This window comes from Streptomyces sp. TRM68367 (assembly GCF_014495685.1).
GTDB lineage: Bacteria > Actinomycetota > Actinomycetes > Streptomycetales > Streptomycetaceae > Streptomyces.
On record NZ_JACTVI010000051.1, the window covers coordinates 1 to 55,325 of the forward strand.

The window sequence follows — 55,325 nt, forward strand, 5'->3', positions numbered from 1 at the left end:
CCAGCGACCTCGCCAGCTACGTCATGCACGCGACATCCCAGGCCGCCGAGCACGACACGCCCCACTAATTCATCGACAGGCCCCGGCGTGGTCCGCAGGGGCCGGTATGCCCGACATCGACGCCTCCGCCCTGTTGCTCACGGCGGCCGGACGCGTACGCGACGACGGTGACTTCGTCTTCTACAACCAGCCGCGACACGCGTCCGCGGCCGTGAACCACGTCGGCAAGCGCACCGCCGCCGGTGTCACGACCGACACGGTCGAGGTGGACCTCCGGTCCCTGGAACCGGCCGTCGAGCGGATCGCGCTGTGCGCGTCGGCCGACGGCGGGACCTTCGGCCAGGTACCCGGGCTGTCGTTGCGGCTCCTCGACGCCGGGTCCGGGACCGAGCTGGCCCGCTTCGACATGGCGGCCGGGACGGAGACCGCGATGATCGGCGGCGAGCTGTACCAGCGGCAGGGACAGTGGAAGTTCCGCGCGGTCGGACAGGGCTACGCCTCCGGACTCGCGGGCCTGGCCACCGACTTCGGCATCACCGTCGACGACGCCCCCCCGAGTACACTCACTCCGCAAACCCCGCCCACTCCCCAGACCACGTCCACACCTCCGTACACGTCCACGCCCTCCGCTCCACCCAGGCCCTCCGCACCGGCACCCGCTACCCCCTCGGCGCCGTCCGCCCCCGCATCCCCCGGCCCTCGCATGACCAAGGGCGAGGAGCGGCTGCCCGTGGACATGCGCAAGCGCCTGTCCCTGCGCAAGGAACAGGTGGCGGTCAGCCTGCGCAAGCACGGTGCGGCCGGCATCACCGCTCGCGTCATCCTGGTCCTCGACGCCTCCGGTTCCATGTCCTTCCTGTACTCCAAGGGCGTGGTGTCCGACGTCGTGGAGCGCATGGCCGCCGTGGCCGCGCAGCTGGACGACGACGGTGAGATGCAGGCCTGGACGTTCGCCTCGAACCCGGCGCGGCTGCCCGACCTGCGGCTGGGTGAGCTGCCCGACTGGCTGCGGCTGCACGTGCGCGTGGGCGAGGTGGGCCTGTTCCGCCGCAGCAGGAAGAAGGGCCTGGACCCGAGTCAGGTCGACATGCGGACCGTCGGCATCCAGAACGAGGAACAGAAGGTCATCGCCGAGGTCCGGACGTACGTCAGGAACACTCCCGCGGCCGCTCCCACCCTGGTGCTGTTCTTCTCCGACGGCGGCGTCTACCGCAACGCCCAGATCGAGCGGGAGCTCCGGGAAGCGGTGGAGGAACCGATCTTCTGGCAGTTTGTCGGCCTGGGACAGTCCAACTACGGCGTGCTGGAGCGCTTCGACACGCTGCCCGGCCGCCGCGTCGACAACGTGGGCTTCTTCGCCGTTGACGACATCAGCACGGTTCCCGACCAGGAACTCTACGACCGCCTGCTGTCCGAGTTCCCGAGCTGGATCACCGCCGCCCGCCAGGCGGGCATCCTCTGAACGGGCCGTTCAGCGCACCGCGCCGACGGCCACCGACGGGACGTACCGGACGAACCCGGCCGTCCGGCTCGCGCTCCCCCGCAGGACCTCGGGCGGGACCGCGGGGAGCGCAAACCGGTGGCTACTCAGGCTGATGGTCCGGCCCTCCGAAGTCCGGGCTGCTGTAGTCAGGGCTCGTGTATCCCGCGCGCGAACCCCGGGCGTTGCCGTCGTCGGGGCTGGAGAAGCCCGGTCGGTCGTAGCCGAGGTGCGGCAGTCGGCTGGTCGGCGCGGGCGGGGCCGTACCCCGCAGTGCGGCGGCCGTACCGGGGTCGGTGAGCGCCTCCCGCAGGAACGGCAGGATGCCGCGCTCCAGCAGGGCCTCCCGCCAGGCGTCCCTGGCCCTGGCCACCTCCTCGGTCAGCTCGCCGTACGCCCCGGAGTCGGCCGAGGGCTTGTTGCGCAGGGCCGTGATCAGCAGCCCGACGGCGGCGACGAGGATCGAGACCGCGGTCATGGCGCCGAACACCCAGCCGGTGGTGAGCATGGTCTGGGCGAACGCCGGCTCGGGGTCCAGCATCTTCAGGATGTAGCCGACGAGCAGGAAGATCGCCGCGGCGGTTCCGGCCAGGACGGGTGCCAGGACGGCGACGACGGCGACGGCACCCGCGCCGGCGGTCTCGGCGACCTCTCCCATGGTGGTTGCGAGCCCCACCGCGCCCGCACCCGACTCCGTGGAGCCGGACTCGCGAACGGACGGCGGGGTGGACGGCGCCGGCTGGCGCAGTTCCTCGCGGACCTTGACGTAGTGCTGGTACTCGGTTGCCGCGGCCGCCGTGATGAGTGCGGTGGCGCCCAGCGCCATGGTGCGCAGCTGTTCGGGGTTGAGCCGCTGTCCGACAGCGGCCAGTTCCGGGCGGTGTGGTGCGGAGCGCAGCGCCTCATCGAGGAGCCGCTCGTATTCCTGGCGGTCCTCGTTCAGCAGGTGCTGCGGAACGCTGTTCATGTGCATCCCCCGATGCTCCGTAGGGCTTGGGGCTCGCATGCCAACGAGCCGTCGGGCAGAAACGGAGGGGAGCCTGCTACGGATAAGCCGATGGTAGAGCCGTGACGGCACGCGGTGACAGGGGGTTTACCGAAATTGGGCCCTGGCCTGCGCGCCCGTGGGCCGGTCCGCCATGGGTGCACGCCTGCCCCCGGAAGGGTCAGATATCCAGGGGAAGTTGCTGGACCAGCAGTTTTCCGGCCATGGTCACGCCGCCGTCCATCGCGATGGCGAGCCCGTCGGCGTACACGTGCGGTCCCTCGACCTGGGGACCGGTCTCGTCCTCGTCGTCCTCGGAGCCGACCTCGCCCATCAGATACGGAATCGGGCTGTGGCCGTGAACGATACGGGTGCCGCCGTACGTATCGAGCAGGGAACGCACGTGGCCGGCGCCGCCCTCGTCGCGGAAGGAGAACCGCTTGGTGAACTTGCGGAACAGGTCCCACACCTCGTCCGCGTCGTTGCGCGTGAGCGTCTCGCGGACGGTGTCGTTGACCTCCTCGATGGACTGGCCGTAGTCGAGGTAGGCGGTGGTGTCGGAGTGGACGAGCAGGTGGCCGTCGACCTCCTCGACGGCGTCCAGGCGGGCCATCCACTGCAGGTGGTGGTCCTGGAGCCGGTCCATGTCGGTCTTCTGACCGCCGTTCAGCAGCCAGGCCGCCCGGAACGTGGCGGTGCCCGCACCGGAGTTGACGGGCGTGTCGCCGAACCGCTTGGCGCCGAGCAACAGCAGTTCGTGGTTGCCCATCAGGGCCTTGCAGTAGCCGCCCGCCGCGGCGGCCTCGGCGGACAGCCGCATCACCAGGTCGATGACGCCGATGCCGTCCGGTCCGCGGTCGGTGAAGTCGCCGAGGAACCACAGCCGGGTGGTGCCCGCGCACCAGTTCCCCGCCGCGTCGATGAGGCCCTTGTCCTGGAGGGCGGCGACCAGTTCGTCGAGGTAGCCGTGGACATCGCCCACGACGTACAGGGGGCCCTGGCCGGTGGCGGGCTGCGGGTCCGGCACGGACTCCGGGTCGACGGAGACCTGGAGCGTGTCGCCCCGGTTGATCACGGGCAGGTCGCGCTCGGTAGGCGTGTACTCGTCCGGGTACTCCACCGGCTCGTCCACGGCCCCGGAGAACTCGCCCGGGTGGGTGCTGGGGGCATACGGACCGGCCTCGTGGACGTACGCAGGCACCCGGAAGTCGCGCAACGTCGCCGTCTGCTCCACTTCGGGTCCCTGACCGGCCCCCTGAGTCATCGACCCCTCCACCATCGCGCCGCATCTGCACCGCATCGGACTGCCTGGTCGCAGCGGCCCGCGGTGTCGTGGGCCCATCATAGGAATGCGGATCGCGCCATGTGATGACCCAGGGGTGGTGAATCGGCGCAAGAGTCCAGTTCACCGCGGCTTTCGCCCCGATTACGCCGGGCTTCGCCCACCGTACGACCGCCTCGGCGCCCCTTTCGCGACCGGCGCGCGCCTGTCCCCCGGTGGGCTCTGCCTGCTCGGGCGTCCGGTCGGTCCTTCTCGCCGTACGGCGTTGCCGGCCCTCTTCTCGTACGGCAGCGCCTGGGCCGGCGGCCGGCGCACCAAGGGCGGCCGCCCCGTTTCCCCGAGGCGGCCGCCCGTCCACTGCGGCGCTATCCCTCCTCGGGCGACCGCGGCGGGCTGACCGTTGTGCGCGGCGGACGTCGCTGGGACGAGGTGCGCACGATCAGTTCGGTCGGTATCACCTGTTCGACCGGCTGGTCCGAGTGGACGCCCTCGATGGCGTCGATCAGGAGCTGTACGACTGCCGTACCGATCCGGCGCGGCTTCAGCGACAGCGTCGTGATGGGCGGCTCGGTGTTGGCGTACACCGTGGACTCGCTGCAGCAGACCAGCAGCAGGTCTTCCGGGACGCGCAGCCCGTAGCGGCGGGCAGCGGCCAGCAGGTCGGTGCCGTTCGGGTCGAACAGGCCGTAGACGGCGTCGGGCCGGTCGGGGCGGGCGAGCAGCCGGTCGGCGGCGACGGCGCCGGCGCACGGGTCGTGCGCCGGGTAGGCCTCGTACACCGGGTCCTGGCCGACGCGTTCGCACCAGCGCAGGTACGCGGTGGTCGACAGGTGGGTGTACGTGTCCGTCGTCGTCCCGGTCAGCAGGCCGATCCGGCGGGCGCCGGCGTCGGCGAGGTGGTCCAGGATGCCGAGGACGGCGGCCTCGTGGTCGTTGTCGACCCACGCGGTGACCGGCAGCGAGCCGGCCGGGCGGCCGTCGGAGACGACCGGTAAACCCTGCCGGACCAGCTCGCTGACCACGGGATCGTGATCCGACGGGTCGATGACGACCGTGCCGTCCAGGGCGACGTTGGACCACACGTCGTGGCGGGAGGTCGCGGGCAGGATGACGAGGGCGTAGCCGCGGGCGAGCGCGGCCGAGGTGGCGGCGCGCGCCATCTCGGCGAAGTACGCGAACTCGGTGAAGGTGAAAGGTTCATCCCCGTACGTCGTCACGGTCAGGCCGATGAGTCCCGACTTGCCGGTGCGGAGCGTGCGGGCGGCGGCTGAGGGTCGGTATCCCAGCCGGTCGGCGACCTCGCGGACATGGCGGCGGGTGGCGTCCGGGAGCCGGCCCTTGCCGTTGAGGGCGTCGGAGACGGTCGTGATGGAGACTCCGGCGGCGGCGGCGACGTCCCTGATGCCCGCCCGGCCCGGCCGGCTGCCTCGACGTGAGGTTTCCGCGCGGCTCACCTGGTGCTTCCCTGCTGCTGTCATGGCGAGCCGATAGTAGGGCTCATGCGGTGGGGTGGTGCGGACGCATATGCATTCGTTGACAGGCACGTTTCTGCATGGTCATTTAGGGTCAACTGCCTTGCAAGCTGAGATGGTTGAACGATCCAATGCCAGGACGTGACTTGTCGGCCCGCACGGGCCTGCCAGGTGGCCGATGTTGCGAAGAGGTCTCAACTCACCTTCATGAGGGATGCGCGCCACGGCGTGAGCCACCGGCGCGTGGATATATGTGTGGCGCGCCCCTCGATTCGCACGCCTTCGTGCGCTGTTGCGTGTGATGCGGATGAGACGCAAGGGGTTTGTCCGCACTGGTCCTCGCTCGTTCTCACCTATACGCCCCGGCGCCGAATCCTCATAAGGTGAGAAGCATTCGATACCGGTGGTGATCACAGAGGAGGACCGCGGTGAGCGAGACGAGCCCCAAGCTGCGCGCCGAGCTGGAGGGGATTCCCACCTACAAGCCAGGCAAGCCTGCCGTGGCCGGCGGTCCCGTCGCGTACAAGCTGTCCTCCAACGAGAACCCCTATCCGCCGCTGCCGGGCGTGATGGAGACCGTGACGGCCGCGGTCTCCTCGTTCAACCGCTACCCGGACATGGCCTGTACGGCCCTGATGAACGAGCTGTCCGAGCGCTTCGCCGTCCCCCTCTCCCACCTGGCCACCGGCACCGGCTCGGTCGGCGTCGCCCAGCAGCTGCTCCAGGCGACCTCCGGACCGGGCGACGAGGTGATCTACGCCTGGCGGTCCTTCGAGGCGTACCCGATCATCACGCAGATCAGCGGCGCGAGGTCCGTCCAGGTGCCGCTGACGCCCGGTGAGGTGCACGACCTGGACGCGATGGCCGGCGCGATCACCGACCGGACGCGGCTGATCTTCGTCTGCAACCCCAACAACCCGACCGGCACGGTGGTACGGCGGGCCGAGCTGGAGCGCTTCCTCGACCGGGTGCCCGGCGACATCCTGGTGGTGCTCGACGAGGCGTACCGCGAGTTCATCCGCGCCGCCGCCGGTGAAGGTGGTGGGATGCCCGACGGCATTCAGCTCTACCGCGACCGGCCCAATGTCTGCGTCCTGCGGACGTTCTCCAAGGCGTACGGCCTGGCAGGGCTGCGGGTCGGCTTCGCGGTGGCCCACGAGCCGGTGGCGGCGGCGCTGCGCAAGACGGCGGTGCCGTTCGGGGTGAGCCAGCTCGCGCAGGACGCGGCGATCGCCTCGCTGCGTGCCGAGGACGAGCTGCTGGGCCGGGTCGGCTCGCTGGTGTGCGAGCGCAACCGCGTGGTCGACGCGCTGCGGGACCAGGGCTGGACGGTGCCTGAGACCCAGTCCAACTTCGTCTGGCTGCGGCTGGGGGAGCGGACGGTCGCGTTCGCGCAGGTCTGTGAGAAGGCGGGCGTGGTCGTCCGGCCGTTCCCGGGCGAGGGTGTGCGGGTGACGGTCGGGGAGACCGAGGCGAACGACATCTTCCTGAAGGTGACGGAGGGGTTCCGCAAGGAGCTGTAGCCGGTCTGCCGGCCTGCGTGCGCAGTGGATTCAACAAGATGTTGAAGTTCTCGCCAAGGGGTTGACGGGGGAGGGGGACCCCCTTCAGGGCCTCGAGAGGTGGTGGGTCATAATGGCTTGTGAATGTGAACGCTTTCACAAGCGAGGAGCGGCGACGTGGACCTGGCTTTGGCGCCGGAGACCCTGGCGCGATGGCAGTTCGGCATCACCACCGTCTACCACTTCCTGTTCGTCCCCCTGACGATCTCCCTGGCCGCTCTCACGGCCGGACTGCAGACCGCCTGGGTGCGCACGGAGAAGGAGAAGTACCTCAGGGCGACGAAGTTCTGGGGCAAGCTCTTCCTGATCAACATCGCGATGGGTGTGGTCACCGGCATCGTGCAGGAGTTCCAGTTCGGCATGAACTGGTCCGACTACTCGCGGTTCGTCGGTGACATCTTCGGTGCGCCGCTCGCCTTCGAGGCCCTGATCGCCTTCTTCTTCGAGTCCACCTTCATAGGCCTGTGGATCTTCGGCTGGGACAAGCTGCCCAAGAAGATCCACCTGGCCTGCATCTGGATGGTCTCGATCGGCACGATTCTGTCGGCGTACTTCATCCTCGCCGCCAACTCGTGGATGCAGCACCCGGTCGGCTACCGGATCAACGGTGCGCGGGGCCGGGCCGAACTCACCGACTTCTGGCTGGTCCTGACCCAGAACACCGCGCTAGGCCAGGCCTTCCACACACTCTCCGCGGCCTTCCTCACCGGCGGCGCCTTCATGGTCGGCGTCTCCGCCTTCCACCTGGTCCGCAAGAAGCACATCCGGGAGATGAAGACCTCGTTGCGGCTCGGCCTGGTCACCGTCGCCGTCGGCGGCCTGCTCACCGCGGTCAGCGGCGACGTCCTCGGCAAGATCATGTTCGAGCAGCAGCCGATGAAGATGGCCGCGGCCGAGGCCCTGTGGGACGGCGAGGCGCCGGCGCCCTTCTCGGTGTTCGCCTACGGCGACGTCGACAAGGGCCACAACAAGGTCGCCATCGAGATCCCGGGCCTGCTGTCCTTCCTGGCCAAGGACGACTTCACCTCGCACGTCCCCGGCATCAACGACGTCAACAAGGCCGAGCAGCAGAAGTTCGGCCCCGGCGACTACCGGCCCAACATCCCGGTCGCCTACTGGGGCTTCCGCTGGATGATCGGCTTCGGCATGACGTCCTTCGCCATCGGGCTGGCCGGACTCTGGCTGACCCGCAAGAAGTTCATGCTGCCGCAGCACCTCAGGATCGGCGACGACGAGGTGCCGCATCTGGTCCTGTTCCGGAAGAAGCCGCTCGGCCCGACCCTCACCCGGTGGTACTGGCGCATCGCGATCTGGACCCTGGCCTTCCCGCTGATAGCCAACTCCTGGGGCTGGATCTTCACCGAGACGGGCCGCCAGCCATGGGTCGTCTACGGCCTGTTCCAGACCCGGGACGCGGTCTCCCCCAGCGTCTCCCAGGGCGAGGTCATCACCTCGATGATCGTCTTCACCACGCTGTACGCCATCCTCGCCGTCGTCGAGGTCAAGCTGCTCGCCAAGTACGTCAAGGCCGGGCCGCCCGAGCTCACCGAGGCCGACCTCAACCCGCCCACGAAGATCGGCGGCGACACCCGTGACGCCGACAAGCCGATGGCCTTCTCGTACTAGGCCGAGGGAGCTGACCAGTCATGGAACTGCACGACGTCTGGTTCGTCCTGATCGCCGTCCTGTGGACCGGCTACTTCTTCCTGGAGGGCTTCGACTTCGGGGTCGGCGTCCTCACCAAGCTGCTCGCACGCAACCGGCCCGAGAAGCGGGTGCTGATCAACACCATCGGCCCCGTCTGGGACGGCAACGAGGTGTGGCTGCTCTCGGCCGGCGGCGCGACCTTCGCCGCCTTCCCCGACTGGTACGCCACGATGTTCTCCGGCTTCTACCTGCCGTTTCTGGTCATCCTGGTCTGCCTGATCGTCCGGGGTGTCGCCTTCGAGTACCGGGCCAAGCGGCCCGAGGAGAACTGGCAGCGCAACTGGGAGACCGCCATCTTCTGGACCTCGCTCATCCCCGCGTTCCTGTGGGGGGTGGCCTTCGGCAACATCGTCCGGGGCGTGAAGATCGACTCCAAGTTCGAGTACGTCGGCACCGTCGGCGACCTACTCAACCCGTACGCGCTCCTCGGCGGCCTGGTCACGCTGGCGCTGTTCACCTTCCACGGCACGGTGTTCGTCGGCCTCAAGACCGTCGGGGACATCCGGGAGCGGGCACGGAAGCTGGCGCTGCGCGTGGGACTCGTGACGGCCGCGCTGGCACTGGTCTTCCTGCTGTGGACGCAGGCCGACAAGGGTGACGGCAGCAGTCTGGCCGCGCTGGTCGTGGCGGTCGCCGCCCTGGTCGCGGCGCTCGTGGCGAACCAGGCGGGCCGCGAGGGGTGGTCGTTCGCCCTGTCCGGCATCACCATCGTGGCAGCCGTGGCGATGCTCTTCCTGGCGCTCTTCCCGAACGTCATGCCGTCCACGCTGAACCCGGACTGGAGCCTGACGGTCACCAACGCCTCATCCAGCCCGTACACCCTGAAGATCATGACCTGGCTCGCGGCGATCGCGACGCCGGTGGTCCTGCTCTACCAGGGCTGGACGTACTGGGTGTTCCGTAAGCGGATCGGTACGCAGCACATCGCCGAAACCGTGCACTGAGGGTGTGTTTCACGTGAAACCAATCGATCCGCGTCTGCTCCGGTACGCCCGCGCCACCCGCCTCTTCCTGATGGCGGTCGTCGGGCTGGGCGCCGTAGGAGCGCTGCTGGTCATCGCTCAGGCCATGCTCATCGCCGACGTGGTGGTCGGTGCCTTCCAGCACGGGCTCTCGCCGGCTGACCTTCGTACTCCCCTGCTGCTGTTGGCAGCCGTGGCGTGCGGCCGGGCCCTGGTCGCCTGGCTCACCGAGCTGGCGGCCCATCGCGCGAGTGCCGCGGCTAAGTCGGAGCTGCGCGGGCGACTGCTGGAGCGGGCGACGGCGCTCGGTCCCGGGTGGCTGAGCGGGCAGCGGACCGGATCGCTGGTCGCGCTGGCCACGCGGGGAGTCGACGCCCTCGACGACTACTTCTCACGCTATCTGCCGCAGTTGGGACTCGCGGTGGTCGTACCGGTGGCGGTGCTGGCGCGGATCGTGACCGAGGACTGGGTGTCGGCGGCCATCATCGTCGGCACGCTGCCGCTCATCCCCCTCTTCATGGTGCTGATCGGCTGGGCCACGCAGTCCCGGATGGACCGTCAGTGGCGGCTGCTGTCCCGGCTGTCCGGGCACTTCCTCGATGTCGTCGCCGGGCTGCCCACACTGAAGGTGTTCGGGCGGGCCAAGGCCCAGGCCGAGTCGATCCGGCGGATCACCGGCGAGTACCGGCAGGCGACCATGCGGACGCTGCGGATCGCCTTCCTCTCGTCCTTCGCGCTGGAGCTGCTCGCCACGATCTCGGTGGCACTGGTCGCCGTGACGATCGGCATGCGGCTCGTGCACGGCGAGATGGACCTGTACATCGGCCTGGTCATCCTCATCCTCGCGCCCGAGGCGTATCTGCCGCTGCGCCAGGTCGGGGCGCAGTACCACGCGGCTGCCGAGGGGCTCGCGGCGGCCGAGGAGATCTTCGCTGTCCTGGAGACGCCCGTACCGGCACCGGGCACCGGAGCGGTGCCCGCGGGCGCCCTGTTCTTCGACGGCGTGACGGTCCGCTACCCGGGCCGGTCGGCGGACGCCGTGTCGGACGTCTCCTTCACCGTCGAGCCCGGGGAGACGGTTGCGCTCGTCGGGCCGAGCGGGGCGGGCAAGTCGACGCTGCTGCACGTCCTGCTGGGATTCGTACGGCCGGTGGAGGGGCGGGTGCGGATCGGGGGAGCCGATCTCGCCGGCGTCGACCTGGAGCAGTGGCGGTCCCGGATCGCCTGGGTGCCGCAACGGCCGCACCTGTACGCCGGGACCATCGCCGAGAACGTACGGCTGGCGCGCCCCGACGCGGACGACGTCGCCGTACGGCAAGCGCTGCGGGACGCGGGAGCGCTGGAGTTCGTGGACGCGCTGCCCGAGGGCATGGGCACCGTGCTCGGCGAGGACGGGGCCGGGCTGTCCGCCGGGCAGCGGCAACGGCTCGCGCTGGCCCGGGCGTTCCTCGCGGACCGGCCCGTGTTGCTGCTCGACGAGCCGACGGCCGCGCTGGACGGCGCGACCGAGGCGGAGGTCGTGGCGGCCGTACGGCGGCTGGCGGCGGGGCGGACGGTACTGCTGGTGGTGCACCGGCCCGCACTGCTGGCGCTGGCGGACCGGGTGGTGCGGGTGGAGGACGGGATCCCCGCCCACCTCTGCCTTTCCAGGGAGCTTGACGGTTCCCCTGGACCCTCCGCGGAGGGGGGACGACGGGGGGTTTCCGAGGCGCGGGGGCCGGTTGCCGGGACGCCGGCCGTCGACGGCTCGGCGGCGATCGGGGACGGCGGGGCCGCGCAGGGCCCTGCGACCGGGGCCGGCCGGGCCGGGGACACCGAGGCCGCACGTCACACCGGGCGGGGTGTGCTCGCCCGAGTTCGTGGCATGTCGGCTGCCCGGCGTGGGCGGCTGGCGCTCGCGCTGCTGCTCGGCAGTCTCGCGCTCGGGAGCGCCGTGGGGCTCATGGCCACCTCCGGGTGGCTCATCTCGCGGGCCTCGCAGCAGCCGCCCGTGCTGTATCTGATGGTGGCCGTCACGGCGACCCGGACTTTCGGGATCGGGCGGGCCGTGTTCCGGTACGCCGAGCGGCTCGCGTCGCACGACGCCGTCCTGCGGATGCTGGCCGACACCCGGGTGGCCGTGTACCGGCGGCTGGAGCGGCTGGCGCCCGCCGGGCTGCGCCGTACCCGCCGGGGCGACCTGCTCTCCCGGCTGGTCGCCGACGTGGACGCGCTGCAGGACTACTGGCTGCGCTGGCTGTTGCCCGCCGGTGCCGCCGTCCTCGTCTCCGCCGCGTCGGTCGGCTTCACGGCATGGCTGCTGCCCGAGGCCGGTGCGGTGCTCGCGGCCGGGTTGCTGGCGGCCGGGGCGGGTGTCCCGCTGGTCACCGGCACCATGGCCCGCCGCGCCGGGCGAAGGCTGGCCCCCGCCCGCGGGGTGCTGGCGACCCGCGTGGCCGACCTGCTCACCGGCACCGCCGAACTGACCGTCGCCGGTGCGCTGCCCGCCCGCAAGGCACAGGCGCGGGACGCCGACGGCACGCTCACCCGGATCGCCTCGCGCGCCGCCACCGCCACCGCGCTCGGCGACGGACTCACCGCGCTGATCTCCGGCCTGACCGTCGCGGCCGCCGCCCTGGCCGGCGCGCAGGCGGTGGCCACCGGCCGGCTGGACGGCGTGACCATGGCCGTCGTCGTCCTCACCCCGCTGGCCGCCTTCGAGGCCGTCCTCGGGATGCCGCTCGCCGTGCAGTTCCGCCAGCGCGTGCGCCGCAGCGCCGAACGCGTCCACGAGGTCCTGGACGCGCCCGAGCCCGTACGGGAACCGGAGCGGCCCCGGCAGGCGCCCACCACACCGTTCCCGGTCGTCCTGAAGGGCCTCACGGCCCGCCACGCCGGACAGGACCGGGACGCGCTCACCGGGTTCGACCTGACCCTGGAGCAGGGCCGCCGGATCGCCGTGGTCGGGCCGTCCGGGTCCGGCAAGACGACGCTCGCGCAGGTGCTGCTCCGCTTCCTCGACACGGACACCGGCTCCTACACGCTGGCCGGCGTGGACGCCCGTGCCCTGGACGGCGACGACGTACGGCGGCTCGTCGGGCTGTGCGCCCAGGACGCGCACCTCTTCGACAGCACCGTGCGCGAGAACCTGCTGCTCGCGAAGCGGGACGCGACCGAGGCCGAGCTGCGCGACGCGCTCGCCCGGGCCCGGCTGCTCGACTGGGCGGACAGCCTGCCCGACGGCCTCGACACCCTCGTCGGCGAGCACGGGGCGCGGTTGTCCGGCGGGCAGCGGCAGCGGCTGGCGCTGGCCCGCGCGCTGCTCGCGGACTTCCCCGTCCTCGTGCTCGACGAGCCCGCCGAACACCTCGACCTGCCGACCGCCGACGCCCTCACCGCCGACCTGCTGGCCGCCACCGAGGGCCGTACGACGCTGCTCATCACCCACCGGCTGGTGGGGCTCGATGCCGTGGACGAGGTCGTCGTCCTGGGCGAGGGCCGCGAGGTGCAGCGGGGGCCGTACGCGGAGCTGGCCGCCGTGGACGGGCCGCTGCGGTCGATGGCGGAGCGGGAGGCGGAGACGGAACTGCTGGTGGCGGCGGGGTAGTCCAGATTCGACGCGCGGGCAGGCCGACTTTCCCGTCGAAACAGGGCAAGTCAGCGGGACCGTCAGATATGAACTGGTGGCGTCAACCGCCCTCGGCCGCACGCCCGACCGGCGCTCCCGCTGAGCCATCCGTGGCGGCCGGTCCCCCAAGCGTACGACCATAACAGGACCGGGCAGGTCCCGCTGGGACACGATCGCTGACATGCGCTCACCTCGCCGCCACCCGCTGCTCGTTCCGGTCGCGCTGTGCGCGCTGGCAGTGCTCGTGGCGCGGCCCACGGCAGCGGACGGGAAGTCCGGGGACGGCGCGCACGCCGCCGGCCCCGGTGTCAGCGCCGAGGTGGCGCGGCTGTACGAAGAGGCGGCCGTGGCGACGCGGCAGTACGAGGCGGGGCGGCGGGAGGCCGACGAGCAGCGGGCCAGGGCGCAGCGGGCCGAGGCGCTGCTGGACCGTCAGCGGCAGCACCTCGCCGTGCTGCGCGAGGACCTGGGCCGGCTCGCCCGCGCCCAGTACCGCTCCGGCGGGGGCCTGCCGGTCGCCGCGCAGATCATCCTCGCGGACAGCCCGGACCAGCTGATGCGCGGTCAGCACGCCTTCTCGCGGGCGGATCTCGCCGTCGACAACGCGATCGCCAAGAGCCGCCGCGCCGAGACCCGGCTCGTCGCGGACGAGGCGAAGGCCGCGGCGGCCTGGCAGGCGCTGGATCAGCGGAACACCAAGCTGGCTGCCCTGAAGAAGGACATCGAGGCGAAGCTGGAGAGTGCGCGGCAGCGGTTGCAGGGACAGGCGGACGCCTCGGTCGCGGCCGGCACGTGCCGGGGTGCCGTCCGGCTCGAGCAGCCGAAGGTGCAGTTCAACGGCGCGTGGGTGGCGCCGGTGGAGACGTACGAGCTGTCCGCCTCCTACGGCAGCGGCGGCGCGCGATGGGCGAGCCGGCACACCGGGCAGGACTTCGCGGTGCCGATCGGCACGCCGGTGCGGGCGGTCGGCGCGGGCCGGGTGGTGCGGGTGTCGTGCGGCGGCGCCTTCGGCATCGAGATCGTGCTCCAGCACGCGGGCGGCTACTACACCCAGTACGCCCACCTGGCCTCCGTCGCCGTCGACCAGGGGGAGCGCGTCACCCCCGGGCAGTGGATCGGCCAGTCGGGCACCACCGGCAACTCCACCGGCCCTCATCTGCACTTCGAGGTCCGGGTCACGCCCGAGATGGGCTCGTCGGTGGATCCCGTGCCGTGGCTTACGGCACGCGACGTGTCGCTGGGTTAAGCCGTGTCCGCCGGTCAAAGCTCAGGACCGCACGCCCTCCGCCAGCAGCCGCTCGATCACCACGGCCACCCCGTCGTCGTCATTGGCGACCGTCCGGCCCGACGCCGCCGCGATCACGTCGGGGTGCGCGTTGCCCATCGCGTACGACCGGCCCGCCCAGGTCAGCATCTCGATGTCGTTGGGCATGTCCCCGAAGGCCACGACCTCCTCGTGCGAGATGCCGCGCTCGGCGCAGCACAGGGCCAGCGTGCTGGCCTTGGAGACGCCGGGACCGCTGAGCTCCAGCAGCGCGCTGGGGCTGGAGCGGGTGACGTTGGCGCGGTCGCCGATCGCGAGCCCGGCCAGGGTGAGGAAGGCGTCCGGGTCCATCTCGGGGTGGAATGCGAGGATCTTGAGCACCGGCTCGCCGGCGGCGGGGCCGTCCGGCGCGAGCAGCTCCTCGGCGGGGGCGAGGCTGTCGGGTATCTCCAGGTGCAGCTTCGGGTAGTCGGGCTCCTGGTAGAAGCCGTACGTCTGCTCCACCGCGTACACCGTGCCGGGCGCCGCCTCCCGCAGCAGCCGCACGGCGTCCAGCGCGTTCGGCCGGGCCAGCTCCCGGATCTTCACGAACCGGTGAGCGCCGGCGCCGTCGTGCAGGTCGACCACGGCGGCGCCGTTGCCGCAGATCGCCAGGCCGTGACCGTGGACGTGGTCGCTGACGACGTCCATCCAGCGGGCCGGGCGGCCGGTGACGAAGAAGACCTCGATGCCCGCCTCCTCGGCTGCGGCGAGGGCGTCGACCGTGCGCGGGGACACCGACTTGTCGTCGCGCAGCAGGGTGCCGTCGAGATCGGTGGCGATCAGGCGCGGACGGACCGCTGCGGCCGGGGGCTCGGGCTGTCGAGTCGCTGAGGTCACTGAGCCATTGTCCCGCATATGCCTGCACGGCCCGTGCGGGGGATCCGCTCAGGTGCGTGGATACCGCCCCCTACCAGCTCCTTCGCGTTTTCCGTCCGCGCGAGCACCGGCCCGGCCGCCGGACCCCGCCGGACCCCACCGGTCACGCCAACTGCGCCGGCGCCTCCATGGCGATCCGCTCGAAGACCTTCTCGTCCGCCGCGAAGTCCGAGTCCGGAATGGGCCAGTGGATCACGATCTCGGTGAAGCCCAGCTCCCGGTGCCGCCCCGCGAAGTCCACGAACGCGTCGAGGGACGTCAGCGGCCGCCCCCGGTCCGGGGTGAACCCGGTGAGCAGGATCCTGTCCATCCCGGTCACGTCCCGGCCGACCTCGGCGCATGCGTCGACCAGCTTCTCGGCCTGCCCGCGAATGGCCTGAACCGACTGGTCAGGGGTGCCGTTCTCGCCGAGCTGCGGGTCGCCGGTGGTCACCCACGCCTGCCCGTACCGCGCGGCCAGCCGCAGCCCGCGCGGCCCGGTGGCCGCCACCGCGAACGGCAGCCTGGGCCGCTGCACACACCCGGGGATGTTCCGAGCCTCGTGCGCCGAGTAGAAGTCGCCCCTGTACGACACCCCGTCCGTGCCATCCTCGGTCAGTAGCCGGTCGAGCAGTGCTACGAACTCGGCGAACCGGTCGGCACGCTCGCGCGGGCTCCACGGCTCCTGCCCGAGCACCGTGGCGTCGAACCCGGTGCCGCCGGCGCCGACCCCGAGCGTGACCCGCCCGCCGGAGATGTCGTCGAGGGAGATCAGCTCCTTGGCCAGCGTCACCGGATGCCGGAAGTTCGGCGAGGTCACCAGGGTGCCCAGGCGTAGCCGGTCGGTGACGGCCGCGGCGGCGGTCAGCGTCGGCACGGCACCGAACCAGGGGCCGTCGCGGAAGCTGCGCCACGACAGGTGGTCGTAGGTGTACGCGGTGTGGAAGCCGAGCTGCTCCGCGCGCTGCCACGCCGCACGGCCGCCCTCGGGCCAGCGGCGGTACGGAAGGATCACAGTGCTCAGACGCAGACTCATGCCCCGAGCGTATGCGTCCGACCGGGTTTCACGTGAAACAGCCACCGCACATGGAAACAGTCACCGCACGAGACTACTCAGCCACGGCGTGAGGGCGATCACCGCCAGGGTGCGGCAGAGACACGGATCACGCATTTTCTTTTGACAGAGAGGTTTGATCCACAACCAAGTGTAGTTATCCACAGGCTGCTTGGCGGTTCTGTGGACAACTGGCCGACAACTGGCCGCCGATGCCCGACAGTTCACTGTGCGGCCGCTCACACGCGACCCCCGCACGCGCCCCTCACACCGGCGGCTGGACCCGGGCGATCGCCCGCAACGCCCCCGGCACGAGCCGCGACAGCACCCGCGCGCCCCGCGCCTCCGGAGTCACCGGCACCACCGCCTCGTTGCGCACCACCGCCCGCAGGATCGCGTCGGCGACCTTCTCCGGCGGATAGTTGCGCAGCCCGTACAGCGCGCCGTACTCCAGGGCCGCCTTCTCGGCAAGCTTCTGCATGGCCTGTTCGTCGGAGACGTCGACGGCTTCGGCTCAGGCCGCCGGTGCACCGACCAGGCGGGACAGCTCGGCGGTGCGGACCGCGGCCTCGGCGTCCCGGTCGACCGCCACCACGCGTGCGCCCGCCTCGGCGAACGCGAACGCCGTCGCCCGCCCGATGCCGCTGCCCGCACCGGTGACCAGGACGAGCTGCCCGCCGAAACGGTCGGCGTGCCTGCCGGACGGCGCGCCCTCGGGCCGCCCGCCCTCGACGCAGGTGACGAACTCCGTGATCCAGGCCGCCAACTGGTCGGGCCGGGTGCATGGGACCCAGTGCTTGGCCGGCAGCGTGGCCCGTAACTTGACACCGGTGAATCTCGCAGTAGTTAGAGGCGGCGTCAATACGGGGCGATCTCCCCGTGGAAAACCCGGCAAGCACCGGGTATCAGGGCGGCACCTCAGGGGCACCCTCAGGGGCCCGTACGCCTGAAGTCTGACGCCAACACAGCTCTGCGGGGTGACGACCGGCGTGGTACGTGTCACTAACGTCGGATGCGTGACTGTGATCGCGACCGAAAGCCTGAGCAAGCGGTTCCCCCGGGTGACCGCGCTTGACCGGCTCTCCGTGGACGTCGGGCCCGGTGTGACCGGACTCGTCGGAGCCAATGGAGCCGGCAAGTCCACACTGATCAAGATCCTGCTGGGTCTGTCCCCGGCCACCGAGGGCCGTGCCGAAGTGCTCGGACTCGATGTCGCCACCAAGGGCGGAGACATCCGCGAGCGCGTCGGCTACATGCCGGAGCACGACTGCCTGCCGCCCGACGTCTCGGCCACCGAGTTCGTCGTCCACATGGCGCGCATGTCGGGCCTGCCGCCCACCGCCGCGCGCGAGCGCACCGCGGACACCCTGCGCCACGTCGGACTGTACGAGGAGCGCTACCGCCCCATCGGCGGCTACTCGACCGGCATGAAGCAGCGCGTGAAGCTCGCCCAGGCCCTCGTCCACGACCCGCAACTGGTCCTCCTGGACGAGCCGACCAACGGCCTCGACCCGGTCGGCCGCGACGAGATGCTCGGCCTGATCCGCCGCATCCACACGGACTTCGGCATCTCGGTGCTGGTCACCTCGCACCTGCTGGGCGAACTGGAGCGCACCTGCGACCACGTCGTCGTGATCGACGGCGGCAAGCTCCTGCGCTCCAGCTCCACCACCGACTTCACGCAGACCACGACGACTCTCGCGATCGAGGTGACCGACACCGACGAGCATCCGGACGGCACGCGCGCGGTGCGCGAGGCGCTCCACGCGCGCGGGGTGACCGTCGAGGCCGGCAGCGGCCTGCCCGGCGCGGGACACCTCCTGCTGCTCACCGCGCAGGGCGAGGAGACCTACGACCTGGTCCGGGACGTGATCGCGGACCTCGGTCTCGGCCTGGTCCGCATGGAGCAGCGCCGGCACCACATCTCCGAGGTCTTCACCGTCGACACGCAAGGTACGCAGAGCACGCAGAGCACGGGCAGCGACCAGCAGCGGAAGGAGGCGGTCGGCCATGGCGGTTGAGCACCCCGCACCCGTACAGCAGGGTGACCAGACCCGCATCCACAACATCGGCTACCGCAGCTACGACGGCCCCCGCCTCGGCCGCGCCTACGCCCGCCGCTCGCTGTACTCGCAGTCCCTGCGCGGCGCGTACGGCCTCGGCCGCTCGGTCAAGTCCAAGGTGCTGCCGATGCTGCTGTTCGTGGTGATGTGCGTGCCCGCGGCCATCATGGTCGCGGTCGCCGTCGCCACCAAGGCGAACGACCTGCCGGTCACCTACACGCGCTACGCGATCATCATGCAGGCCGTGATCAGCCTGTACGTCGCCTCGCAGGCACCCCAGTCCGTCTCGCGCGACCTGCGCTTCAAGACCGTGCCGCTGTACTTCTCGCGGCCCATCGAGACCGCCGACTACGTCCGGGCCAAGTACGCGGCGCTGGCCTCGGCGATGTTCGTGCTGACCGCCGCCCCGCTCGTCGTCCTGTACGCCGGCGCGCTGCTGGCCAAGCTCGACTTCGCCGACCAGACCAAGGGATTCGGACAGGGACTCGTCTCCGTGGCACTGCTCTCACTGCTCTTCGCCGGCCTCGGCCTGGTCATCGCCTCGGTCACCCCGCGCCGCGGCTTCGGCATCGCGGCCGTCATCGCCGTCCTGACCATCTCCTACGGCGCGGTCTCCACGCTCCAGGCCATCGCCGACGCACAGGGCAGCGCCGACGCCATCGCCTGGATGGGCCTGTTCTCGCCGATCACCCTCATCGACGGCGTGCAGTCCGCCTTCCTGGGCGCGAGCTCCGCCTTCCCCGGCGGGGTGGGCCCGGGCAACGCCGAGGGCGTCGTGTACGTCCTCGGCGCGCTGGGCCTGATCGCCGGCAGCTACGGCCTCCTGATGCGCCGCTACAAGAAGGTGGGACTGTGACCACGCTCTCCATCGACCACGTCTCCCGCTGGTTCGGCAACGTGGTCGCCGTCAACGACATCACCATGACCATCGGCCCCGGCGTCACCGGCCTGCTCGGCCCCAACGGCGCCGGAAAGTCCACCCTCATCAACATGATGGGCGGCTTCCTCGCCCCCTCCACCGGCACCGTCACGCTCGACGGCCAGGCCGTGTGGCGCAACGAGGCCATCTACCAGCAGATCGGCATCGTCCCCGAGCGGGAGGCGATGTACGACTTCCTCACCGGGCGGGAGTTCGTCGTCGCCAACGCCGAACTGCACGGCCTGGGTGCCAAGGCCGCCCAGAAGGCGCTGGCCACGGTCGAGATGGAGTACGCGCAGGACCGGAAGATCGCCACGTACTCCAAGGGCATGCGCCAGCGCGTGAAGATGGCGAGCGCGCTGGTCCACGAGCCCTCGCTGCTGCTGCTGGACGAGCCCTTCAACGGCATGGACCCGCGCCAGCGCATGCAGCTGATGGACCTGCTGCGCCGCATGGGCGACGAGGGCCGCACGGTGCTGTTCTCGTCCCACATCCTCGAAGAGGTCGAGCAACTCGCCTGGCACATCGAGGTCGTCGTCGCAGGAAGGCACGCGGCCAGTGGCGACTACCGCAAGATCCGCCGCCTGATGACCGACCGCCCGCACCGCTACCTGGTGCGCTCCAGCGACGACCGCGCCCTCGCGGCCGCGCTGATCGCGGACCCGTCGACGTCCGGCATCGAGGTCGACCTCGCCGAGGGCGCGCTGCGCATCCAGGCCGTCGACTTCGGCCGCTTCACCGCCCTGCTGCCGAAGGTCGCACGCGACCACGGCATCCGGCTCCTCACGGTCTCGCCGTCAGACGAGTCCCTGGAGTCCGTGTTCTCGTATCTGGTCGCGGCGTAGGAGGCCGAAGATGTACGACCCCACAGTCGCCCGGCTCACCTACCGAGCCCTGCTCGGCCGCCGCCGGGCCCTCATCCTCGGCGCGCTGCCGCTGCTGCTGATCGTGATCGCGGTGATCGTGCGCGCCCTCGTCGGCGCCGACGACCAGACCGCGAAGGACGTGCTGGGCGGGCTCGCGCTCGCCACCATGGTGCCGATCATCGGCGTCATCGCCGGCACCGGAGCGATCGGCCCGGAGATCGACGACGGCTCGGTGGTGTACCTGCTGTCCAAGCCGGTCAAACGGCCGACGATCATCTTCACCAAGCTGATCGTCGCGGTCGCCGTGACCATGCTGTTCTCGGCGGTGCCGACCCTGATCGCCGGCTTCGTACTGAACGGCAACGGCCAGCAGATCGCCGTCGCCTACACGGTGGCCGCGCTGGTCGCCTCCATCGCGTACGCGGCGCTCTTCCTGCTGCTCGGCACGGTGTCCCGGCACGCGGTGGTCTTCGGTCTCGTCTACGCCCTCGTCTGGGAGGCCCTGTTCGGTTCCCTGGTGCCCGGCGCACGCACCCTCAGCGTCCAGCAGTGGGCGCTGGCCGTGGCGCACAAGGTCTCCGGCGGAGACCTCGTCACCTCGGACGTGGGCCTGACTACGGCGACGGTCCTGCTGGTGGCGGTCACCGCCCTCGCCACCTGGTACGCCGGGCAGAAGCTGCGGTCGCTGACGCTCGCCGGTGAGGAGTAGGCCGGGTCGGTTCAACGGGCCGGGCGCGGTTCTTGACAGGGGCTTCACCCCTGTCCGGGCACACTGGGCCAAGCGGAATGTACGGACTCCGTGTCCGGCGGATGCACGGATGGTACGACTGGGAGGAACGGGGATGGCAGGCGAGACACCGCAGCACGACGGTCGCGCGCAGTCCGGTGACGACCTCTGGGACGACCTCGTCCTGGACGAGGACTTCGTACGGTCGGCCGAGACCTCGGAGCCGTCCGCCCGCGCCCGGATGCTCGCCGCGCGCTGGCGCAAGGAGGCGCCCGAGCCGCAGCCGTGGCGCTCCGACGAGCCGCCCGCGGGGTGGTTCTTCAGCAAGCGGCGGCGCAGGTGGCGCAGGCGGTGACCGCACTCGTGCGGTGAGCCACGCGGTGATTAATTCAGTGGCGCCCAACTCGCCGTACCGGCAGAGTGGTTGTGTTCACGCCGCCGGACGGTGAGTCCGGCGCCACGTTCTGGGAGAGGAGCCGGGCGATGTCCATGCACGACAGTCCGTCCAGCTCCCGACAGGGCAGCCCGCGGCGAGTTCCGGAGCAGCTACCTCTCCGTTGAGCCCGCCTCGCACGGGGAGCTGCCCGGGCGGCCGCTTCGAGCACGTAGGCGATGCGCTTGCGTGGGCCGCCACCCGGAGGATTGGCCGAGTGGTAAGGCACCGGCTTGGCTCAAGCCGCGGTCGGGCCTGGAAAGCCCGCGCACGTTCGATCCGTGCATCCTCCGCAGAGACCGAAAGCTCAGCCCAGCAACCGCTCCAGCACCACCGCGATGCCGTCATCCTCATGGGACGACGTCACCTCGTCCGCCACGGCCTTCAGTTCCTTGTGCGCGTTGGCCATCGCCACCCCGTACGACGCCCAGGCGAACATCGGGATGTCGTTGGGCATGTCGCCGAAGGCGATGGTGTCCACGGCCTTCACGTGGAGGCGGCGGGCCGCGAGGGACAGGCCCGTGGCCTTGGACAGGCCGAGGGGCAGCAGCTCCACGATGCCCTCGCCGGCCATGGTGACCGTGACGAAGCCGCCCGCGGCCCGGTGGGCCACCTCGGCCAGCTCGTCGTCCGTCAGGGTCGGGTGCTGCACGTAGATCTTGTTGAGCGGCGCCGCCCACAGGTCCGACGTGTCCTGGAAGGGCGTCGCCGGGAGCGTGCCCTGCACCTCGTAGCCGGGGCCGACCAGGACCTTGCCGTCCAAGCCGTCACGGCTGGCCGCCAGGTACAGCGGGCCGACCTCCGCCTCGATCTTGGCCAGGGCCACACCGGCGAGCTGGCGGTCCAGGGTCACGGACGTCAGCAGGCGGTGCGCCCCGGCGTCGTACACCTGGGCGCCCTGGCCGCACACGGCCAGTCCCTCGTAGCCGAGGTCGTCGAGGATGTGCCGGGTCCAGGGGACCGAGCGGCCTGTGACGACGATGTGCGCGGCGCCCGCCGCCGTGGCCGCGGCGAGCGCGTCGCGGGTGCGCTGCGCGACCGACTCGTCGGAGCGCAGCAGCGTCCCGTCGAGGTCGGTCGCGACGAGCTTGTAGGGGAAGGCCGCGCTCACCTGGCGACCGGTTCCAGGATCTCCCGCCCGCCCAGGTACGGACGCAGCACCTCGGGCACGCGTACGGAGCCGTCGGCCTGCTGGTGGTTCTCCAGGATCGCCACGATCGTGCGCGGTACGGCGCACAGCGTGCCGTTGAGCGTCGCCAGCGGGCGCACCTTCTTGTCCTCCCGGACTCGGATCGACAGGCGGCGCGACTGGAACTCGGTGCAGTCCGAGGTCGAGGTCAGCTCGCGGTACTTGCCCTGCGTCGGGATCCACGCCTCGCAGTCGAACTTGCGTGAGGCCGAGGAGCCCAGATCGGCCGAGGCGACGTCGATGACCCGGAACGGCAGCTCGAGAGAGGTCAGCCACTGCTTCTCCCACTCCAGCAGGCGCTGGTGCTCGGCCCGCGAGTCCTCGGGAGCGACGTACGAGAACATCTCGACCTTGTCGAACTGGTGCACACGGAAGATGCCCCGGGTGTCCTTGCCGTGCGAGCCGGCCTCACGGCGGAAGCACGGCGAGAAGCCCGCGTAGCGCAGCGGGAGGCGGTCGGCGTCGAGGATCTCGTCCATGTGGTACGCGGCCAGCGGGACCTCGGAGGTGCCGACCAGGTACAGGTCGTCCTTGTCGAGGTGGTAGACGTCCTGGGCGGCCTGCCCGAGGAAGCCGGTGCCCGCCATGGACTGGGGGCGGACCAGCGCGGGGGTCAGCATCGGCGTGAAGCCTGCCGCGGTGGCCTGGGCGATCGCCGCGTTCACCAGGGCCAGCTCCAGCAGGGCGCCGACACCGGTGAGGAAGTAGAAGCGCGAGCCGGAGACTTTGGCGCCCCGCTCGACGTCGATCGCGCCGAGGAGCTGGCCGAGCTCCAGGTGGTCCCTGGGCTCGAAGCCCTCGGCGGCGAAGTCGCGCATCTCGCCGTGCGTCTCCAGCGTGACGAAGTCCTCCTCGCCGCCCACGGGCACGTCCGGGTGGACGAGGTTGCCGAGCTGGAGGTTGAGCTCCTGGGTCGCGGCTGCGGCCGCGTCACGCTCGGCGTCGGCCGTCTTGACGTCGGCGGCGAGCTGGCTCGCCTTCTTCAGCAGCTCGGCCTTTTCCTCGCCGGACGCCCTGGGGATGAGCTTGCCCAGCGCCTTCTGCTCGGCGCGCAGCTCGTCGAAGCGGACGCCGGACGACCTGCGCCGCTCGTCGGCAGACAGGAGGGAGTCGACGAGCGCGACGTCCTCTCCACGGGCGCGCTGCGACGCGCGCACACGGTCGGGGTCCTCACGGAGCAGGCGAAGGTCAATCACGCGCTCAAGGCTACCGGTGCGGCCGACGGCCCACGACTCACTATTCCGGGCCTCATCCGAAACGCGCGCTACGTTCGGTTATGGGAGAATTGCCCGCCGTGTCAACAAAAGTAGCTTCCCTCCCCGGTGCGGGGCATGCTGAGGGCGCTGAGTTGACCGTATTTCCTTGTGGGGAACGGGACTTGGGGGTCCTTCATCCACAGGGGTCCACAGCCCATGAAGAGTTATCCACAGGCTGTGTGGAAGATCTGTGGACTTCGGAATTGATCACTCCGAAAAGCGTGGCCGACCCTGTCGATTCCCGGGGTAAACGTCCGTTGGATCCACCTTCGAGTGGAAATGGGCGCTCCAAAGGATTGCCCGAAGGAAACGAGTGGACGAAGGATGACCTGCCGGTTGGGGGACGTCGAGGGGTGTCGAAGGGTGATTTGTCGACTGGGCCATGCCCTGTTGTCGACTTGTCCCCAGGTCGAGAAGCCCACCTGTGGACAACGCCTGTGGATAACGAAGATATGCACGTAGTGCCGGTGGGGACGGCCGTCCGGAACGGGCCGCCCCGACAGTCAGAACCGGCCGTCCTGGCAGCGCGCCACCCAGTCCGCCGCCGCCACGAACTCGTCGTCCGAGGTGCCCGGCAGCGGGGACCGCACATCGTCCGGCTTGATCTCCGCACGCGGGTACGACCCCAGGAACCGCACCTGGAGGCAGATCCGCTTGAGCCCCATCAGGGCTTCGGCCACCCGGCGGTCGCTGATGTGCCCCTCGGCGTCGACGCAGAAGCAGTAGTTGCCGATGCCGGCGCCGGTGGGCCGGGACTGGAGCAGCATCAGGTTGATGCCGCGGGTGGCGAACTCGCCCAGCAGGTCGCGCAGCGCGCCCGGGTGGTCGTCGCGCTGCCACAGCACGACCGAGGTCTTGTCCGCGCCGGTCGGCGCCGCGGGCCGGGCGGGCCGGCCTACCAGCACGAACCGGGTCTGCGCGTTCTCCGCGTCGTGGATCCCGGTCTCCAGGGCCTCAAGGCCGTACCGGGAGGCCGCGAACTCGCCCGCGAAGGCGGCGTCGTACCGGCCCTCCTGCACCAGGCGGGCGCCGTCCGCGTTGGAGGCGGCCGACTCCCAGATCGCGTCCGGGAGGTTCACCGCCATCCAGTTGCGCACCTGCGGCTGCGCGGCCGGGTGGGCGGTGACCGTCTTGACGTCGGACAGCTTGGTGCCGGGGCGGACCAGCAGCGCGAAGGTGATCGACAGCAGCACCTCGCGGTAGATCATCAGCGGCTCGCCCGCGACCAGTTCGTCGAGGGTGGTGGTGATGCCGCCCTCGACGGAGTTCTCGATCGGTACGAACGCGGCCTCGGCCTCGCCGGCCCGGACGGCGTCGAGCGCGGACTGCACGGACACGTAGGGGATCAGCTCCCGGGTGGCCGTCTCCGGAAGGGTGCGCAGGGCGACCTCGGTGAAGGTGCCCTCGGGGCCGAGATACGCGTAGTTCGCTGGCATGACCTCACCCTAATGGCGCCCACGAAGCCGCGCGTCCCCGTCTGTCATAGATCCGGTGTCACGCCTCCAGCAGCTTCTGTCCCACGTACTCCCCCTGCGCCGCCCCGCCCGGCACCGCGAACAGACCGCTCGCCTCGTGCCGGATGAACTGCGACAGCGCGTCCCCCCGGTCCAGCTTGCGCTGTACCGTGACGAAGCCGCGCAGCGGGTCGGCCTGCCAGCAGATGAACAGCAGCCCGGCGTCGGGCACCCCGTCCGCGTCGAAGCCGTCGTGGTACGAGAACGGGCGGCGGAGCATCGCCGCGCCGCCGTTCTGGTCGGGGCGCGTGATCCGGGCGTGCGCGTTGAGCGGGACGACCAGGTTGCCCCGGGAGTCGGTCTTCTCCAGGTTCAGCTCGGTCGTCTCGGTGCCGCCGGACAGCGGAGCCCCGTCGGACTTGCGGCGCCCGATGACGTTCTCCTGCTCCTTGACCGACAGCTTCTCCCAGGTGTCGAGGAGCATGCGGATGCGGCGTACGACGGCGTACGAGCCGTTCGCCATCCACGCGGGGTCGTTCGAGCCCGACACCGGCACGAAGATCCGCTGGTCGAAGTCGGTGTCGGACGGCTTCGGGTTGCGGGTGCCGTCGATCTGGCCCATGAGGTTGCGGGCCGTCATGGGGTGGGCGGTGGCGCCCGGCGTGCGGTTGAAGCCGTTCATCTGCCAGCGCACGTGTGCCGCGCCGACCGCGTCCTTCTGGATCGCGCGCAGGGCGTGGAAGGCGACCAGGGCGTCGTTGGCGCCGATCTGCACCCACAGGTCGCCGTTGCTGCGGGCCTTGTCGAGGTGGTCGGAGGAGAAGTCGGGCAGCGGGTCCAGAGCGATGGGGCGCTGCTTGTCCAGGCCGGTCCGGCCGAAGAAGCTGTGGCCGAAGCCGAAGGTGATCGTGAGCGCCGACGGTCCGGCGTCCCGGGCCACGTCGGTGTCGTCGTGCGCGGCCGGCTCGCCCGCCATAAGCCGCTGGGCCGTCTCCGACCAGCGGCGCAGCAGGGCGGCGGCCTCCTTGCGGCCGGCGCCCGCCGCGAGGTCGAAGGCGATGATGTGGCCGCGGGCCTGGAGCCCCTGGGTGATGCCGGGCTGATGTTTCCCGTGAAACATCGCCCGGTCCGCGCCCAGCGAGGTGAGCGGGGTGGCCGTGGCCGGCCGGGCGGTGTACCCCACGGCGCCGCCCGCCGCGCCGAGCACGAGCCCGGTGGCGCCGGCGGTGCCGAGCAGCCGTCGTCGGGAGATGCCCCCCAGGGCGGTGCTGTCGTCGGAGCCGGTGCCCTCGTCGAGAGATGTGCGGGCCTTGGGAATGGACTGGTCAGCCATGGTGTGGTTCAGCCGATCTGCGCGTTCTTCGAAACGGTCACCTGGTCGATGTCGGAGGTCCGCACGGTCACGTCGACCTTCCAGTCGCCCGCCATGGGGATCTGCACTCCGCTCGCCGACCAGTGGCCGGTGGTGATGTGGTCGGGGACGACGGTCAGCGGCCCGATGTCCTTGCCGGCCAGGGTGAAGGCGACCTTCACCTCGGGGATGTCGAAGGCCCGGCCGCCCGGGCGCTCCACGTAGATGTGCAGGTCGTTGCCGCCCACGCGCGCGGGGTCGAGGCCGATGGTGACGACGCCCTTGCCGTCCGTGCCGCCGGTGTCGAACGGCATGTTCAGCGTGACCGCCGCACCCGCCGCACCCGCCTCGGTCGACGAGGAGGCCGAGGACCAGGTAGCCGCCTTGGCCTCCTCCTCCGTACGGCCCGGCTCGGTCTGTGTCAGCACCGTGGTGACGGCGAGCAGGACGACCGCGACGCTCGCCTCGGCGAGTACGGAGCGGCGCAGCCCGAAGCGGTTGGGGTCGGCGTCCCGCAGCCGTTTGCGCCGCGCGGCGTCCACCGCGGCCCGCTGCCGCGCGAGCTGGGCGGCGCGCTCGGAGCCGGGCTCCTTCCCGCCGGACGCTTCCGGTTCCCCGTCGGCGCCGGTCTGCTCGCCGTTGCCGGCGCCCTCCGCATCGCCCAGCTCCCTGTCGGCCGCCTCGACGGCACCGTCGGCCTTCTTGACGGCTCCCTCGGCTCCACCGGCCGAGGCGTGCGCCCCAACCCGCTCCCGCTCCCGCTCGTCCTCGCCCCGGGCCGCCACCGCCATGGTCTCCGCCAGCCGCCCGGTCCACCGCCGCGAGATCCACGCGATGCCGACCATCAGTGCCACGAGCCCGATCTTGACGAGCAGCAGTTGCCCGTACCGGGTGTCGGTGAACGCCGACCAGGAGCCGAGCTGCCGCCAGGACTGGTAGGTCCCGGTCGCGACCAGCGCGAGCACGCTTCCGAACGCCACGCGCGAGAAGCGGCGTACGGCGGCGGCGTCGACGGGCGTGTCCGCGGGCGCCCAGTACAGCGCGACGAGCAGGGCGGTGAGCCCGCCGAGCCAGGCGGCGACGGCGAGCAGGTGGAGGACGTCGACCGGCATGGCGATGCCGGTCTGGATCCCGGTCGAGGCGTGCTCGGCCATCGCCCAGCTCGCGGCGAGCCCGGCCGCGACGACCGTCCCGCCGATCGCGAGCCCGAAGGTCAGGTCACGCTTTTCCTCCGCGTCCTCTCGCTTGTCATAGGCGCCGAAGAGCACCGCGATGAACAGCGCCGCCGCGGCGAGCAGCAGCAGCCGGGACACCAGGGCCGCGCCGGTCTTGGTCTGCAGGACCTGCCCGAGCAGTTCCAGGTCGAAGATGTCCCCGACCTTTCCGGAGCGGGTGTAGGAGCCGCGCAGGAGCAGCAGGGCCAGCGTGGCCGCGGTGAGCGCGAGCCACCCCGAGACCACGAGCCGCTGCACGGCCCGTACGCCGGAGCCGCGCCGCCAGCAGGCGAGCACGAAGGCGGCCCCGCCCACCATCACGATGAAACCGGCGTACGACATATACCGCCCGAAACCGTACAGCCAGCCGACGACCCCGCCGTCCGCCGCCTCCCCGGACACCGAGACGGACGTCTTGGAGGGGGCGCCGATGGAGAACGTGTAGGCACCGGCGACGGGATGGCTGTCCGCCGACACCACCTGGTAGGCCACCGTGTACGTGCCGTCGGGCAGTCCGCTGTGCAGCCGTACGGCATACGTCGTGCCGCTCACGTTGGACGGCCCGCCGCTGTCGACGCGCTCGCCCTTCGGGTCGAGCACACGCAGCGAGTCGTCGGACATCGAGACCTGCTCGGAGAAGGTGAGCGAGACCCGGCTCGGGGCCTTGTCGACCACCGCCCCCTGCCGGGGGTCGCTGCCGGTCAGCGCGGCGTGCGCGGAGGCCGGGCCGGCAGCGGCCAGCAGCGCGCCGGTGACCGCGAGGAGCAGCAGCACCAGGGTCCGGACGCGGGGTGCGATGGTCTGCGTCATGGTGGTCCCTCCCTCAGTGTCCGGTCGCCGGGCGGTACGTCGCCGACTTCACCGGCAGCGTGACCTTGACCGGCCCGGACTCGGCGAAGCGCAGCGTCACGGACACCGACTGGCCTTCCGTCGGCTTCCGCTTCAGCTTCTCGAACATCAGGTGGTTGGCGCCGCTCTCGAACACGAGCCGGCCGTGCGCGGGGACGGCGAACTCGGTGACCTCCCGCATCGTCCCGCCCTGCGTCTCGTGCATGGTGACGGTGCCGGCGGCGTCGCTGCTCACCGAGGTCAACTCGTCCTTCGTGCCGCCCTTGTTGGCGATCGTCAGGAAGCCGGCCGCCATGTCGGCGGTGACCGGCTGCGGCATGTAGGCCCCGCTGACGGAGAGTTCCGGTTTCCCGTCGCCGGACCCGGAGTCCGAGTCGCCGCACCCGGCCAGGAGCAGGGCGCCGGTCAGGGCCGTGGTGAGGCGGACCGCCGTACGCCTCACGGCTTCTCTCCCTTGATGATCTCGGGGAGGTCCTTGGTGTAGTCCTGGACCTGGGCGTCCTCGCCGTACAGGACGTACCCCGCGTCGGTCTTCGGGGAGAACGCCACGACCTGGGTGCCGTGGGTGGAGACGGTCTTGCCGTTCTTGTCCTTGTGCGGCGGCTCGATGCTGATGCCCAGGGTGCGGGCGCCTGCCTGGATGGTGGAGAAGTCGCCGGTCAGGCCGACGATCTGGGGGTCGATGCCCTTGAGCCACTTGCCGAGGGCGGCCGGGGTGTCGCGCTTGGGGTCGGTGGTGACGAACACGACGCGCAGCTCGTCCCGCTCGGCATTGGGCAGCTGCTTCTTGGCCACGGCGATGTTGTTCATCGTCGTCGGGCAGACGTCGGGGCAGTGCGTGTAGCCGAAGTAGAGCAGCGTCGGCTTGCCCGCGGTCTCCTTGCGGAGGTCGTACTTCTTGCCCTGCGTGTCGGTGAGGACGAGGTCCGGCTTCTCGAACGGCTTGTCGAGGACGGTGGCGGCCTTGCCCGAGCCGCCCTCCTCGGAGACGACGGCGACGGGCTTGTTGGCGTCGTCGCCGCTGCCGCAGGCGGAGAGCGTCAGAGTGGCGGCGGCGAGGAGTGCGGCCGCGCCGAAGGTCTTATTGCGCATAGAAAAATGTCCCAGATGTGAGTGCTCCGGCGCGCACCGGGGTGGTGTGGGGCCCGGGGGCTCCCGGTCCGTGCAGGGGGTGGCTCCCCGGTGCGCGCCGCGTGTGGTGGGCCTCAGGAGGAGGTCTCGTGAGGAGGCCTCAGGAGGGCCTCAGGCACCGTTGGAACGCCGGCGGCCGGCGAGGACGCCGTACGCCACGCCCGCCGCGCCGACCACGATGCCGACGATGCCCAGCACGCGGGCGGTGGTGTCGGTGCCGCCGGAGCCGTCCGAGGAGGCAGCGGAGCTGTCGGCGGCGGTGTTCTGGCTCGCGGCGGTGTTGTCGGAGGAGTCGCCGGAGTCACCGGACGACGAGCCGTGGTGTCCGTCCTCGGCGGCGGACAGCTCCAGCACCGGCGCCGGGCTCTCCGGCTCGGGCTGGCCCTTCTGCGGCACCTCGATCCAGCGGACGACCTCGTTGTTGGAGTACGTCTGCAGGGCCTTGAAGACGAGTTCGTCGGTGTCCTCGGGCAGCGCGCCCATGGAGACCGGGAACTTCTGGAAGAAGCCGGGCTTGATGCCGCCACCGGTGGCTGTCCAGGTGACCTTGGTGACGGCCTCGCTGATCTTCTCGCCGTGCGACTCGACCGGCTTGGCCAGCTTCGACTTGGTGACGTCGATCTTCCAGCCGTCGACCGGTTCCGGCATGACCGAGGCCAGCGGGTGGTCGGTGGGGAGGTTGACCTCCAGCTTGGTGGTGGAGGCGTCGTCGCGCTCGTTGGGGACCTTGAAGTCGACGACGGTGTAACCGCCCTTGGCGGCGGTGCCCTCCGGCTGCACGGAGACGTGCGCGAAGGCGGGGGAGGACAGCGTGAGGACGGCGGCGCCGGCGGCGGCGCCGGCGGCGGCGCCGGCGGCGGCGATACGGGAAGCCTTCATGGCTTGAGCACTCCGCTTCGAGTTCGAGTGAGTTCGCGTGGGACTCGGATGAATCCCGGTGTGGACGGGGATGCGCGTGCGCGGCCGAACAAAGCTCCGGACGAAGCGCCGAGCGAGACGCCGAGCGAGACGCTGATCGGAACGCCACGGAACACCGGACAGAACGTCGAACGACATGCCGGACGGTCCGTGAAAAGCGGGCGCACGCGCGCGTGCCGAACGACGGCGTCCCCCTTCCCCACCGGTGCGGCGGAGTGGCGGTCGCGTCGCGTCAGGCCGCGAGGACGAGTGCGGAGGCGGCCGGCGGGCCGCGTCTGATCACCGAGTGCTGGAGAACGGCGGTGCGGGGCAGGACCGGCACGAGCAGCGCGGTGCGCGGTACGCGCGGGTCCGCCTCCGGCGTGGCCGGGAGCCCGGCGCACAGGGCGCGGGCCAGCGCGAGCGCCCCGCGCAGGGACCGTACGAGCGCCCCGTCGGCGACCCAGTCGGACAGTTCGACGAGGCGCAGCAGCGCCAGGTCACCGTGGCGCAGCAGCCACCCGGCGGCCAGGGCCGCGAGGACGTGGGCGAGCAGCATCGGCAGGGACGGCAGCAGCGCCGCCGGCGAGCCCGCGGCGGTGGACAGGGCGTCCGCGGGATGGTGTGCCGCGGCGCCCGGGGCCGGGTGGAGACGCGCGTCGGTGAGGATCTTGTGGGCCTGTGCGGGACTGATCGCGGCCGCGGTCGTCCCGCACACCAGTCGCGCGGCCTGCTCGACCAACGCGGCGTCGCTCGTGGCGCCCAGGGAGCCGGTCGCCGTGCCGGCGGACGACGCCGTGACCGCCGTACCGTGCTGTCCCAGCCCGAACAGCGTGTGCAGTGTGGTCTGCCCGATCGCGAGCAGCCCCGCGATTCCCGGCAGCGACCGCTCCCGCCCGGCGAGCGGCGCCGCGACGAGCGCCGTCCCCAGGAAGCCCGCGCCCAGCGTCCACAGCGGGATCGAGGCGCAGGACGCCACCGCGTGACCGGCCGCGGCCAGCACGACGCAGACCGCGGCGAACACCGCGGCCCGCAGGATCCGGAAGTCGCCTCCGGAGCGCGCCGCGCGCGGGTAGGGGGCAGTCATGGCGGCCTCATCATCGCACTGGCCCGGCGATGGCCGTGCGGCAGGTCCGCAAGATGCGGTACGGGGCATTGGAGCACTACGAGCACTACGAGCCGTACGGCCGGAAGAGCACCCTCTGTCGTGAACCGTCGCCCCCAAATGCACTAATCGTCCCGCCCTATACACGGATTACGGCGACCGCGCATCCGCCGTATGGGCGGCATCACGTCAGCTTCGCGCTTACATCCGTGCACTCAGGGCAATACGTAACGGTATGTCGAGCCGCGGCCAGGAGGCTGGAGCATGAGCATCTGGTGGTCACTCCATCTGCGTCGCGATGCTGCAAGCGTTCCACTCGCCCGCCGCCTGCTGCTCGGCACGATGGAGACCGCGGGCGTCGACCCCGACATCTCCTACGACCTCTCCGTCGCCCTCACCGAGGCCTGCGCGAACGCAGTCGAGCACGGCGGCGGCACCGCGCACGGCGGCTCGTCGGGTGCGTACCGGGTCACCGCGTACCTCGACGGCGAGAAGTGCCGCATCGAGGTGGCCGACTCGGGTCCCGGCTTCCCGGCCGTAGTGACCCCCCCCGCGCCCGCTCCCGCCCCTGCCGTCGCCTCCGCTCGCGCCGAGCGCCCCCGGCCCTCGGTCCGCCCGGCCCCGGCCGACGCCGAACACGGCCGCGGACTGTGCCTGATCCAGGAACTCGCCGACCACGTCCACATCGGCAACAAGCCGGGCCGGGGCGGCGCGGTGGTGAGCTTCGACAAGATCCTGAAATGGCGGGCGGACGCCCCTCTGATGGCGGTGTAGCGCAGGCGGTGAGCGCAGAGCGCCGGCCGGTTGCCCTTGGGGCAGCGCGGCGTATCCGATCGGCGACTTCTGCGTTTTACACATCGTCCGTTCGGACGTGCCGCGTTTCACCACACGCGTCGCACACACTGGGGGTGGCTTGGTGCGCATCACCATCGGTTCTGCTGAGCAGGACGACACCGGCATGGCGGTCGCCGATCTCTACGACTGGCTTCGTGGCGACACGGAGTTCCGGCGGGAGGCGGCGCTCGGTCTCCGGACCCGTGGCGAACCGGGTGCGATGGGCGCGACGGCCCGCCCGCGGTGACGTCGGCGATGGTGGTCGGCCGGATGTCCGCATGCGCCGAGGTGCGGGCCGACGGGCTGCGGCCGGGCGGGCTGGAGGGCGCGTCAGTGGCAGGGGCCGGTGGGCCGCTCGCCCTGCCGGTCCCGGTCCCGCACGCGTCAGCAGGGCGGCCGTAAGGACACCGGCGACGAACAAGGGGACCTGCTTCCGCGACTCCCGGGTGGTCCGGCGGACCGACGATGGTCTGAACTGCGCGCCCAGCCCCCACAAACCCGCAGCCTGCAACGATGGCCGGACCCCCGTCCGGAACCCGGCCATCAGCCCACGTCAGCCCTTCAACGAGGCCATCCAGGCCTCAACCTCATCCGACCGCCGAGGCAGCGCAGCAGACAGATTCCGGTTCCCGTCCTCCGTCACCAGAATGTCGTCCTCGATCCGCACCCCGATCCCCCGGTACTCCTCCGGCACGGTCAGATCGTCGGCCTGGAAGTACAACCCCGGCTCCACCGTCAGGCACATACCCGGCTCAAGAACACCATCCACGTACGTCTCGGTCCGCGCGGCAGCGCAGTCGTGGACGTCCATGCCGAGCATGTGCCCGGTCCCGTGCAGCGTCCACCGCCGCTGCAACCCCAGCTCCAGCACCCGCTCCACCGGCCCCTCGACCAGCCCCCACTCGACCAGCCGCTCGGCCAGCACCCGCTGCGCGGCATCGTGGAAGTCCCGGTACTTGGCACCCGGCTTCACCGCCGCGATCCCGGCCTCCTGGGCCTCGTACACGGCGTCGTAGATCTTCTTCTGCAACTCGCTGTACCGACCGTTGACCGGCAGCGTGCGTGTGACGTCCGCCGTGTAGTACGTGTGCGTCTCCACGCCCGCGTCGAGCAGCAGCAGGTCGCCCGACCGCACCGGGCCGTCGTTGCGCACCCAGTGCAGCGTGCAGGCGTGCGGACCCGCGGCGCAGATGGAGCCGTAGCCGACGTCGTTGCCCTCCACGCGCGCGCGGAGGAAGAACGTGCCCTCGATGTACCGCTCACTCGTCGCCTCGGCCTTGTCCAGGACCTTCACCACGTCCTCGAAGCCGCGCACGGTCGAGTCGACGGCCTTCTGCAGCTCGCCGACCTCGAACTCGTCCTTGACCAGCCGCATCTCGGAGAGGAAGACCCGCAGCTCCTCGTCCCGCTCGGCGGTGACCTTGTCGGTCAGGGCCGCCTCGATGCCGGCGTCATGGCCGCGCACGACCCGCACCGGGCCGGTCGCCTCACGCAGCTGGTCCGCCAGCTCGCGCACGTCGGAGGCCGGGATGCCGCAGAGCTGCTCCGCCTCGGTGAGGGAGTGGCGGCGGCCGACCCACAGCTCGCCCTGCCCGTCCAGCCAGAACTCGCCGTTCTCACGGTCGGAGCGCGGCAGGAGGTAGATCGCCGCCTCGTGGGTCTCTCCCTTCGGCTCCATGACGAGGACGCCGTCCTCTGTCTGGTTGCCGGTCAGGTACGCGTACTCGACCGAGGCCCGGAAGGGGTAGTCGGTGTCGTTCGAGCGCGTCTTCAGGTTGCCCGCGGGGATCACCAGCCGCTCGCCCGGGAAGCGCGCGGACAGCGCGGCGCGGCGGGCGGCGGTCTCGGCGGCCTGGGGGACCGGCTCCAGATCACGCAGCTCCGTGTCGGCCCAGCCCGACTTCATGTTCTCTGCCAGCTCGTCGGACACGCCGGGGTACAGACCGTTCTTCCGCTGCTTGACGGGCTCCTCTTCGGCAGTCTCCGGCCCCGCTGCGATAGCAGCACATTCAACAGTGTCCGGGAGCTCCTCTGCCACGGTCATCCTCCTCGATCGGCACTGGACCACCCCCATCGTACGGTCGCACGCCAGGCCGCCCGGGGCCGAAGAACCCGCCCTTGTGGCCACCGGCCCCGCCGGATCCGCCCGCGCGAATCACTCGAACCGCACCGCCAGCAGCACGACGTCCTCGTCGGAGTCCGCCTCGTCCAGCCCGCCCGGCAGCACGGTCCGCAGCACGTGGTCGGCGATCGCACCTGGATCGCGGCGCAACGCCCTGGGTACCCCGGCCGCCGCCGCGTGCAGCCGGGCGAAGGCCCGGTCGGTGGGGTCGCCGGTGCGGTGCAGCAGCCCGTCGGTGTAGAGCAGAACCGTCTCTCCAGGTTCGGCCTCGAGCTCCACGCTGGGCGCCTCCCAGCAGGCGAGCATCCCGAGCGGCGCCGAGACGGAGGTCTCCGCGAACTCCGTACGCCGCTCCCCGATCACCAGCGGCGGGCTGTGCCCGGCCCCGGCCAGCGTGATCTTGCGCAGCGCGGGCTCGCAGTAGCCGAACAGCGCGGTGGCCGAGCGGGCCGGTTCGGTGAGCCGCAACAGCAGCTCCAGGTCGGACAGGACGGCGACCGGGTCCTCCCCCTCCATCACGGCGTACGCGCGCAGGGACGCCCGCAGCCGGCCCATCGCGGCGACCGCGCTGGGCCCGGAGCCGGTGACGGAGCCGACGGCCAGACCGAGCGCGGCGTCCGGCAGCGGCAGCGCGTCGTACCAGTCGCCGCCGCCGCGCGGCCCGGTGCGGCGCCGGGCGGCGAGCTGCACGCCCGCGATCCGGGGCAGGCGGGTGGGCAGCAGTTCCTGGGCCATCGTCGCCATGCACGCGCGGGTGCGCTCGACTTCGAGGAGCCGGGCGAGGTGCTCGGTGGCACAGCGCGCGTACAGCCCGACGAGGTGGCGTCGGCGCGCGTCCGGCTCGGCGGGCTCGGCGTAGAGCCATACGGCGGCGCCGAGGCGGCCGGCCCCCTCGGTGGACAGGGGGAGGGCGTAACTGGCGGCGTAGCCGAGGCGGGCGGCGACCTCGCGGTGCCGGGGGTCGAGGCCCTTCTCGGCGAACAGGTCGGGTTCGGCGACCTCGGTGTCGCCGCCCGGCAGCCCGGCTGCTGTGTCGAGGAGCCGCCCGATGGACAGCGCGCTGCGCGGCACGGTCTCGATGTGACCGAGATCGGCCCGCGCGAGGCCCAGGCCGATGGTCGTGTCCGGGCCGAGTCCGTCGCCGGGTTCCAGGACGACGAGTCCGCGCTGTGCGCCCACGAGGGCGGCTCCCGCGCGCAGCAGTTCCTTCAGCGCCTCGGTGAGCGCGTCCGTGCGGGCCAGGCGTTCGGTGAGCTCGTGCAGGGTCGTCAGATCCGAGACCCAGCCGGCGAGGCGGTCCTGGAGCAGGGCGCCGGGTGCGCTCGTGGGGGTTGCCGATGCGGCCGGGGCGCCGCTCGCCGCGACGGGCGCGGCAGTGTGTGCGGGCGGCGGAACCGTTGAATCGATTCCGGCCACTTTCGGAGGGTGCGGGGCGTTCATGGCGTCCGGCTTTCCGACCGGTGCGTACTGCTCAAAAGCATCGCAAACCCCCATGTCATTCTGCGTCGCTAGCAGTGTCTCCACATGTACACGCACTCGTGAGGAGATGTCCAGCATTGTCCTGCGGGGATTCCTGGTGTCAGAGGGTCCCCGGTGGACTCTCGGGCGATCTCTGTAGATCTCTTGCGGAATTGCAAAGTTGGCTCAAAAATACCTCGGGGGACGGGTTACTGCGGTCGACTGGGCTTGCTCCACGGAGCGTCACAGCGGTCGTGATGGGTACGTACTCGGTAAGGACCAGGGGTGGTTGGGAAGCCGCCCGGAACCTGGCGACCCGCCCGGGCGTCCTATCCACCGACGACCGTGCCCCATCCTCCCGTGGCGGAGGCGGAGAGAAATACGCGGGACGGCAAACGCCAGACTTCGCCACCCCCACGCCACGCCCGTGCTTTAGCTAGACGCAGTATGGACGGAGCGGCTGCGGACGCGGCCGACGCCCGGCCCATAGGGGTTTCCCCTTGTCTTGGGGCAGGGGCGTGATGCGCCAACAGGTACGCACAGTGAAGTGATCGACACATGATGTGATGTGGACCACGGTGTTGCCGGCGTGCAACGGAAAGGAACGAGCGCTCATGCGCGAGATCCTCGGAAGGCGACGCAGGCTCCTGTCCCAGCGCAGCGACGGGAGGCCTGAGTTGCTCAGCGCGGCCCTGACCTTCGCCACGGAATGGCAGTGGCCCGTACTCCCGGGCGCAGCGGCCGACCCGGCGGGGCGCTCCCGCTGTGGCTGCCCCGACCCGGACTGCACGGTGCCCGGCGCACATCCGTTCGACCCCGGCCTCCTCGCGGCCACCACCGACGCCCGCATGGTGCACTGGTGGTGGGCCAACCGGCCCACGGCGCCGATCATCCTCGCCACCGGGGGCAACGCCCCGTGCGCGGTCTCCCTGCCCGCCCTGCCGGCCGCCCAGGCCCTCGCCGCGCTCGACCGCGTCGGCATGCGGCTCGGCCCGGTCGTCAGCTCGCCCACCCGCTGGGCGATCCTCGTCAAGCCGTACTCCATGGAGCAGCTGGGCGAGCTGCTGTACGCCAAGGACTTCGTCCCCGGCTCCCTCCGCTTCCACGGCAGCGGCGGCTACATCGCGCTGCCGCCCTCCGAGACCGGCCAGGGCGCCATCGGCTGGGAGCGCGCCCCGTTGCCCGGTTCCGCTTCGCCGTGGGTGCCGGACGTGGAGGCCGTGGTGGACGCCATGGTCGAGGCCCTCACTCGTACGGGTGTGAGCGCGCCCGAGTTGTAGGAAGTGTCGGGCGCGCGCAGGCCGGGCGCCCGCCCCGGATCGTTATCGTCCGGCCATGGTGCGTCATTCCGCGGGACACAGAGCCGCGGGACACAGAGCTGCGGCACATGGAGCCAGGGCACACGGAGTCAGGGCACACAGAGCCGGGGGACAGAGAGCCGCGGCACACAAAGCCGTGGCACGCAGAGTTCCGCCGGATCCGCGCGGCGGCGGGCCGGATCCGCGCAGGGTCCGGCTGCTCGCCCTCCTGGCCGTCGTGGTGTGCGCGGTCGCGCTGCCGCTCGCCGCGGCGTCCGCGGGCTCGGTGGCCCCGGAGGGCCCCGGGCGGTCCGCCGGTTCCGCGGCCGGCGAGGACCGTACCGCCGGTTCCCTGGCCGAGAAGAACCGCTCCGCCGTACGACCCTCTCCGCGGCCCGCGCGCTCGTCGCCCGCCCCGGACGCTCCGCGCGGCGACGCGAAGGCACCCTCCGCCGACCCCGACACCTCCCCGCTGCCGCTCGGCCTCGGGCCGGCCACCGCCGTGCGCTGCGGTCCCGAACTCACCTCCCCCGACGGCATCGAGGCGCAGACCTGTGTCGTCACGCAGGGCGACGACAGCTGGGCGCGGACCTACTACCGCAATGCGACGGGCGAGGCCCTCGACGCCGTACTGAGCTTCATGGGACCCGGCGGCCGTACCGTCCGGATGCACTGCGCCGTGGGCGCCGAGGACGAGCCGGGCACCTGCGAGACACCCCGGGAGCGGCTGCGGGGCGAACCGGCCGCGTACACCGCGGTCGCCGAGTTCGCGCGGCGGGCCGGGAGCGGGCCGCTGCTGCTGCGCTCGGGCAGCAACTCGCCCACGGAAGCGGGCAGTTGACGGACGGCTGCGTTCTGTACACAGTGCCGCAGCACGGAAAGAACCCGGTTGCTGGCGACGGGGGATGCACCAGCAACCGGGCTATTGGAACGGTAACAAGAGATCGGCGGTTCGCAAATTCCGTCTCGGGCTTTCAAGTCACCGACTGGCCTGTCTTCGACGGGAATTGTGCCCCGAGGCACCGACCCGCGCGCACGGCGTGTCGGCTGACCGGTTGGTCAGCCGATGCGCATGCCGTCGAGGCCTGTCAACTGAGCGTGACCTGCCGGTTGGTGAGGCCGCCGCGGGCGCGGCGCTCGTCGCCGGTGAGTGGAGCGTCGGTCGCCAGGGCCTCGGCGAGGCGCTCGGCGAACTCGGCCGCCGGCTTCTCGATGTCCTCGGCGCCGACGCCGCTCGGCAGGTCCCAGACCGGCACCGTAAGCCCGTGAGCGCGGAAGGAGCCCACCAGACGGGTGCCCTCGCCGAGGTTCGAGCGGCCCGCCGCGTGCAGGCGCGCGAGCGCGTCCAGAAGCTGCTCCTCGGAGTGCGGCATGACCCAGCGCAGGTGGTTCTTCTCCGGCGTCTCGCACCAGTAGGCCGCCTGGACGCCCTGGAGCCTGACGGTCGGGATGGCCGCGGCGTTGGCCCGCTCCAGGGAGGCGGTCACCTCCGGCGTGGCGTTCTCCGGGTCCGGCACCCAGAACTCGAAGCCCGGGTGCACGACTGGCTCGAACACGCCTTCCGGGTCGAACAGATCCTGCAGCCGCGGACCCTCGGCGGGAGCGCGGCGGCCCTGTACCGGGGTGCCGGGCTGCGCCTCAAGGGCGCGCTGGAGGGTGTCGGCGAGGTCGCGGCTGATGTCGCCCGACGCCGTGTCGTTCTGCAGGCCGAGCAGCACCGAGCCGTCGTCGCGGCGCAGGGCGGGCCAGGCCATCGGCAGCACCGTGGCGAGCGTGACCGACGGGACGCCTTCGGGCAGGTCTTCCTTCAGGGTCAGGCCGACCGTGGCCGCCGGGACCAGTTCGCGCAGCGCCACCCAGTCGCACTCGCCCGGCAGTCCCTCGAACGGGCGCTGCACCAGCTCGGTCACGGCGTGCGCGGCGGCCCGGCCGTGGCAGGCCTTGTAGCGGCGGCCGCTGCCGCAGGGGCAGGGTTCGCGGGCGCCGACAACCGGAATGTCTCCATCAGCGCCTGCGGCGCGGGCCCCGCCACTGAGCTGCGGGCGCTTGGCCTTCGTCTGGGGTCGCTTCTTGGCCATCGTGGGTGTCTCCCGGTTACGGCTCGTCTCGTACGGCGCGAGCCTAGCCGTTCGTACGAGAGCCCACCGGACCCTGTGGACAACGGGACGGCCTGCGGACGACGCCGGGTCGGTCGGCCAAGGTCAGCCGTGGTCGGCGAGACGGCCGGTCCTTGTCGGCCCTGTCGGCCGGTCCGGGCCGGCCGGTCAGTCCAGGTCGTCGAACGCGTCCGCGAAGTCGAGGCCGGGTATCTCGGACACCGTCGGGGCCGTCACGCGCGCGGCGAAGTCGTCGCGGCGGTGTCCGGCGTCCGGGTCGTGCACGTCGTCATGCACGACGACCCAGACCGTGACCTCGCCCCGGATGTCGTCCCGTACGCCCCAGTCGTCGGCCAGCGCGGTGATGATGTTCAGCCCGCGGCCGCCGTGCGCGGTGACCGACGGGGTGGCCGGAGCCGGGCGGGTCGGGCCGCCGCCGTCCGTGACCTCGACGATGAGCCGACCGCTCGGATCCACCCGCCACGCGGCCCGGACGTCGCCGTCCCCGGCCAGGGCGTCGCCGAGTGGGCGGCCGTGTTTGCACGCATTGCTCAAGAGTTCGGAAAGGATCAGTACGGCGTCGTCGATGACCGATTCCGCCACGCCACCGCTGCGCAGCTGCTCACGCATCCGGTGTCGCGCTTCCCCCACGCCCGCAGGGCCATGGGGTACGGCCATGCTCGACGACGTGGGCACCTCCTGTGCCACCACCAACGCCACCCCCGAGACCTCCTTCGCCCCACGCCACGGTGTGGATGCCCCATTGGCCTGTACCGGAAACCGGCCAATCCATGTCCCGTGACGCATTCGACACGATCGACTACGATCCGAACGCGCTGGAGCACTCCCGGTAACCGGAAGGCCATGTCCGAGTAGCCGGCGGCCCCTCCGGCCGCCGGGCGCCAGCTGTCGCCGGAGGTCCCCTTCGGTCAGCGGCCGAGCTGGTCCAGCACCGCGCGCGGGCGGTTGGTGATGATGGCGTCGACGCCGAGGCCGGCGCACAGCTCCACGTCCTCTGGCTCGTTCACGGTCCAGACGTGCACCTGGTGGCCGGCCTGCTTCCAGCGCTCCACGTATGCGGGGTGATTGCGCACGATCCGCATCGAGGGCCCCGCGATTCCGACGCCCGCGGGCAGCCGCCCGTCCCGCAGCCGGGGCGAGACGAACTGCATCAGGTAGACCGTCGGCAGCGTCGGCGAGGCGGCCCGCACGCGGTGCAGCGAGCGCGCCGAGAAGCTCATCACGCGCACCGGGGAGGCGGCGGGCGTGGCCGGTGCGTTGAGCCCGAACCGCTTGAGCAGCATCAGCAGCCGCTCCTCGACCTGCCCCGCCCAGCGCGTGGGGTGCTTGGTCTCGATGGCCAGCTCCACCCGGCGGTCCGCGTCGGCGACGAGTCTCAGCAGCCGCTCCAGGGTGAGGACGGAGGTCGCCTCCCGGTCCTCCGGTCGGTGCTCCCAGTCGGGCTCCTCGTCCCGGCCGTTGAAGGCGTCGCGGGTCTTCCGGGAGCCGAAGTCCAGGGCCGCGAGATCGGCCAGCTCCAGCGCGGAGACCGCGCCGCGGCCGTTCGACGTACGGTTGACACGTCGGTCGTGGACGCACACGAGGTGGCCGTCGGCCGTCAGGCGCACATCGCATTCGAGGGCGTCGGCACCGTCCTCGACGGCCTTGGTGTACGCGGCCAGGGTGTGTTCGGGGGCGTCTTCGGAGGCTCCGCGGTGGGCGACGACCTGGATGTGGTGCTGTCGTGCGTGGGTCACCGCGTCATGGTGCCACCGTGCGGGGGTAGGCGTGCGGGCGGAGGCGTCGAGGTTGCATCCTTTTTGTCTGACATGACCTATATAAAGAATGGCCGGGGACCCACAGGCACCGCTTATGGTGCCCTGACGGGCCGTGGGAAAAGCTGACGGCATACAAAAAGACATGTGCGGTGGCATCGCGTCGGCTCGTTGACCAGCACGAACGAGCGCGACAGATTGCGACCGCCTACGATTGAGTCCGATTAAATCTGATTAAGTCCGATTAAGTCCGATCGAACCGAGAAGAAACAGCCGTGGATCGAGGAGAGAAGCTGTGAGCACCGAGAACGAGGGCGCCGCGGTACCGCCGGCCCCGTCCGCACCTCCCGTGCCGGTGGATGCTCCCGCTGCTCCGGCGCCCCAGGAGCGCACGGCTGCCAACGGAGAGGCTCCGACGGCCCCCATGCCGCCCGTTCCCCCCGGCGCCCCGCCGGCCCCGCAGCAGGACCCCGCGCACACACCGAACGGTGCGCACATGCAGGCCTCCCAGGGAGGCGACCCCAACAGTCCCCAGGGCCCCACCGACCCTGCGGGAAGCGCCCCGCAGGGCAACCCCGCGCCGGCCGGTTCCGGGTCGGCCCCCGATCCCTCCTGGCCGCCCCCGCCGCCGCCCGCCCCGCCGTACGGCGACGGCGGGGGCGGTTCGGGCGGGGGCTGGGGAACGCCGTACCCCCAGCAGCCGCCTGCCCCGAAGTCCGGCCGCGGACGCGGCGGCCTGGTCGCGGCGGTCCTGGTGGCCGCGCTCGTCGCGGGCGGCCTGGGCGGCGGTCTCGGCTACACCCTGGCCGAGAACAACGACAGCAGCACCGGTTCCACGACCGTTTCCGCCTCCGACAGCGGCGGCCAGGTCAAGCGCGACTCCGGCACGATCGCGGGCGTGGCCGCCAAGGCGCTGCCGAGCACGGTCACCATCGAGGCCGAGAGCAACAGCGGCGAGGGCGGCACCGGCACCGGCTTCGTCTTCGACACCCAGGGCCACATCCTCACCAACAACCACGTGGTGGCGGGCGCGGTCGACGGCGGCAAGCTCACCGCGACCTTCCCCAACGGCAAGAAGTACGACGCCGAGGTGATCGGCCACGCGCAGGGCTACGACGTCGCGGTCATCAAGCTCAAGAACGCCCCGTCGGATCTCAGGCCGCTCACGCTCGGCGACTCCGACAAGGTGGCCGTGGGCGACTCCACGATCGCCATCGGCGCTCCCTTCGGCCTCTCCAACACGGTGACCACGGGCATCATCAGCGCCAAGAACCGCCCGGTGGCCTCCAGCGACGGCAGCGGCAGCCAGGCGTCCGCGTCGTACCTGAGCGCCCTGCAGACGGACGCCTCGATCAACCCGGGCAACTCCGGCGGGCCGCTGCTGGACGCGCAGGGCAATGTCATCGGCATCAACTCCGCGATCCAGTCCACCAGCAACGGCGGCTTCGGCACCGGCCAGTCGGGCTCGATCGGCCTGGGCTTCGCCATCCCGATCAACCAGGCCAAGTACGTCGCCCAGGAGCTGATCAAGACGGGCAAGCCGGTGTATGCCAAGATCGGCGCGTCGGTCTCCCTCGGGGACTCCACCGGCGGCGCGCAGATCACCAGCCAGGGCACCGGCGGCGCCGAGCCGGTCGAGCCGGGCGGCCCCGCCGACAAGGCCGGCCTCAAGCCCGGCGACGTCATCACCAAGCTCGACGACCGGGTGATCGACTCCGGCCCGACCCTGATCGGCGAGATCTGGACCCACAAGCCCGGCGACAAGGTCACGATCACCTACGAACGCGGCGGCAAGCAGCACACCGTCGAGGTCACCCTGGGCTCCCGCGTCGGCGACAACTGACCGGCACACGCGCGTGCCGACCCGTTACCCTTGTCCCCGCGCCGCCGATAAACGGCCGGCGCGGGGAGGCGTGCCCGAGCGGCCGAAGGGAACGGTCTTGAAAACCGTAGTGGCGTGAGAACGTCACCGTGGGTTCGAATCCCACCGCCTCCGCAGGTCAGAGACGTGCTGGTCAGAAGGGGTGTCCCTCGCTGAGGGGCGCCCCTTCTGCGTGGGGCCTGTCTCACCTTGATCCGGGCCTATCGCGTTGTGGATCACTGCGTGTGGACCAGGCGTGGACCAGATCGTGGACCGCCATACCTGCATTGACCTGGGGATAGGCGGTCGTGTTTCCCCGACGGGCGGGAGCCCCTGAGCCCGACGCCATAGCGGAGCTGGGACCGCTGCTCAACCGGACGGCGTGACCGAGGACCACACGCCGAACCACTGCTCGGCGCTGAACTCCTCGAACCGCTCCACCTCGGTGAACCCCAGCTTGGCCGCGAGGCGCATCGAGCGGTCGTTGGCGGTCTGGGTGCAGAGCACCACCGGCTCGCTGGGGAGCGCGTCGGCGAACCAATCGAGTGCCGCTGCGCATGCCTCGGCGGCGTACCCGTATCCCCACGCTTGCGGCAGGAACATGTAGCCGAGCTCGGCCTCTCCGGCATCCGGACGGACGTGACCCGGACGTTCTGCGTCGCGCCGATCGAGCGAGATCGTGCCGATCATCGCTCCGTCGAGATCGGTCACGAAAAGGCCAGGACGCCGCCCGGGCACCTTAGGCACCACGCGTGCGAGCTCATCGCGCGGTCGAGGGCCACCGAGGTAGGTGCGCACCTCTGGCGATGCGAACAGCTCGATGAACGCTGCACGGTCCCGGGCCTCGGACTCGCGGAGCACGAGCCGTTCGGTTCGTATCGGGGCAGGTGGCCAGGCGACGGGTCCGAGTTCAGCCATGGCGGGCAAACTATCGCACGCCGTTCTGTCCCCTCATACGACGAACAGCTCTCTGCTACCCATGCGACCGACTCAGGCGTTCGCTGGGCGCTCCGATACGGCGCGACTTGCTGTCTCCATGAACGCGTCGTGCAATTCGCCCAGCTGTACACGAAGCCGCTCTTCCTCGGCCCGCGCAGATGCGATCGTGGCACCTTGCATGGAGAGGACCGCGTCCAGCCACTGATCCACGCAGTCTTTGTGATCTTCGAAGTGCCTTCGTAGCCGCGACGCATGCTCGCGCACGTCAGCCGAGCCCACGAGCCGGACCTGCCAGTACGCATTTCTGAACGCCGAGACCGCCTGCCCGAAAGCGTGCCCGATATCTCGGGACCCCTCGACTTCCCGTTCAAGGGCTCTGGTCAGCATCGATGCAGCTATTGCGTACTCGTCATACGCCGCGAGTAAGGCACGGCAGGCTTCGAGTCGTTGCCCCCGAAGCCAATGCTCGTGGTCCACGGATGCCTGATCGTGTACTTGCTTGGCGGTCGCTCGGGCCGTCGTCTCCGCCCCGAGGCGGGCCCCTCTCGCAGCCGCTGCCCCGCCGATGGCCGCACCGCCGATCGCCCCCAAGAGACCGACGCCCGCAGACACAAGTGCCACAAGTCCTTGATCCATGACGGCAGCATCCTGCAACGAACTGCCCGTCTGCCAGGGCGAGTTAACGCTGCGGCCGTCTGACGACGGACTTAGACTGACGCATGGGTGGCTTCTGCGCCCGCACGGAACTCAGGTTTCACACTCCAGAGGAGACCTCGTGGACGGACTTGACGCGGCTCAGTGGGCGACGCCCGCCGTACAGGCGCTCATCAGCGCTATGACGAGCGATTTGTGGGTGAGTGCCCGTGACCGCTTCGCTCGTGTCTTGGCCAGGCGTCCGGACGCGGCCGGCGAGGTGTCGGAGGACCTTGAGGAGTCCCGGCTGCAACTCGTGGATGCAGGGGGCGCCGATGAGGCTCGCGAGGAGATCACTTCTGAATGGCTCGGCCGGTTCCGGCGAGCCCTTACGCGAGATCCATCACTCATGGACGAACTCCGGTCGCTCATCGAGGAGCACGGTGAGAAGCAGACTTCGCCCAGTGGCAGCGTCACACAGCACGTGAGCGCGACTGGCGGCGGCATCGTCTTCAACCAGGGCACTGGCGTCCAGAACAATCAGGTGGACAGTAAGTGAACCCCGACGAAGAGTTGGCGAAAGGAATCCGTCAGAACGTCCACACCGAAGACTCGGGCGTTGCCTTTGTTCAGGGGGCAGGAAATCAGCATAACCATGTGACTCAGAATTACTTCAGCACTGACTCGAGCCTGCCTAACGATCCGGAGACCTGGTATAGGCAAGGCGAGATGAAACTCCAGGCATTGGAGTACGCTGAGGCTGAACTTTTCCTGCTCGCTGCCGCAGAGGCAGGGCATGTCGAAGCCATGAAACGACTCGCGGGCATCTATTCACTGACGGCTCGCGGGAAGAGTGCTCATTGGTATCTGAAACTCGCAGAGCTGGGCGATGTCGATGCATATACGAGCTTGGGGGGCTTGGTGAAGTATCGCCTGAGCCTCGCCAACTCCCCTTCCGAGCGAGTGCCGCTGGTCGACGAGGCGATCGGTTGGTACAGGAAGGCCCTTGACGCGGGCGACGAAGAGGCAGCGATCGAAATCGGACTGATCCTGTACAAAGAAAGTCGCTACGAAGAGGCAATTCCATATCTCGAAACGGCGGCTGAGCTTATCAAGCGCGACCCCGATCTCGACGATGAATACTTCGTCGACTCGAAACTCAAACGTGCTCGAAAAGCGCAGGAGCGCCAGCATCGAAAGGCTGAGCGACAGGAGGAAGATGGTACTCGCCGCCGCTGGTGGCGAGGTTCGTAGGCTGACCTCCCTCTGCTTGCATGTTGCATTCAGGAACCGGCCCCGCCACCGGGCTCCTTGGGAAATCTTTGATTTCTTGCGGCGGAAAAGAAAGGCTACGCCAGCCGTCAATGTCGGCCTTCACAATGTGTCGTGAAGGCCGACGTCACGTTCAGCGCCCAGGATTCGCCAACAGCTTCCACAAGGGACGCTTCTACAAGCCGGTTCTCCGCCTACTCGTTGCGCTCATCGATCGCGTCGAGAGCCTGTTGGATCTGCTGGTTCGCCCGCGCTTGGTTGCGATGAATCGCCTTGGCGTAGAACCGGAACAGAACCGCGATGCTGTGTCCGGCCCGGCGTGCGACTTCGGCCGGGGAGACGCCGGACTCAAGCCAGAGCGAGACGCCCGCGTGGCGCAGGGAGTACGGCACGTCAGCCAGCGGTGAGGCAGCCTCGGACTCTGTCAGCACCGCGAGCCGGGCCGCCTTCCAAACCTCTCCATACTCCTTGGACAGGAGGTGGCCACCCTGGGACGCACGGAACAGCCGACCATCTTCGGCCGTGCCGAACTCCTTGATGTGCTCGCGGACCAGGCGGACGAGAACGGGCGGAATGGGCACCGGCCGGGTCGCCTTTCGAGCCCGCTTCTTCAGGCCGCGCGTATCGAACGACTCGCCGGTATCGGTCCAACCCGAGCCGATTCGGGGCATGCTCGTGGAGAGCAGGACTTCACCCCAGCCCTCTTCGGGAAGGGTGAAGTCGTCCTCACGCAGACTGACCGCCTCACCAGGGCGGTTGGCCGCGTAGTAGAGGCAGCCGAAGAACGCCGTCAGATGCCGCCCGCGTTCGCCCTGCTCGGTGACAGCATCGATGAGGGCCTTTGCCAGCTTCGGGCCGGGGACGAACCGGAAGTCGATCTCGTCATCGGTCTCGGGCGCTGTCCAGTCCACCTTGTCGAGGGGCAGCGTCGTCAGCAGCTCTCGTTCCACGGCGTAGCGCAGGCAGTTGCTGAAGACGGTTCGCTTGCGGTTCACCGTGTTCTCGGCAGCGGCCGTGCCGTCCTGCTTCAGCTTCAACGCGTCGAGGGCGGTCCGCACCACCGACGGTGTGTTGAGGTCGGTGATGTCCACCGACTTGCGAGCGATCCAGTCCAGCGCGGCCACGATGTCGGCCGGGGGTTCTTCGAGGTCAAGACGGGGCTTCAGCGTCCCGTCGTCGTCCAGGGCGAACCTGTAGACCCACGAGTAGAGCGCGATCCGTATCACCTTGGGGGCCGGAGCCCCGCGCTTGTCCTTGACCAGCTTCGGCGTGATGGTCGCCAGCGTGTCAGCAATGCTCGCGCGGTGCTTGGCCGAGGCGCCCGGCCACTTCATCTCGGCGTACGCACGGGTATGGGCGTACCAGGTGGAGGAGTTGAGCGCCTGCACCTCCGAGGCGGGCAGGCCGGTTTCCGTGTCGAACTGCTCGCGGTTGCGTAGTGCGGTCAGCAACTCCGAGCGTCGACCGTCGGCCTGAGCCTTGATCTTGTAGCTCTTTGAGAAGGGCCGGGGACCGACGCGCCACCGGAGCTGATAGGCCGCCGCACGGTCAGGCCGCTTGCGGATGCCCCAGATCTGAACGTCGTAGGTCAGCATGCTTCCGGCACCTCACAAGCGTCGAACCAGGCGTCGAGGTCGGCGCGGCGTATGCGGATCTGACCGTTGGGCAGCTTCAGATGCCTGGGCGCCTTGCCCCGAGCGCGCATCCGGTAGAAGGCGGCCCGGGACACCCCGATCTCGTCCAGAGCTTCGGCCAGCTTCAACGTCTGCCTGTTGGCCTTGGGAGTGGTCACAGCCAGGGTTCTCCTTCGGACTTGATGCGTTCGGCGTGGGCGATGTCGTGGCGGACCTGGGCGGCGAGGAGTTCTTCGCCGGGGCGGTAGCCACTGCTGAGGTAGGTCCAGGAGGAGGCGGTGACGAGGGTGGTGTTCTCCTCGGTGGTGGGGAGGCCGGCGCGGGTGCGGGCGGCTTCGGCCTGGGCCAGTCGCCAGGCGCGGCGTACGTCGCGAAGGGCGCCGAGGGTGGTGGAGTAGGTGCGGGATTTGGTGGAGAAGTGGCCGCGGAAGCCGAGCATGTGGGCCCACTTCCAGAGCTTGAGGTGGGCGAACTCCGGCAGGTGGCCCAGGGCCCAGGCGGTACGGATCATCTGCCGTACGTGCTGCTGGATGGGCAAGGCTTGGATGGGTTCGGCCTGTCCGGTGCCGTCGCAGTCGGCGCATCGGTCGTGGAAGCCGTCAGGGCCGCGTACGTAGCCACGTCCGGCGCAGGGACGGCACATCAGGGTGCGGTCCACGGTGCCCGCGCCTTCGGCGTTCTTCGTGGCGTACTTGGCGACGTACCCGGCGACCTTGGCGTCTGTGTACTCGGCAACACGCGCGTCGGTGAGTTCGCCGTCGCCCAGGGCCGAGATGGGGTCGACCTTGAACCGGCCGCCCCAGGCGATGACGCGTTCGCCGATGGCGTCGGAGGCGACGGTGAGCCGGGCACGCTCGACCGCCAGACCCACGGCGGCACTCAGGGCGTCGAAGGTGGCCCAGGCCGGGGGTGGGCTGGTGTGGCCGTCGGGTCCGTCGAAGCGGATCACGGCGTGGAAGTGGACCAGGCCGCGCTTTTGGTACTCGGCGACCTTGGCGAACGAGACGCGCAGGGCGGCGTTCAGCGCCTTCTGCGTCATGCCGAGGTGTTCGGCCAGGGCGCGGCGCAGGTAGGTGGTGAAGCGTGCCCACAGTTGCCCGGCGTGCGCGTTCCAGAGCACGGCGCCCGTGTAGTCGTAGGTGGCCGGGTCGAGCGGGGTGCCCAACGCCGGGTCATTCTCGGCGTGTTGGGCGCCGCAGCGGCAGGGACGGGGCTTGCCCGCGTGGTCGGTCTTGCGGTTGTGGACGGGACCGAACGAGGGGGCGGTGAGGGTGACGAAGGCGCGGGGGTGGTCGCGGACGGTTTCGGCGACATCCTTGCCGCCGGACAGTCCGGCCTTGATCAGGTGGTAGGTGTCGGCCGCGTACACCCGTGAGCAGGCGGGGCAGCGGGAGGCGCGGCGGTTGCCGCAGGTGGTCAGCAGGCGTCCGGAGGGTTCGTCTTCGGAGCGGTAGGAGCGGACCACTTGCTTGGTGGCCTGGTCGGTGGTGACGGTCCAGCCGTGGAGGTTGATGGGGCTGGTACAGCCGTGCAGGTCGCGGACCTGTTCGGTGACGCGGTTGAAGTCGTGGGTGTTGGCCAGCTCGATCAGGTCCGGCAGGCTGGGGCTGATGACGTGGCGCAGGTCGAGGGGGCGGCGCATGGGTGGCGGGGTCTCCCTTCTGGCGCGATGGTGGGGGCCTGCGGGCAGCAGCGATTCAGTGCGCTCGGGCTGCTGCCCGCAGGCATGACGGATCGGGCCCAGGGGCGGGCGAGGGGAAGGAGCCGGGAAGGCCGGCGAGGAGACGCGGCTTTATAGAGCGGCGTGGAGCGCAGTGGCCATGGGCAGGCCGATGCCGAGCCGCATCTTGAGCTGAGCCGGAGTAATCGTTTCTCCGTGCTCGGCATGGTGCGATGCGGCGATCGAGCGCGCTTCGGTCAGTAGCGGCTCAGGCACCTTGACCGCAGGCACGGCCGGGGCGGGAGCCATGGCGGGTGCGGCGGGGTGGGGCTGTGAGGGAGCAGGCGCCGGAACGGGGGCCGGGGGTACGGGCTTCGAGGCGGGTTCCGATTCGCCGGAGGCCGGGGCGAGGTCTTCGGCGGGTTCCGTCTTGGCAGCCGTGGGGGCGGTGGCGTTGGAGGTGACCGCGTGGAAGGCGCGCAGCAGCTGCGGCCCGACGGCTCCCCAGCCGAGGAGGAGCAGGGGTGCCACGGCGTCGACAGCAGCGCGGCCGTAGTGCCCAGCGACCACAGGTTCGGCGATGTTGAGGGCCAGGGTCAGCAGCCCGGAGAAGTGCATCAGCCGGGTGGCCGACTTCATCTGCTCGGCCGGGACGCCGCGCAGAGAGAGGTAGCGCAGGGCCACCAGGAGGCCGACCACGGACAGGTCCACCATGGGGGCGATGAGCGGTGCGATCGGGGCGGGGACGCCAAGGCGCAGGGCCAGGGCCCAGACGTTGCCGAAGGAGAAGACGAACGCCAGCGCGGCGATGGTGATCATCACGGCGGTGATGGTGCGCTGAGTGATCCGGTCCTCAGTCATGAGTGTTCACCTCCTTCCGGGTGAAGCCACGAGGGGAAGCCCGACAGGTTGTCAGGCCGCGATGGGCGGGGTGGTGTTGTCCGGGCCGGACTTGCCGAGTTCGACGCCGGGGAGTTCGGCGGTGAGCAGGTCGGCCGGGTCGGCGGTGAGGTGGGCGGTACGGGCGGCGATGTAGGCGGAGTCCCTGCCGGACACGAAGGGCGTGCGGATGCGGGTGAATCCGGGCTGCGACTGGTGGTTCATGGAGGCGACGCCGACGTAGGCACGGTCCTGGAGGTTGATCGGGTTGGCGTCCGGCCACTCTCGGATGTCCTCACCGAGCGCGGCGACGGCAGCTTCGGCGGTCTTCTGCGCGAAAGACAGGCCGATGGGGCACACGTCGCGGATGAACGTCGGGATGGCGTCACCGGTGGACTTCTGGGTGGCGAGGATGACGAGGATGCCCATGCTGCGGCCCTTCTTCACCAGGTCCTCGACGAGCCGGGCGTTCTCGGCGGCGAGTGCGGCGAGCTTCTTCGTCTTCGGGTCGCTGCCCTTGTGGTCGCGGAAGTAGGTGTGCGCCTCATCGATGATCACGACGACGAGCGGCCACACTGCGGACGGCCCGACCTCCCACATGCTCTGCACCCCGAGGATGCGTTCTGCGGCGGAGACACGGGCGCGGCGCAGCTCCACCAGCCGCCGGAACAGGGCGTTGGCCTCTTCGAGGTCGTCACCGACGAAGTCGAACATCCGCTTCACGAGATGGGCGTAGTCGCCCTCCCTGGCGGTGGACACCTTGCCGTCGGCGCACACGAACTGAATCGCGGGCGAAGGTGCCCAGTCGCAGATCAGCCGGTTGATGAGCGAGGTCTTGCCGAAGCCGGGAAGGCCGGCCACGGTCACGCCGGGCACCTGCGTGAGGTCGACGGACACCGGCTGCGCGTACTCGTCCAAGCCCAGGTCCCACCGGGCGATCTCCTCCGGCACCTCACCCGTGGGATGGTGCTCGGTGGTGAACTTCAGCGGATCGAGTCGGACACCACGGATGACCACCTGTCCGGGCTTGTCCTGGGTGACCGCGACCCGCGTGCACCTCCAGGCGTCCGCCAGGTGCGGGGCCGCCTTCTGGAACTGCTCCAAGCCCACGCCGGGCAGACAGGTCGCCCGCGCGATCACCCCGTACGCGTCGTGCGTGACCTTCAAGGCCGGGATCAGGACGCGGGGCCTGACGGGCTTGCCGTCCGTGCTCGCCAGCGACGCCATCGGGGTGGGCGTCTTGTCCGTGGCCGACAGCTTCAGCATCGGCGCGAGCCGCTTCCAGCCCCGCCGCACGCGCACGGCCTGCCGGATGGACTGCCGGGTCATGGCATCGGCGCGCACGTAGCGGACCACCCACACCACCGCCCACACGGCGAACACGGCGAGGCCGAGCAGCGCGACGAGCGGGGCCAGGCCGAACACCTCCTGCACAGACATTCATTGCTCCCTGGGGTTGTAGAGGAAGGCCGCGAGGGCCGATTCGAGGGCCGCCCAGTCATCGACAGCAGCCAGGCGGGGGTAGCCGTAGCCGACGAGCACGGCCGCCACCGAGTTCACGAGCGACTCGGTGAACCGGGGGTCCGGCCCGGCGTGAGCCAGCGGGTAGCTGCGCTCAGCGCCGAACCGGAAAGCGGTGCCGCTCACGCCGCGTCAGCGGCCGGGGCGGGGCCGCCGACAAGGTCCAGGCGGTCGGCGCGGTAGGCGATGCCGTCCGAGAGCTGGCCGTTGAAGATCCGGGCCCACGGGGTGGCGAACAGCTCCACCGGCATGACCGGCAGACCCGGCTTGAGGCCGTTGGGGAGACCGGTCTCCGGAATGGTGATCTTCAGCGCCTCGGCACGGTCCTCCTCCATGAAGAAGAGGGTGATCGTCATCAGCTTCGCGCCGGTCTCACGATCGGTCGCGAACTGGGTCTTCTCGGCGTCCGCGTACTTCGGCACCGGCAGGGTGCCGACCATGAACGACGCAGTCGGGAGCAGGCCAACACGGATACGGGCCATGGGTGTTACGTCCTTTCGGTAGGTGCTCCGCCGGGTGGCGGGGCGTGATCTATAGAACCTCGCTGACCTAGCACTGTCAAGTCACAAGGGTGAGCTAGGTATCAACTGACGCAGTTCAGCTATGTCAGTGGGGTGTGCTAGGGGAGCTAGGAGTCGCTACCCTTGGGGCATGACTCCCGCGCCAGAGAAGAAGCAGGACCGCCGGCCGCCGTATCAACACGCAGCCGACGAGCTCCGGCGCGACATCAAGCAAGGCCGCTTCAAGCCCGGCGAGCAGATGCCGTCCGTCCGTGAGCTGCAAGAGCGCTTCGGCGTAGCCAATATGACCGCAAGAAGTGCCCTGAACGTGCTGCGGGACGAGGGGCTGATCTACACCATCCATGGCCGGGGCAGTTTCGTCGCCGACGTCGCCGACCGCACGGGCGAGTTCACCATCGACTACAACGCGCCCGCCTGGTACCTGGCCAAGAAGGGCAAGGGAGAGCCGGGCGAAGAAGTCGAGGAGGGGGAGCCCGACAGCGAATCCGCCGGGTCCTCCCTCATCGAACTACTCGCCTCCCTGCGTGACGAGATCCGAGCGCTCAGCGCGGAGCACCAGGAATTGCGCCGGGAAGTCGATGCCCTGAAGAAGGCTCAGCAACCGCCGCCGTCCTGGCCGCCGCAGTCTTGAGCTGAGCGACCTCCTGTCGCATTTGCATCGCTTCACGGCCGAGCCTTGCCACCGTGGCCCTCATGTCGCGGACCAGTGCGGCCACCTCTGCCGCCTCCCGGCTGTGAATGGCGATCAGCTCCCTTTCTGAGTCGCGTATCTGCTCGGTCATGTCTCCCCGTTCACTGCTGTGCCGTTGTTGCGTTCAGCCAACCGCCGGAGGCTTGCCCGAAGGCGTGCCCAGCGGCCATCCTTCGCCGGATCAGGGCTTGCCCGTGTCGCTCGGCAAGCCGTCATTGCGGCTGTTGAGTTAGGTCTACATGCCAGACCGGACACGTACGAGGCGCGCGGCACTGCACTCCCGCAGGGCGGGCAGAATCCGTCCTTCGGATTCCGCTGCATCCCGCTGGACGGGAAAGCGCGATTGCGTGCGCTCACGTCACTTGTCCTTCCATCCGTCGGCCAGGAGCATCAATAGTCCGGAGAATCGCCGGTTTGGGTAACCGGCACTTCGGTGCTATGTTGCGCCGCTCGATCCATCGGGGATCGCCTATAGGGGTGCCGAAATTCGCATCGGCGTGACCCCTACTTCTCTGATCCACGCCACTTCTCCATCTCCAGTCGGACGCCTCTCCTCGCTTGCTACAGGTGCCGTAGAAGCAGTCGGTGTGACAGTCGCCGGGCAAAAATCAGCCCACCACTCACCACCGACCACGAGACCGACCACCAACACCCGACCAAGGTCACGAAACGGTCACGGGGTGGCCTGGTAAGTCCCGACCACCGCGCAATGGCATCCTGCAATCCCCCGCCTGTGGATAAATTCCGCCGACCGCCGGAACGAATGGGCGTGGATGCGCATCTATCGGACCTAAAGCGGCGAAGGAACCGGCGAGCGGTCGGGAAGCCGAGGTCAGTGCATGGCCGCGCGACCGGCCAGGGGCCCAGGGCAGCGGAGCTGTCCAGAGTTTCTTTACTGGATCAAGGCGGCCCGCCTGCGGCGGGCCGCGCGCGCTGGCGGCCAGGGGCCGCCGCCGCTCCTTGTCTCCGCCACCGCTCCGGCGGCCCCCACCCGCTCAGCGCGCAGCAACGCCAAGGCGGACAGCCAGACCAGGAAGCAACCCGACCAGTCCGAGCACCAGGACCAGGCCGACACCGACCAAGCGAGACCCGACCGCCCGACCAGCCCACGCTTCGCAGCCGCCGGACTCCAAAGCCGCAGGCACGCCCATGTGTCGGGGCGTCGACAACGCCCAGGCCGGAACCGGCGCGAGGGCCGTGACGACTAAAGGAAGCGTGGCTGAGGCCGGCGGGGGTTGCTGGAGACACACGTGACGGGTCCTCGTTCGGCGAGCCCGCCGCCGTGGCTGACTTTCGGTGGCTCAGGTCAGAACGGGGAGTCGGACGACCGGACAGCAACAGTGCCCCTCTCGAACTCGACACTAGGGAGCAGGGGTTGCAGCCGCACCCGCAGCCGAGCACGCCGAGCACCCCGGTACCATCGGCACCGGGGTCCTGAACAGGGCTTCCACGACCGGACCACCCGGAATGCTGTCCAGGCTGAGGGTGGTCCGGTCAGGTGTTTGGTGGATGGTTCAGCTCAGGGCCTTACCGACTTCGTAGATCGTTGGCCTGTCTTCGGGAGCGGGACTGAGCATGGCGTCGATCAACTCACCCAGTTCGCCACCCACCTTCACAGGCCGCCGTTTGCCGCTCGCCACGGCCCTTCTCTGCTCAGGGCGTGGTGCGTCGTCCGGGTACTCGACGGCCCGCCAGCCCGTGGCGGAGATGAGCAGGGATGCGCCCAGGGCGTAGATGTCGGCTTCCTGCGTGGGCTCAGCCTCTCCGGTGGCGAGCACGCTGCGCGCGATTTCCGGCGCCTCGTAGTGGACGAGGCAGCCGCGGAACGGGAAGTCGTACCCCTCGGGGATGCGTCCGCCGTGCGCAAGGGCCAGGTCGATGAGGTGCGTCCGTTCCGGGCCGATGATGAAGTGTGCGGGCTGGACGTCACCGTGAGCCCAGCCCTTGGCGTGCAGTTCGGCCAGTGCTTCCACGCAGCCCAGGGCCACGCTGGTATGCGGCTCGATGCGCGAGTCCGGCGTACGGCAAGGCTCCAACAGCTGGTAGAGATCTGGCCCCTCGCGCCACGGCTGGAAGTTCCAGGTGCCGCCCTCCCACTCGCCGTACGCGAAGTCATGGAACCCGAGGCGGTACAGCACGGAGCCTTCACGTGCGGGTGCGAGCGCCGTCCACGGCTGGGCAGGCCAGCCAGCCGTTGCCTCGATGGGATAGCCGACCTTCACGGCGTAGTGGCCCCGATGGCTCTCGACCTCCCAGACCATGGAGCCCCGGCGATTGAGGACCAGGCGCTGAGCGGTGGGCATGAGCGCATCGAGCACGACGATCGGCAGTTCAGGGGGTGTCCCGGACAACGTCTGTTCTCCTTCCGGACGGCGCGGCCGACCCCGCATCGAGGTCGGCCGCGC

48 protein-coding genes, 2 tRNA genes and 1 pseudogene are annotated in these 55,325 nt (G+C 70.4%); 21 read left to right on the forward strand and 30 right to left on the reverse strand.

Annotated elements, in window-relative coordinates; genetic code table 11:
- Window positions 1-106: 106 nt before the first annotated feature.
- Window positions 107-1,462, forward strand: coding sequence for a VWA domain-containing protein (locus tag H8R17_RS27535; RefSeq protein ID WP_187825914.1), 1,356 nt, complete (start codon window positions 107-109; stop codon window positions 1,460-1,462).
- Between the two features lie 121 nt (window positions 1,463-1,583).
- Here H8R17_RS27535 and H8R17_RS27540 read toward each other — a convergent pair whose 3' ends face one another.
- The 3 genes from H8R17_RS27540 to H8R17_RS27550 all read right to left on the reverse strand — a co-directional run bounded on the left by H8R17_RS27540 (window position 1,584) and on the right by H8R17_RS27550 (window position 5,225).
- The gene (locus H8R17_RS27540; RefSeq protein ID WP_187825915.1) at window positions 1,584-2,453 is read right to left on the reverse strand and encodes a hypothetical protein; all 870 of its coding nucleotides are present in this window, start codon (window positions 2,451-2,453) and stop codon (window positions 1,584-1,586) included.
- A 193-nt stretch (window positions 2,454-2,646) separates the two neighbouring features.
- Entirely contained in the window at window positions 2,647-3,744 is a 1,098-nt protein-coding gene (locus tag H8R17_RS27545) for a metallophosphoesterase (protein ID WP_262505545.1), read from the reverse strand.
- A gap of 368 nt (window positions 3,745-4,112) precedes the next feature.
- A complete protein-coding gene (locus H8R17_RS27550; protein WP_187825917.1) occupies window positions 4,113-5,225 on the reverse strand; it encodes a LacI family DNA-binding transcriptional regulator in 1,113 nt (370 codons plus the stop codon).
- 422 nt (window positions 5,226-5,647) lie between these two features.
- Here H8R17_RS27550 and hisC point away from each other — a divergent pair, with 422 nt between their 5' ends.
- The 5 genes from hisC (at window position 5,648) to H8R17_RS27575 (ending at window position 14,303) form a co-directional block, all read left to right on the forward strand.
- Window positions 5,648-6,742, forward strand: a complete 1,095-nt coding sequence (gene hisC, locus H8R17_RS27555) for a histidinol-phosphate transaminase (RefSeq protein ID WP_187825918.1) — start codon at window positions 5,648-5,650, stop codon at window positions 6,740-6,742.
- A 156-nt stretch (window positions 6,743-6,898) separates the two neighbouring features.
- On the forward strand, window positions 6,899-8,407 hold the full coding sequence (locus H8R17_RS27560) for a cytochrome ubiquinol oxidase subunit I (RefSeq protein WP_187825919.1): 1,509 nt from the start codon (window positions 6,899-6,901) through the stop codon (window positions 8,405-8,407).
- Window positions 8,408-8,427: 20 nt separating this feature from the next.
- A complete protein-coding gene (cydB, locus tag H8R17_RS27565; protein WP_187825920.1) occupies window positions 8,428-9,432 on the forward strand; it encodes a cytochrome d ubiquinol oxidase subunit II in 1,005 nt (334 codons plus the stop codon).
- 13 nt (window positions 9,433-9,445) lie between these two features.
- A complete protein-coding gene (gene cydD / locus H8R17_RS27570) occupies window positions 9,446-13,036 on the forward strand; it encodes a thiol reductant ABC exporter subunit CydD (RefSeq protein WP_187825921.1) in 3,591 nt (1,196 codons plus the stop codon).
- 202 nt (window positions 13,037-13,238) lie between these two features.
- Window positions 13,239-14,303: a M23 family metallopeptidase gene (locus H8R17_RS27575; protein ID WP_187825922.1), complete on the forward strand. Its 1,065-nt coding sequence runs from the start codon at window positions 13,239-13,241 to the stop codon at window positions 14,301-14,303.
- Window positions 14,304-14,324: 21 nt separating this feature from the next.
- Here the strand turns inward: H8R17_RS27575 and H8R17_RS27580 are convergent, their stop codons facing one another.
- The 3 genes and pseudogenes from H8R17_RS27580 to H8R17_RS48855 form a co-directional block, all read right to left on the reverse strand.
- Window positions 14,325-15,218 (reverse strand): Cof-type HAD-IIB family hydrolase, encoded by an 894-nt coding sequence (locus tag H8R17_RS27580; protein WP_187825923.1) that lies wholly within the window; start codon window positions 15,216-15,218, stop codon window positions 14,325-14,327.
- A gap of 124 nt (window positions 15,219-15,342) precedes the next feature.
- A complete protein-coding gene (locus H8R17_RS27585) occupies window positions 15,343-16,254 on the reverse strand; it encodes an LLM class flavin-dependent oxidoreductase (protein WP_187825924.1) in 912 nt (303 codons plus the stop codon).
- A 283-nt stretch (window positions 16,255-16,537) separates the two neighbouring features.
- A pseudogene (locus H8R17_RS48855) lies at window positions 16,538-17,089 on the reverse strand (SDR family NAD(P)-dependent oxidoreductase); the annotation flags it as partial.
- Window positions 17,090-17,249: 160 nt separating this feature from the next.
- Here H8R17_RS48855 and H8R17_RS27600 point away from each other — a divergent pair.
- From H8R17_RS27600 to H8R17_RS27625, 6 genes are all read left to right on the forward strand, one after another.
- Window positions 17,250-18,293 carry an ABC transporter ATP-binding protein gene (locus tag H8R17_RS27600; RefSeq protein WP_187825927.1) on the forward strand — a complete coding sequence of 348 codons (1,044 nt, stop codon included), beginning with the start codon at window positions 17,250-17,252 and terminating at the stop codon, window positions 18,291-18,293.
- Entirely contained in the window at window positions 18,283-19,191 is a 909-nt protein-coding gene (locus H8R17_RS27605) for an ABC transporter permease (protein WP_187825928.1), read from the forward strand. Before H8R17_RS27600 ends, H8R17_RS27605 begins: the two co-directional genes overlap by 11 nt.
- A complete protein-coding gene (locus H8R17_RS27610; RefSeq protein WP_187825929.1) occupies window positions 19,188-20,099 on the forward strand; it encodes an ABC transporter ATP-binding protein in 912 nt (303 codons plus the stop codon). The genes H8R17_RS27605 and H8R17_RS27610 overlap by 4 nt, the downstream gene beginning before the upstream one ends.
- A 10-nt stretch (window positions 20,100-20,109) precedes the next feature.
- Window positions 20,110-20,829 carry an ABC transporter permease subunit gene (locus tag H8R17_RS27615; protein WP_187825930.1) on the forward strand — a complete coding sequence of 240 codons (720 nt, stop codon included), beginning with the start codon at window positions 20,110-20,112 and terminating at the stop codon, window positions 20,827-20,829.
- 133 nt (window positions 20,830-20,962) lie between these two features.
- Window positions 20,963-21,202, forward strand: a complete 240-nt coding sequence (locus H8R17_RS27620) for a hypothetical protein (RefSeq protein WP_187825931.1) — start codon at window positions 20,963-20,965, stop codon at window positions 21,200-21,202.
- Window positions 21,203-21,483: 281 nt separating this feature from the next.
- A tRNA-Ala gene (locus H8R17_RS27625) sits at window positions 21,484-21,573 on the forward strand.
- Window positions 21,574-21,587: 14 nt separating this feature from the next.
- Here the strand turns inward: H8R17_RS27625 and H8R17_RS27630 are convergent.
- From H8R17_RS27630 to H8R17_RS27670, 9 genes are all read right to left on the reverse strand, one after another.
- Entirely contained in the window at window positions 21,588-22,391 is an 804-nt protein-coding gene (locus tag H8R17_RS27630) for an HAD family hydrolase (RefSeq protein ID WP_187825932.1), read from the reverse strand.
- Window positions 22,388-23,665, reverse strand: coding sequence for a serine--tRNA ligase (gene serS, locus H8R17_RS27635; protein ID WP_187825933.1), 1,278 nt, complete (start codon window positions 23,663-23,665; stop codon window positions 22,388-22,390). The genes H8R17_RS27630 and serS overlap by 4 nt, the downstream gene beginning before the upstream one ends.
- Window positions 23,666-24,228: 563 nt before the next feature.
- Entirely contained in the window at window positions 24,229-25,161 is a 933-nt protein-coding gene (gene pheA, locus H8R17_RS27640; RefSeq protein WP_187825934.1) for a prephenate dehydratase, read from the reverse strand.
- Between the two features lie 58 nt (window positions 25,162-25,219).
- A complete protein-coding gene (gene efeB / locus H8R17_RS27645) occupies window positions 25,220-26,512 on the reverse strand; it encodes an iron uptake transporter deferrochelatase/peroxidase subunit (RefSeq protein ID WP_187825935.1) in 1,293 nt (430 codons plus the stop codon).
- Window positions 26,513-26,520: 8 nt separating this feature from the next.
- A complete protein-coding gene (locus tag H8R17_RS27650) occupies window positions 26,521-28,554 on the reverse strand; it encodes a copper resistance CopC/CopD family protein (protein WP_187825936.1) in 2,034 nt (677 codons plus the stop codon).
- A gap of 13 nt (window positions 28,555-28,567) precedes the next feature.
- On the reverse strand, window positions 28,568-29,035 hold the full coding sequence (locus H8R17_RS27655; RefSeq protein WP_187825937.1) for a copper chaperone PCu(A)C: 468 nt from the start codon (window positions 29,033-29,035) through the stop codon (window positions 28,568-28,570).
- Entirely contained in the window at window positions 29,032-29,685 is a 654-nt protein-coding gene (locus H8R17_RS27660; protein WP_187825938.1) for an SCO family protein, read from the reverse strand. The genes H8R17_RS27655 and H8R17_RS27660 overlap by 4 nt, the downstream gene beginning before the upstream one ends.
- A gap of 150 nt (window positions 29,686-29,835) precedes the next feature.
- A complete protein-coding gene (locus H8R17_RS27665; protein ID WP_187825939.1) occupies window positions 29,836-30,603 on the reverse strand; it encodes a YcnI family protein in 768 nt (255 codons plus the stop codon).
- 271 nt (window positions 30,604-30,874) lie between these two features.
- Entirely contained in the window at window positions 30,875-31,708 is an 834-nt protein-coding gene (locus tag H8R17_RS27670; RefSeq protein ID WP_187825940.1) for a hypothetical protein, read from the reverse strand.
- 282 nt (window positions 31,709-31,990) lie between these two features.
- Here H8R17_RS27670 and H8R17_RS27675 point away from each other — a divergent pair, with 282 nt between their 5' ends.
- Both H8R17_RS27675 and H8R17_RS27680 read left to right on the forward strand, forming a co-directional pair.
- Window positions 31,991-32,500, forward strand: a complete 510-nt coding sequence (locus tag H8R17_RS27675) for an ATP-binding protein (protein ID WP_187825941.1) — start codon at window positions 31,991-31,993, stop codon at window positions 32,498-32,500.
- A gap of 142 nt (window positions 32,501-32,642) precedes the next feature.
- Window positions 32,643-32,807: an effector-associated constant component EACC1 gene (locus H8R17_RS27680; RefSeq protein ID WP_187825942.1), complete on the forward strand. Its 165-nt coding sequence runs from the start codon at window positions 32,643-32,645 to the stop codon at window positions 32,805-32,807.
- Between the two features lie 306 nt (window positions 32,808-33,113).
- Here the strand turns inward: H8R17_RS27680 and H8R17_RS27685 are convergent, their stop codons facing one another.
- Window positions 33,114-34,604, reverse strand: coding sequence for an aminopeptidase P family protein (locus tag H8R17_RS27685; protein WP_187825943.1), 1,491 nt, complete (start codon window positions 34,602-34,604; stop codon window positions 33,114-33,116).
- Window positions 34,605-34,715: 111 nt separating this feature from the next.
- A complete protein-coding gene (locus H8R17_RS27690) occupies window positions 34,716-36,239 on the reverse strand; it encodes a PP2C family protein-serine/threonine phosphatase (RefSeq protein WP_187825944.1) in 1,524 nt (507 codons plus the stop codon).
- 515 nt (window positions 36,240-36,754) lie between these two features.
- Between H8R17_RS27690 and H8R17_RS27695 the strand changes: the two genes are divergently transcribed.
- Together H8R17_RS27695 and H8R17_RS27700 are read left to right on the forward strand one after the other, a co-directional pair.
- Window positions 36,755-37,420: a bifunctional DNA primase/polymerase gene (locus H8R17_RS27695; protein WP_187825945.1), complete on the forward strand. Its 666-nt coding sequence runs from the start codon at window positions 36,755-36,757 to the stop codon at window positions 37,418-37,420.
- Window positions 37,421-37,595: 175 nt separating this feature from the next.
- Window positions 37,596-38,279 (forward strand): hypothetical protein, encoded by a 684-nt coding sequence (locus H8R17_RS27700; RefSeq protein ID WP_187825946.1) that lies wholly within the window; start codon window positions 37,596-37,598, stop codon window positions 38,277-38,279.
- Between the two features lie 247 nt (window positions 38,280-38,526).
- On the opposite strand, the gene H8R17_RS27705 is transcribed toward H8R17_RS27700, so the two are convergent.
- The 3 genes from H8R17_RS27705 to H8R17_RS27715 form a co-directional block, all read right to left on the reverse strand.
- Window positions 38,527-39,516, reverse strand: coding sequence for a DUF5926 family protein (locus H8R17_RS27705; protein WP_187825947.1), 990 nt, complete (start codon window positions 39,514-39,516; stop codon window positions 38,527-38,529).
- Between the two features lie 186 nt (window positions 39,517-39,702).
- Window positions 39,703-40,341, reverse strand: a complete 639-nt coding sequence (locus tag H8R17_RS27710) for an ATP-binding protein (protein ID WP_187825948.1) — start codon at window positions 40,339-40,341, stop codon at window positions 39,703-39,705.
- Window positions 40,342-40,463: 122 nt separating this feature from the next.
- Window positions 40,464-41,291, reverse strand: a complete 828-nt coding sequence (locus H8R17_RS27715) for a glycerophosphodiester phosphodiesterase (RefSeq protein ID WP_187825949.1) — start codon at window positions 41,289-41,291, stop codon at window positions 40,464-40,466.
- 313 nt (window positions 41,292-41,604) lie between these two features.
- Between H8R17_RS27715 and H8R17_RS27720 the strand changes: the two genes are divergently transcribed.
- Together H8R17_RS27720 and H8R17_RS27725 are read left to right on the forward strand one after the other, a co-directional pair.
- Window positions 41,605-43,152 (forward strand): S1C family serine protease, encoded by a 1,548-nt coding sequence (locus tag H8R17_RS27720; protein WP_187825950.1) that lies wholly within the window; start codon window positions 41,605-41,607, stop codon window positions 43,150-43,152.
- 64 nt (window positions 43,153-43,216) lie between these two features.
- A tRNA-Ser gene (locus H8R17_RS27725) sits at window positions 43,217-43,305 on the forward strand.
- Window positions 43,306-43,539: 234 nt separating this feature from the next.
- Here the strand turns inward: H8R17_RS27725 and H8R17_RS27730 are convergent.
- Together H8R17_RS27730 and H8R17_RS27735 are read right to left on the reverse strand one after the other, a co-directional pair.
- Complete coding sequence (locus H8R17_RS27730) at window positions 43,540-44,088, reverse strand: GNAT family N-acetyltransferase (RefSeq protein WP_187825951.1); 549 nt, start codon at window positions 44,086-44,088, stop codon at window positions 43,540-43,542.
- A 72-nt stretch (window positions 44,089-44,160) separates the two neighbouring features.
- The gene (locus H8R17_RS27735) at window positions 44,161-44,586 is read right to left on the reverse strand and encodes a hypothetical protein (protein WP_223125527.1); all 426 of its coding nucleotides are present in this window, start codon (window positions 44,584-44,586) and stop codon (window positions 44,161-44,163) included.
- Window positions 44,587-44,884: 298 nt separating this feature from the next.
- On the opposite strand from H8R17_RS27735, the gene H8R17_RS27740 reads away from it, so the two are divergent.
- Together H8R17_RS27740 and H8R17_RS27745 are read left to right on the forward strand one after the other, a co-directional pair.
- Window positions 44,885-45,301: a hypothetical protein gene (locus tag H8R17_RS27740; protein ID WP_187825953.1), complete on the forward strand. Its 417-nt coding sequence runs from the start codon at window positions 44,885-44,887 to the stop codon at window positions 45,299-45,301.
- Window positions 45,298-45,996 (forward strand): tetratricopeptide repeat protein, encoded by a 699-nt coding sequence (locus H8R17_RS27745; protein WP_187825954.1) that lies wholly within the window; start codon window positions 45,298-45,300, stop codon window positions 45,994-45,996. The genes H8R17_RS27740 and H8R17_RS27745 overlap by 4 nt, the downstream gene beginning before the upstream one ends.
- 212 nt (window positions 45,997-46,208) lie before the next feature.
- On the opposite strand, the gene H8R17_RS27750 is transcribed toward H8R17_RS27745, so the two are convergent.
- The 7 genes from H8R17_RS27750 to H8R17_RS27780 all read right to left on the reverse strand — a co-directional run bounded on the left by H8R17_RS27750 (window position 46,209) and on the right by H8R17_RS27780 (window position 52,190).
- Window positions 46,209-47,609: a site-specific integrase gene (locus H8R17_RS27750; RefSeq protein WP_187825955.1), complete on the reverse strand. Its 1,401-nt coding sequence runs from the start codon at window positions 47,607-47,609 to the stop codon at window positions 46,209-46,211.
- Window positions 47,603-47,806, reverse strand: coding sequence for an AlpA family transcriptional regulator (locus tag H8R17_RS27755; RefSeq protein ID WP_187825956.1), 204 nt, complete (start codon window positions 47,804-47,806; stop codon window positions 47,603-47,605). Before H8R17_RS27755 ends, H8R17_RS27750 begins: the two co-directional genes overlap by 7 nt.
- Window positions 47,803-49,290, reverse strand: a complete 1,488-nt coding sequence (locus H8R17_RS27760; RefSeq protein WP_187825957.1) for a replication initiator — start codon at window positions 49,288-49,290, stop codon at window positions 47,803-47,805. Before H8R17_RS27760 ends, H8R17_RS27755 begins: the two co-directional genes overlap by 4 nt.
- A 150-nt stretch (window positions 49,291-49,440) precedes the next feature.
- Complete coding sequence (locus H8R17_RS27765; RefSeq protein WP_187825958.1) at window positions 49,441-50,169, reverse strand: DUF2637 domain-containing protein; 729 nt, start codon at window positions 50,167-50,169, stop codon at window positions 49,441-49,443.
- A gap of 51 nt (window positions 50,170-50,220) precedes the next feature.
- Window positions 50,221-51,627 (reverse strand): FtsK/SpoIIIE domain-containing protein, encoded by a 1,407-nt coding sequence (locus H8R17_RS27770; protein WP_187825959.1) that lies wholly within the window; start codon window positions 51,625-51,627, stop codon window positions 50,221-50,223.
- Entirely contained in the window at window positions 51,628-51,834 is a 207-nt protein-coding gene (locus tag H8R17_RS27775) for a hypothetical protein (RefSeq protein ID WP_187825960.1), read from the reverse strand.
- Window positions 51,831-52,190: a hypothetical protein gene (locus tag H8R17_RS27780; protein ID WP_187825961.1), complete on the reverse strand. Its 360-nt coding sequence runs from the start codon at window positions 52,188-52,190 to the stop codon at window positions 51,831-51,833. The genes H8R17_RS27775 and H8R17_RS27780 overlap by 4 nt, the downstream gene beginning before the upstream one ends.
- A gap of 169 nt (window positions 52,191-52,359) precedes the next feature.
- On the opposite strand from H8R17_RS27780, the gene H8R17_RS27785 reads away from it, so the two are divergent.
- Entirely contained in the window at window positions 52,360-52,860 is a 501-nt protein-coding gene (locus H8R17_RS27785) for a GntR family transcriptional regulator (protein WP_187825962.1), read from the forward strand.
- Window positions 52,861-54,434: 1,574 nt separating this feature from the next.
- Here the strand turns inward: H8R17_RS27785 and H8R17_RS27790 are convergent.
- Window positions 54,435-55,271, reverse strand: a complete 837-nt coding sequence (locus tag H8R17_RS27790; RefSeq protein ID WP_187825963.1) for a protein kinase — start codon at window positions 55,269-55,271, stop codon at window positions 54,435-54,437.
- Window positions 55,272-55,325 lie beyond the last annotated feature (54 nt).

Bases quoted from the DNA above. Each gene is read 5' to 3' on its own strand.
- H8R17_RS27535 (WP_187825914.1), top strand. From the start codon at position 107: ATGCCCGACATCGACGCCTCCGCCCTGTTGCTCACGGCGGCCGGACGC.
- H8R17_RS27540 (WP_187825915.1), bottom strand. From the start codon at position 2,453: ATGCACATGAACAGCGTTCCGCAGCACCTGCTGAACGAGGACCGCCAG.
- H8R17_RS27545 (WP_262505545.1), bottom strand. From the start codon at position 3,744: ATGGTGGAGGGGTCGATGACTCAGGGGGCCGGTCAGGGACCCGAAGTG.
- H8R17_RS27550 (WP_187825917.1), bottom strand. From the start codon at position 5,225: ATGACAGCAGCAGGGAAGCACCAGGTGAGCCGCGCGGAAACCTCACGT.
- cydB (WP_187825920.1), top strand. From the start codon at position 8,428: ATGGAACTGCACGACGTCTGGTTCGTCCTGATCGCCGTCCTGTGGACC.
- H8R17_RS27575 (WP_187825922.1), top strand. From the start codon at position 13,239: ATGCGCTCACCTCGCCGCCACCCGCTGCTCGTTCCGGTCGCGCTGTGC.
- H8R17_RS27580 (WP_187825923.1), bottom strand. From the start codon at position 15,218: ATGCGGGACAATGGCTCAGTGACCTCAGCGACTCGACAGCCCGAGCCC.
- H8R17_RS27585 (WP_187825924.1), bottom strand. From the start codon at position 16,254: ATGAGTCTGCGTCTGAGCACTGTGATCCTTCCGTACCGCCGCTGGCCC.
- H8R17_RS27605 (WP_187825928.1), top strand. From the start codon at position 18,283: ATGGCGGTTGAGCACCCCGCACCCGTACAGCAGGGTGACCAGACCCGC.
- H8R17_RS27615 (WP_187825930.1), top strand. From the start codon at position 20,110: ATGTACGACCCCACAGTCGCCCGGCTCACCTACCGAGCCCTGCTCGGC.
- H8R17_RS27620 (WP_187825931.1), top strand. From the start codon at position 20,963: ATGGCAGGCGAGACACCGCAGCACGACGGTCGCGCGCAGTCCGGTGAC.
- pheA (WP_187825934.1), bottom strand. From the start codon at position 25,161: ATGCCAGCGAACTACGCGTATCTCGGCCCCGAGGGCACCTTCACCGAG.
- efeB (WP_187825935.1), bottom strand. From the start codon at position 26,512: ATGGCTGACCAGTCCATTCCCAAGGCCCGCACATCTCTCGACGAGGGC.
- H8R17_RS27650 (WP_187825936.1), bottom strand. From the start codon at position 28,554: ATGACGCAGACCATCGCACCCCGCGTCCGGACCCTGGTGCTGCTGCTC.
- H8R17_RS27660 (WP_187825938.1), bottom strand. From the start codon at position 29,685: ATGCGCAATAAGACCTTCGGCGCGGCCGCACTCCTCGCCGCCGCCACT.
- H8R17_RS27665 (WP_187825939.1), bottom strand. From the start codon at position 30,603: ATGAAGGCTTCCCGTATCGCCGCCGCCGGCGCCGCCGCCGGCGCCGCC.
- H8R17_RS27670 (WP_187825940.1), bottom strand. From the start codon at position 31,708: ATGACTGCCCCCTACCCGCGCGCGGCGCGCTCCGGAGGCGACTTCCGG.
- H8R17_RS27675 (WP_187825941.1), top strand. From the start codon at position 31,991: ATGAGCATCTGGTGGTCACTCCATCTGCGTCGCGATGCTGCAAGCGTT.
- H8R17_RS27685 (WP_187825943.1), bottom strand. From the start codon at position 34,604: ATGACCGTGGCAGAGGAGCTCCCGGACACTGTTGAATGTGCTGCTATC.
- H8R17_RS27690 (WP_187825944.1), bottom strand. From the start codon at position 36,239: ATGCTGGACATCTCCTCACGAGTGCGTGTACATGTGGAGACACTGCTA.
- H8R17_RS27695 (WP_187825945.1), top strand. From the start codon at position 36,755: ATGCGCGAGATCCTCGGAAGGCGACGCAGGCTCCTGTCCCAGCGCAGC.
- H8R17_RS27705 (WP_187825947.1), bottom strand. From the start codon at position 39,516: ATGGCCAAGAAGCGACCCCAGACGAAGGCCAAGCGCCCGCAGCTCAGT.
- H8R17_RS27710 (WP_187825948.1), bottom strand. From the start codon at position 40,341: ATGCGTCACGGGACATGGATTGGCCGGTTTCCGGTACAGGCCAATGGG.
- H8R17_RS27730 (WP_187825951.1), bottom strand. From the start codon at position 44,088: ATGGCTGAACTCGGACCCGTCGCCTGGCCACCTGCCCCGATACGAACC.
- H8R17_RS27750 (WP_187825955.1), bottom strand. From the start codon at position 47,609: ATGCTGACCTACGACGTTCAGATCTGGGGCATCCGCAAGCGGCCTGAC.
- H8R17_RS27760 (WP_187825957.1), bottom strand. From the start codon at position 49,290: ATGCGCCGCCCCCTCGACCTGCGCCACGTCATCAGCCCCAGCCTGCCG.
- H8R17_RS27765 (WP_187825958.1), bottom strand. From the start codon at position 50,169: ATGACTGAGGACCGGATCACTCAGCGCACCATCACCGCCGTGATGATC.
- H8R17_RS27770 (WP_187825959.1), bottom strand. From the start codon at position 51,627: ATGTCTGTGCAGGAGGTGTTCGGCCTGGCCCCGCTCGTCGCGCTGCTC.
- H8R17_RS27780 (WP_187825961.1), bottom strand. From the start codon at position 52,190: ATGGCCCGTATCCGTGTTGGCCTGCTCCCGACTGCGTCGTTCATGGTC.
- H8R17_RS27785 (WP_187825962.1), top strand. From the start codon at position 52,360: ATGACTCCCGCGCCAGAGAAGAAGCAGGACCGCCGGCCGCCGTATCAA.